The sequence below is a fragment of the Pseudomonas moorei genome (assembly GCF_008801475.1).
Lineage (GTDB): Bacteria > Pseudomonadota > Gammaproteobacteria > Pseudomonadales > Pseudomonadaceae > Aquipseudomonas > Aquipseudomonas moorei.
Genome location: NZ_VZPP01000001.1, coordinates 508634 through 565494, shown reverse-complemented (window position 1 = coordinate 565494; position 56861 = coordinate 508634). Strand labels below are relative to the sequence as shown.

Below are 56861 nucleotides of genomic sequence, written 5' to 3'. Positions count from 1 at the left end.
AGACATGTTGGCATCGACTTAATAAATAGTCTCGCTATTTAAAAAGTGTGCAACCTTGTGGCATAAAACCTGCCGATCAATAGCGATCGGCAGTTCGCACTGATATCAGGCGATAATCGTTTCCAACTCTCCCAGACCATCGATCCAGACTTTCAGCACGTCGCCCCGGGCTAGGAACACGCCCTTCTCCATGCCCACACCGGCCGGCGTGCCGGTCAGGATGACATCACCTGGAAACAGTTCGACGCGCTGGCTCAGGTATTCGATCTGATCAGCAATGCCATACAGGTGGTTGGAGGTGTTGGAGTCCTGCTCGATCGTGCCGTTACGCCACAATTTGATGTCGAGGTTTTCCGGGTCTGCGACGAACTGTGCCGGTGTTAGGTAAGGCCCCAGCGGACACGCGCCATTGAAAACCTTGTGACCGATCCAGTCAAAGCGGAACGGCGAACTGGCATCGACCGCGTCACGCACCAGGCTGTCCCTAGCCGAAAGGTCATTGGCGCAGGTGTAGCCGGCGACATAATCGAGCGCTTTGTCAGCACTGACACGATACGCGCGGCGTCCAATCACCACCGCCAGTTCGGCTTCCCAGTCGAGTTTCTTGGTGCCCTCAGGCATCTCGACGATCTGTTTGTGCGCCGCCAGACTGCCACGGCCGGCCTTGATGAAATGCCAAGGTGCAATGCCATCGGCGCGCGGATCGAGGGACAGGTTCATATTGAAGGCCAAGGCCATGGCTGCCACGTGATCGCGGTAGTTGGCACCGGCCGCGTAGATAGTGCCCGGCCGCTGCAAGGGTGACGCTAGTTCCAGTGCCTGCAAGTCGAGTAGATGAGCATCAAAATTACTCGGGTTGGCCGCAATGCTGTCAGCAAGAATCTGAAGCTGCTCGTTGGCGCCTGCCCAGTCCTCCAGCAAACCATCGATCGCGATCACCTGCAGATCAACCGAAGCCGACTTTGCCGCCCGGCCCAAGTCGTAGGCCCGCTCACCGACCAACAGCCCTGTCGCAGGAACGACAGCGTCGGACTGATAGGCGAAAAGTTGATATTTCATAAGTCACCTTAAAGAAGCGAACCGCGTTTATCCGAGAAGGTCATGTGTACGGTGATGCCGCCTTCCATGAGCATCCACTTGCGTACCTCCGCACCGAACACACCGTTGGCAATGAACGGGTCGGCCTGGACCAGCCGTTCAGCCTCAGCCTGGTCCGCAGCCCGCAGAATGGTCATGCCGCCCAGTTGCCCCGGCGCGTACTGCTCGGAGACAAACGGCCCGGAAGCAAACAGCTCGCCACGATTCTGCGCGGCGATGGCCCACTGCAGGTGGGCCCCCAACAACTCCGACATGCGTGTCAAGTCCTTGGGCGTACGAAAAGCCACGAACAGGGGTTTGTTCAGCATGCCGGCAAGCAACGCTTGCTCCGGAGTCGTGTCAGCCATGGGCGAGCGCCTCATTCAGAGCCATGGACGGGCCTTGCTCAGCACCATCAGGCACTTCGTAGTTGTGGGCGAAGTCTTCCTTGGGTGGACCGACAGCCCACACAGCGGCCAGCTCATGCGGGCCCGCAGCATTCAACACGACCCAGTCGCTGTCATCTTCGGGGATCACGTCGATATCCCAGAAGTACTCCACCAGGCTATTCCACGGATCGCGGATGTAGTGGAAGTAGTTGGAGCCGCCAACATGGCGACCCAGGCCGAAAGCGCTGATGTAACCCTTGGCCATCAGGCTCTGGGCACCCATCTCGATTTCGTCGATGTCCATCACTTCGAAACTCAGGTGGTGCAGGCCGCTGTGGGAACTCTTGGCCAGGCCCAGCGCGTGGTGATCGCCACCACAACCGAAACGCAGGAAACCGAGGATATCGCCGGCGCGATCGGACACCTTCATGCCAAGCACCTGGGTATAGAACGCGATGGACTTGTCCATGTCCGGACTGAACTTGATTAGGTGGCCCAGGCGCAGCGGTGTAGCGATGCGCGACGACGAGGTCAGGTCGCAGGCACGCTGACCGATCCGGCGATAACGGCCATGGGTGTTCACTTCCGGGGTAGGCCGTGGCGCCGCAGGAGCTTCTACGCCTTCACAGATGTGGACCCAGTCGTTGCTCGGATCACGGAACCAGATGCCCTTTGAATCGATATTGAACGGCGCATCTTCAAGGGTAACGTTATGGCTCTTAAGGTTTTTGCGCACCTGTTTCATGCCGGCGGCATCGGTGCCATAGGCGACGTAACTCAAATGCTTAGGGCTGCCGGGCATCAAGCGAATCTGATCCTGGCCGCGACCTTTGCATCGCAGCACCAGATGCTCGCCCGATACGCGCGCTTCCAGGCCGAAGGCCTCATAGAATGCACGCCCTACTTCCAGATCCGGAACAGACAAACCTACGTGATGAAGAAAACGGATCATGACGGTATCTCCTTTACTGAATCGGGGAAAACGGTGCGCCGGTCAGCAACTCGACCTGCTGCGCCGTCACCATGTGCCCTGCCTTGCCGAGGAATTCGTGCCATTTCGGATTGCCCGACAGAGCGGCGCGCCGTTGAGCGCGGTCCTCATAGCTGGAAAAGCCCCAGATGTGGATGACCCTGTTTACGTCACCGGTTTCAGGCTTGAGGTAGGCAATGAGGTTACCCAGCGCTTCACTCTGGATTTTCAGGCCTTCGGCCTGGTACACACGAAGGAATTCATTCAGGGTGCCAGGCTTGAGTTGGTAGGTGCGTTGTTCAATAAGCATGTCGTTCACTCTTGTTGGGGACGTACACGGGAATCGGCTTCGATCAGCTTGATCACGGCGGAGATATCTTCTTCACCCATGCCCAAGTCCAGCGCACGGTTGAAGTAGGATTGGGCTGCACTGAACAGCGGCGATGCACAGCCCAGGTCCGCGGACAGGTCACCGGCCATGTGCAGGTATTTTTCCAGCGTCACGATCGGGCCTGGCGCTGGCTGGAAGGTGCGGCTGGCCATCATTGGGGCACGCACCATGAACATGGTCGAACTGCCCGCGCTCTGGCGGATCACTTCGACCACTTTTTCGGCGCTGAAGCCGGCGCGTACGCCCAGGTTCATGGCCTCAGCGGCGGCGAGCGTGTGGATGGTCAGCAGGTAGTTGGCGATCAGCTTCATTGCCACGGCACTGCCGAACTCGCCGATCCTGAACTGGATGTCCGCGATGGCACTGAGCACCGGTTGGCAGTGCTCGATCAGTTGCTCGTCACCTCCCAGGAACAGCGACGCCTTGCGGGCGAGCACCAGGGGTGGAGAACCGCTGACTTCCGCTTCCAGCACGCGGGCGCCCTTGCCTTGAATGCGCTCGGCCATCTGCACTTTGAAGTCGCGCTCATAGGTGCCCATCTCGATCAGAGTGTGATCCGGGCGCAAGGCACCGAGCAGTCCGTCAGGCCCCTCCATGATTTCGATCTGGGACGCTTCGCTCGGCAAGCAGGTGAGGATGAAGTCCGACTCGGCGGCGACTTCGGCAGGACTGTTGAGGGCAATACCACCCAATTGCACAAAGGGTTCACGGTCACGGCGACGGTAACCAACCACTCGATATCCGGCAGCGAGCAGGTTACTTGCGATGGGCAGGCCGAGTTGGCCGATACCCACCATTCCGATAGTGATAGCGCTCATTTTAGGCTTCTCTTGTTGTTATTGTTGCGGTTGTACACCGCAACGCGTCATTGGCTGCTAACTTAGGCGCGGCTTTGATCGAGAACAAATAGCCTGAGTTATTTATAACTAGTAATGAGAGTGATACGAGGCGCTGCGATGAAGGATTTGAACCTGCTGTTTGCGTTCGAGGCACTGTGGCGTGACCACTCTGTGTCCATCGCAGCCGATAATCTGGGGGTCACCCAGGGTGCGGTCAGCAGTTCGCTAAAACGCTTGCGCCAGGAGTACGGCGACCGTCTGTTCACTGTAGTAGGCCGGCGCATGGAACCCACGCCGTTCGCCGTGCAAATCGCACCGACGCTTCTCGAAGCCCTGGACCTGGTGCGCGAGGCACAGAGCCGCGCCCTTGAGTTTTCCCCGCAGCACTGCCGCAAAGTATTCACCGTGCGCACACGAGACATCGGCGAGGCCGTGTGCCTGCCGACGATTCTGAAGATGCTGCAAACCCAGGCGCCTATGAGCCGCATCAATACCGTCGCCAGCAGTGTCGAAGAGACCTTGATCGGACTGTCCACGGGTCGCATTGACCTGGCGATTGGTTACCTGCCGACTCTGAAGACGGACATCCACCGGACTATCGTGTCTTCGCAGCATTACGTCTGTGCGCTGCGCCGGGGCCACCCGTTGGCCGACGCAGAGTTGACCCTAGAGCGCTTCTTGGCGCAGCAACACTTGCTGGTGGAAACCGGCGGCACCGGGCACGTGCTGCTCGAGCGCGCTGATCGAAGCCGGCGCGCGCCACAACATCGGTGTGCGCATTCCCCAATATCTCTCGGCCCCGCACCTGTTGCTGGAGTCGGACATGCTGTGGGTAGTGCCCAACGTGCTGGGCAAGACCCTGTCGAGATTCTTTCCCCTGCTACTCAAACCCCTGCCCCTGGTGCTGCCGGAATTCGACATCGCGCTCTACTGGCATGACCGCTTTCACCGCGATCCGCAGAACAAATGGTTTCGCGAGATGTTGGCGGCCGCCCTGCGCGAGTCCCTTGCAGACTGAGAGCGGGTCGACCGTTAGGCCTCGGAAAACAGCTCGAACATCAGTTGACGCAACCAGCGGTTGGCCGGGTCGCGGTGGTACCGCGCATGCCACAGCATGTTGATGGTGAACTCGGGAATGTCCACCGGGTGCGGCAGCGCCGTCAGGCCGAAGTGTTCGAGGTTCACCGTGGCATAACGCTCCGGCACCGTGGCCACCAGATCGGTGTGTTTGAGGATGTGGCCGATGGCGGCGAAGTGCGGCACTTCCAGGCGAATCGAACGCTCGATGCCCAAGCGCATCATCAGTGTATCCGCTTCGCCGTGGCCGGTGTTGGCCGCAACGACCCGCACGTGACCGTAGGCACAAAACCGCTCCAGGGTCAGCGGTTCCCTGGTTGCGGGGTGATCCTTGCGGCAAAGGAACACATAGTGCTGGCGCATCAAACGACGCTGGAAGAAGCCTGCGCGCAATTGCGGGATCAGGCCGATTGCAACGTCCACAGTACCATTCTGCAAGTCTTCGTTGAGGCTCATCGCATTGTCGCGAACGGTGCTGATCTTGCAACCGGGGGCCAGGCGCGCCAGGGCATCCATCAACCGGGGTATCAGGTAGATCTCCCCGATATCGGTCATCGCCACGGTGAATGTCCGCGCGCTGCTTAGGGGGGCGAAGGTGTTGGCCCGACTCAAGGCATCGCGCAGCGTGTCCATGGCCTGCAACACCGGCTCGGCCAGTTGCTCGGCGTACGGTGTGGGCTGCATGCCGTGATAAGTACGCACAAACAGGTCATCCCCCAGCGCCGCCCGCAGGCGCTTGAGCGCATTGCTTACCGCCGGCTGCGTAAGCCCGAGGTTTTCCGCCGCAGTCGAGACGCGACGGTCGAGCAACAGCTGGTTGAAAACCACCAGCAGGTTCAAATCCAGGTCATGCAGTTCCATGGTTACGCTCTAAATCGGGGCTGGGCAGGTCCGCAAAAGTAATATTCAGACTGGTGATAGATCTTATACGGGTCAGTGCATTTATCAATGTCACTGCGTTACTCATGATGGTTCCCACAACAAGAATTTCCGTCATGGGTATCCCAATGAATAACAACAGCTCCAAGCAATCCCTGCGTATAGGTATCGTCGGCGGCGGCATTTCCGGCGTCGCCCTGGCCCTTGATCTCTGCCGCAACAGTGACGTCGAGGTGCAGCTGTTTGAAGCTGCACCGGCCTTCGGTGAAGTGGGTGCCGGTGTCGCGTTCGGCGCTAACTCGGTGCGTGCTCTCAACGGCCTCGGTATCGGCGACGCCTACCGCAAAGTCGAAGACCGCACCCCTGCCCCCTGGGAAGACGTTTGGTTCGAATGGCGCCACGGCACCGGCGAATCCAAGTACCTGGCGACCACCGTAATGCCGGGCATGGGCCAGTCTACGGTGCACCGCGCCGACTTCCTCGATGTGCTGACCACGCACCTGCCTGCGGGTATCGCGCAGTTCAATAAACGCGCCGTGGGTGTTGAGCAGAACGGCAACGAGGCCCGTGTCACGTTCGCCGACGGTACCGACTACCGTTGCGACCTGCTGATTGCCGCAGACGGCATCAAATCGGCGCTGCGCGCTCACGTACTCGAAGGTATCAACGCTGAACCGGCCGAGCCGCGCTTCACCGGCACCTGCGCCTATCGCGGCATGATCGACAGCGACACCCTGCGTGCCGCCTACCGCGCCAAGGGCATCAATACTCATCTGGTGGACGTGCCGCAGATGTACTTGGTCAAGGACGGGCACATCCTGACCTTTCCGGTGAAACAGGGTCGCATTATCAACGTGGTGGCGTTCCTTTCCGACCGCTCCAGCGCCACCCCGCAATGGCCGGCCGACGCCCCGTGGGTGCGCAAGACCACCCAGGCGCAGATGCTCGAAGACTTCGCCGAGTGGGGTGAGGCTGCCCGCACGCTACTCGAGTGCATTCCCGAGCCGACCTACTGGGCATTGCATGACCTGGCCGAGTTGCCGGGCTACGTGCACAACCGCGTGGTGCTGATCGGCGACGCCGCCCACGCCATGCTGCCGCACCAGGGTGCCGGTGCCGGCCAGGGCCTGGAAGATGCTTACTTCCTGGCACGCCTGTTGGGCGACTCGCGGCTGACCGCCGACAACCTCCCCGCCGTGCTCACCACCTACGACGAACTGCGCCGTCCGCGAGCGTGCAAGGTACAACGCACCTCCTGGCAGGCAGGCGAGCTGTACGAGATGCGCGACCCCGAGATCGGCGCTGATGAGCAGGCCCTGGCGGCCAAGCTGGAAAGCCGTTTCAACTGGTTGTGGAACCACGACCCGGAAACCGATGTGGTCGAGGCGCGCGCGCGTCTGGGCTGGGGGATGCCGTCAGACGCATCCTGATCGTCTGCGCTCAAACCGGGGTGCGCCCAGGCGACACCCCGGCTCAAATAACAATTACAAGAAGAGCCATGCCATGCGAACTATCGACGTAGCCACCCTGCTCGACGGGGCCCGATTCAATGCCTTTCACGCACGCCTGCTGTTCTGGGGTGCGCTCATCATAATTTTCGACGGTTACGATCTGGTCATCTACGGCGTGGTGCTGCCCGCCCTGATGAAGGATTGGGGCCTCACTGCGTTGCAGGCCGGTCTGTTGGGTAGCTGCGCGCTGCTGGGCATGATGGTCGGCGCGCTGTTTTTCGGTCAATTGTCGGATCGAATCGGCCGGCGCAAGACCATCACAATGTGCGTGGTGCTGTTCAGCGGCATCACCGTAATCAACGGCTTTGCCCGCACCCCTGAAGAGTTCGCTTTTTTCCGTTTTCTGGCCGGTATCGGCATCGGCGGGGTCATGCCCAACGTCATCGCGCTGATGAACGAGTACGCGCCGAAAAAGTTGCGGGGTACGCTGATCGCCGTGATGTTCACCGGTTATTCCGTCGGCGGCATGTTGTCCGCCGGGCTTGGCATGTGGCTGATTCCGCAATATGGCTGGTCGTCGGTGTTCTTAGTCGCAGCCGTGCCATTGGTCGTGTTGCCCCTGTTGGTCAGCCAGCTGCCGGAGTCGATCAACTTTCTGCTGCGCAAGACTAGGGTCATAGATGCCCAGCATTTGCTGCACCGGGCAGAACCTGAATACATCCCGCACATGGATGACGAACTGCATCGCGAGGCTGGCCAGGCCCCCAAGGTCTCTGTCGTGCAGATCTTCCAGGACGGACGCCTGATCAATACCCTGCTGCTCTGGTTGGCGTTCTGCTGCAGCCTGCTGATGATCTACGGCATCAGTGCCTGGCTGCCCAAGCTGATGAACACCGCCGGTTACGGCATCAACTCCAGCATCGGCTTTTTGCTGGTGCTCAATTTCGGCGCGATCTTCGGTTCTCTGTTTGGTGGCTGGCTGGCCGACCGCTTCGGTCTCGGCCGGGTGCTCCTGTGTTTCCTGACCGCCAGTGCGCTGGTCTTGGCATTGATGGCGGTGAAGGCGCCACTGTCGGTGCTCTATGTGTTGATCGCCATAGCCGGCGGCGGCACCACTGGCGCGCAGATCCTCGCCAATGCCTTCGCGGTGCAGTACTACCCGGCGCACATCCGCTCCACCGGACTGGGCTGGGCCATGGGCATCGGCCGCATCGGCGCAATCATCGGCCCGATGCTCGGGGCGGCCATGCATGCCGCGGAACTGCCGTTGCAGTTTTCCTTTCTGGCTTTCGCTGTCCCGGGGCTGATCGGTGCCGGGGCGATCGGACTGTTCCTGATTCGGGTCAGGCGCCAGCGCCCCACCGACCCGGACGTGAAGGCCGTTCAACCACAGGCCAATCCGTAATGACCCCTGACGTTCTTGCAACCTGCATCTGGAAGCCGGTATGACCCAAGCCAAAATCGAAAGCATCGAGACGATCCTCGTCGATCTGCCCACCGTCCGCCCGCACAAGTTGGCGATGCACACCATTTCGCAGCAGACCCTGGTGATCATTCGCCTGCGCTGCAGCGACGGTATCGAAGGCCTGGGCGAGTCGACCACGGTCGGCGGGCTGTCCTACGCCAACGAAAGCCCGGAAAGCATCAAGACCAATATCGACGTGCACTTGGCGCCGGCCTTGATCGGTATGGACGCCAGTAACTTCAATGCCGCGATGCAACGTCTGGACCGGATTGCCAAGGGCAACACCTTCGCCAAGTCCGGCCTGGAGAGCGCCTTGCTTGACGCCCAGGGCAAGCGCCAGGGTGTGGCCGTCAGCCAATTGCTGGGCGGTCGTGTGCGCGACAGCCTGGAAGTGGGCTGGGTTCTGGCCAGCGGCAATACGGCCAGGGACATCGCCGAGGCCGAGCATTTTCTCGATGTGCGCCGCCACCGCATTTTCAAAGTGAAGATAGGTGCCAATCCGCTGGAGCAGGACCTCAAGCACGTGGTGGCGATCAAGCAGGCCCTGGGCGATCGAGCCAGCGTGCGGGTCGACGTCAACCAGTATTGGGATGAAGCGCAGGCGATTCGTGGCTGCCAGGTGCTGGGCGACAACGGCATTGACCTGATCGAACAACCGATTTCGCGGATCAACCGTGCCGGCCAGGTGCGCCTCAATCAGCGCAGCTTGGCCCCGATCATGGCCGACGAATCGATCGAATCGGTGGAGGACGCATTCAGTCTCGCAGCGGATGGCGCGGCCAGCGTGTTCGCCCTGAAGATTGCCAAGAACGGCGGTCCACGCGCGGTACTGCGTACTGCTCAGATCGCTGAAGCGGCGGGCATCGCGCTGTATGGCGCGACCATGCTCGAAGGCGCCATCGGCACCCTCGCCTCCGCCCATGCCTTCCTGACCTTGAAGAAGCTGGCCTGGGGCACCGAGTTGTTCGGCCCGCTACTGCTGACCGAAGAGATCGTGAACGAGGCACCGGTTTACCGCGATTTCGAATTGCACGTCCCCAATACACCGGGTCTTGGCGTGAGCCTGGATGAAGAACGCCTCGCGCTGTTTCGTCGCCGGTAGCCAAGGCGATTTAACGCGCAGCCCTTGATAGCTCGCCGAATCTAAAACAAAAAACGAGGAACTGAGACATGACCGTAAAAATCAGCCACACCGCTGAAGTGCAGGACCTGATCAAGGAGGCCGCCGGTTTCAACAGCGACCAGGGCAGCCCGCGCCTCAAGCAACTGATGCATCGCCTGATCAGCGACGCCTTCAAGATCATCGAAGACCTGGAAGTGACCGAAGACGAATTCTGGTTGGCGGTGGATCGCCTGAACAAGGTCGGCGCCCACGCTGAGTTCGGCTTGCTGCTGCCGGGCCTGAGCATGGAGCACTTCATGGACCTGCTGCAGGACGCCAAGGACCAGCAGATAGGCCTGGCCGGCGGGACCCCGCGGACCATCGAAGGGCCTCTGTACGTGGCTAACGCGCCGCTCAGCGAAGGTTTTGCGCGCATGGATGATGGCAGTGAAGATGACGTCGGCATCCCGCTGTTCATCAAGGGTACGGTCCTCAATACGGACGGCAAGCCGGTGGCCGGTGCGATCGTTGATCTGTGGCACGCCAACACCAATGGCACCTACTCCTACTTCGACGAGAGTCAGTCGGCGTTCAACCTGCGTCGCCGGATCAAGACCGACGCTGAAGGCCGTTACACCGCGCGCAGCATCATTCCGAGCGGTTACGGTGTGAATCCCGAAGGGCCGACCCAGGAATGCCTGAGCGCCCTGGGCCGCCACGGTCAGCGCCCGGCACATATCCATGTGTTCGTTTCCGCACCGGAACATCGTCATCTGACCAGCCAGATCAACCTTGCCGGCGACAAATACCTGTGGGACGACTTCGCCTACGCCACCCGTGAAGGGCTGGTCGGCGAAGCCAGACTGCTCGACAACGCCGACGCCTCGAAAGCCCATGGTCTGGACGGGCGACAGTTCGCTGAACTCGAATTCGACTTCGTTCTGCAACCGGCGGTCAACGCCGACGATGAACACCGCAGCCAGCGTCCACGCGCCGGCCAATGATCTTGCGGTATCTGTAAAGCGCGAACGACAAGGCCCCATCCAATGATGGGGCCTTGTCGTTTGCGGAACCTCTAGGATCGAGCAGGCTCGCGATGCTCGTTAACGATGACGTTGGCTGCCTGAATGCCCGCGTTGCACGGGTGTTATTCGCGATCAAGTTCGCTCCTACAAGGGGTTCGCGCCCACTCAGGTACTTTTGAGAAAATTCGTAACCAGATGCGCGAACGCCGCCGCGTGCTCGATCTGTGTCCAGTGCCCACAGCGGCCAAACACATGCAACTGACTGTCATCAATCCATTGCTGCAGGGTCAGCGAGGTGGAAAGAGGTATTACCTTGTCGTCACGACCATGAATCAACAACGTCTTGTGACCGATGTCGCGTATATCGGCCTCAGGATGCGCCATCGCCTCCACCCAACGCTGGCGTGGCGCCGGGAACATAGCTGAAAACGCTTCCTGAACCCCGGCACGGTTGCTCGCCTCATAGCGCATGCGCACCAGGTCATCCCCCACCAGCGCCTGGTCATAGGCGAACACCTGCATGATGGCGCGCATGTTGTCTTCACTCGGCTCGTACCCCCAAACCGCATCCAGGCCCGGCGTAAGCTCGAACGGCACGCCGACACTGCCCATCAGGATCAGCCGGTTGACGCGCTGCGGGTGGTGGATCGCCAGGGCCAGGGCCATGGAGCCGCCGAACGAATTGCCGATCACATTGACTTTATCGACGCCGGTGGCATCCAGAAACGCGACGATCTGCTCCAGCCAGAGGTTGCGCGAATAGACGATATCCGCCGGCGTCTGGCTGAAGCCGAAACCCGCCAGGTCCGGGGCCAGCAAGCGGAAGTCCGATTGCAGGCTCTGAATGCTCAGGCGCCAATTGGCCCAGGCACTTACGCCGGGACCGGAGCCGTGCAACAGCAGCATCGGCTCTCCACTGCCCACATCATGGTAATTGGTCATGATGGACCCGGTTTGAACGCTACGGCCGATCTCGGGGTTATGTTGGCTGTTCATACTGTCTCCCTGTTTTCAACGGTCGGTATTGCCCTTGGGGCTGACGCAAAAATCGGCCTGTGAACCAGTCACAAACCGAAAGCTGCGGAAGAATGTGTTGCCGGGAGCCCGGCGCAGTGGGCGCCGGGTTGCCAGCTCTGGTTCAAGCGCTCACGACAGCGTGATCGCCGACGAGGTCGCTTGATGGGGCGGGCAAATGCCCGGTTTGCTCGCCGTGGCAAGATTGACCTTGGTGGCCGGTTCACCGCGTGACGGTTCGGACGATACCTGCGCCTGAGGCAACAGGAAGTGCGCCAGCGCCGGCAACAGGATCAAGGCACCGAGCATGTTCCAAATGAACATGAACGCCAGCAGAATCCCCATGTCGGCCTGGAACTTGATTGGCGAAAACGCCCAGGACGCCACGCCCAGCGCCAGTGTCACGCCAGTCAGCATCACCACTTTGCCGGTGAAGGTCAGTGCCCGGTAATAGGCTTCGGACAGCGTGGAACCCTGGCGAAGTTGCCCCAGGACGATGGTCAGCACATACAGCGCATAATCCACGCCGATCCCGACGCCCAGCGCAATCACCGGTAAGGTCGCAACCTTGATGCCCATCCCCAGGGACACCATCAAGGCTTCGGCCAGGATCGAGGTCAAGGCCAAAGGCACCACGGCGCAGACCACGGCGCGCCAGGAGCGGAAGGAGATAAAGCACAGCAGGATCACCGCGCCATACACCCAGAACAGCATTTCGTGACTGGCCTTTTTCACTACGATATTGGTCGCCGCTTCGATGCCGGCGTTGCCCGCCGTGAGCACGAACTTCACGCCGTCGGTGTTGTTTTTCGCAGCGAAGGCTTCGACCTTGTCCACCACGCCCGCTAGGGTGTCGGCCTTGTGGTCTTGCAGGTACACGAACAGCGACAGCAGGTTGCAGCCCTGGTTGAAGATTTCCCGCGGCGTGCGGTTGGCCACGGTGTTCAGCGTCCATTGGTTGGGCACCAGTTCATACCACTTCGGATTGCCTTCGTTCATGCCTACGGTGATCCGGCGGCTGAGCAACGGCAGCGAATTGGTCCCCTCCACGCCCGCCACGTCATGCAATTCCCACTCGAGCGCATCCACCAGCGCCTGAGTCTTGTAGGCGGTGCATTGATCATTCGGCGTTTCGACCATCACCACCAGCACGTCACTGCTCGCTGAATAGGCCTTGGCCATAAACGCGTTGTCCAGGTTATAGCGCGAATCGGCACGCAGCTCCGGTGCGCCTGGGTCGAGATCACCGACCTTGAGATGCAGGCTGACCATGAACCCTGCCACGCCCAGAATGATCGAAACCACCACCGCCACACTGGCCCATTTGCGCTCGGTGAACAGATCGAGAAAACGCCAGACCACATGTTTTTCGACGCCGGCCGCCTCACCCGCCTCGTCCCTCATGCTGCGCACGGCTGCACTGCGGCTGACCCCGGTAAAGCTCAGCAACACCGGCAGCAGGATCAGGTTGGTGAAGATCAACACCGCCACGCCGATGCTCGCGGTAATCGCCAGTTCCTGAATCACCCGGATGTTGATGACCAGCAATACGGCAAAGCCCACTGCATCGCAAAGCAACGCCGTCAGACCTGCGAGAAACAGCCGGCGAAAGGTGAAGCGCGCCGCCACCAGCTTGTGCATGCCACGGCCGACGTCCTGCATGATCCCATTCATCTTCTGCGCGCCATGGCTGATGCCAATGGCGAAGACCAGGAACGGCACTAGGATCGAATAGGGATCCAGTTCGAAGCCTAGCAACGGCAAGATGCCCATCTGCCAGGTCACCGCAATCAGTGAGGTGACGACCACCAGCAAGGTGCTGCGCACGCAACGGGTATACCAGTACACCGCGGCACCGGCGATCACGATAGTCAGAAAGAAGAACCACAGCACCAGGCGAATGCCATCGATCAGATCCCCCACGACCTTGGCAAAACCGGTGATGTGCAGTTCGACACCCTGGCCTCGGTACTTGTCCCTGAGGGTTTCCAGTTGCTCGGAGAATTGCTTGTAGTCCAGGGCTTTGCCTGTCTCAGGATTCACGTCCAGCAGCGGCACGAAGATGATGCTGGACTTGTAGTCCGAGGCCACCAATTGCTCGGCATCTCCCGAACGCTCGACGTTGGTCCTGGTCTGGTCGATGCTTTGCGGCGACTGATCATAGTTGTCCGGAATCACCGGACCACCGTCCAGCCCTTCTTCGGTCACCCCCAGCCAGCGCGTATTCGAAGTCCACAGCGACTTGAGGAACGCACGATCGACACCCGGGATCAGGAACACTTCATCGTTGAGTTCCTTCAGGGTCTCCAGATACGCCGCATTGAAAATCGTGCCTTGCTTGACCTCGACGGCGATGCGCACCGCGTTGCCAAAGCCCTTCATATCGCCTTTGTGCTTGAGGTATTGCTCGATGTACGGATGCCCCGTGGGGATCATCTTTTCGAAATCGGCATTTAGCTTCAGTTTGGTCGCGTAAAAACCCAGCACCAGGGTGACCAGCAGGCACACCACCAGCACTATCATCCGATGATTGAAGAACAGGCGCTCCACGATCGAACCGGATTGCTTGTCAAAGTCTTCCAGGTTGCAAATGACGGGTTTGCCGTCCGCGCAATTATCAAATTTCATTACTTACTCCCGACAACGCTGGACAAGCTGACCTTCGTGACACCCCGCATACCCACCACGACCAGGCCGCCATCGGCTGCCTGGGTGATGCCCGCCAGCGGCGGCAGTTGTTTCATTGGCGACAACTGGAAACTGTTGCCCTTGTCGCGGCTGAGCAGAAGTTGGCCGGACTGATTGACCAAAACAAAACCGCCGTCCTTCAAGCGCACGCTGCCGGTGATCGAAGCGCTGGACGGCACCTCGACCTTGGTCCAGTCGGCGCCACTGTCGCTGGAGCGGTAGGTGCTGCCACGCAGGCCGCTGACCAGCAGTTGGTCGTTGGCGTCCACTATCAAGTCGAAGTAGCTGCCCTCGTAAGGCGTCTGGACCGCCTCGAATTCGGCGCCGTCGTTTTGCGAGCGAAACACGCTGCCCTGCTCACCGACGATGTACAGGCTCGAACCACTGCCTCCCATGGCATAGAGGTGCAACCCGGTCGGGTTGTCGACGTGTGCCTGCCATGGCTGCCAGTTATGGCCGCCATCGTCCGTACGCAAAATGAGGTTGTAGGAACCGATGATGTAGCCGGTGCGTCTGTTGACGAAATAGACGTCCAGCAATGGCTTGTCCGGACCATCGGATACCATTAGCTCGGCGGCCTTCACCTGGCGCTCAAGCTCATCCGGATCGCCGTTGTTGCTCTGCTGGCGTTCTTTGGCAATACGTAACAGGGTCTGGGCCAATTCGATACCGTCGAACTGTTTTTCCCAGGTTTCGCCACCGTCCTTGCTATGTAATGCAACACCGCCATGACCGACGGCCCACCCCTGTTTCGCGTCGACAAACTGCACGGAGGTCAGTGTCACGCTTACCGGGACTTTCGCCTGGCGCCAGGAGATGCCGTTGTCGTCCGACAGCACGACGATGCCCCGCTCGCCCACCGCTACCAGGCGATCAGGCGTCGAGGTCACGGCTACCAGCACTGAGTTTTCGGCATGGGGCGAAAGCTGTGCCGGACGCTCAAGCGGTCCGGGAACGACTGCCTGAGCGGACCAGGACGAGGCCAGCAAAAATGCGGCAGTGAGCAAATCACCGACCGTTCGATTACAGCGCATAGACATTCTCCAGCTTTTTTTATAATTGTTATCTGACGCGGATCTACAACCTTTTATCGGGCCCTGCAGGAGCGTGCTGGCGATGGACTCAAAGGTGACGCGTTAATCCAGAAGCTTCGCGCTTTCGTCGACGTCCATCGCGAGCAAGCTCGCTCCTACGGGGAATTGCAGGTTGCTTTAACGCACGCCTTCGCCCGACATCGCTTCAGGCGTGAAATCGCCGGACCTGGCATCGGTCAGCATCTTGAGGTGGAAGGTGTAGGAAGGATTGCTCCAGTCTGTCGCGCCCTCGCCGCTCCAGCCGCCGGTTTGCAGGTTGTGGGTCGACCATTGCAGGTTCGGGTACACGAAAGGACCGTCCGGGATCAGGAAAGGCAACGAGATCTGGGTACGCCACAGTTGCCCCTGACCGTCCCAGCCATCCGCCAGAATCGCGCCCCAGGTGTCTTCATCCAGGTAGTAACGACGCTTGGGCACCACATGCCGCTTGCCTGGCGCCAGATCGGCTTCCACGACCCAGACACGGTGCAGTTCCCAACGGGTCGAATCCGGGTTGATGTGGTGGGGCATCAACTGCTTGTCGATCGACACGTTTTTTTGCAGGAACTTGTTGTTGTTATAGGGAATATAAAGCTCTTTTTTCCCGACCAGCTTCCAGTTGTAACGGTCCAGGTCGCCCAGAAAAATGTACGACTCGTCGTAATATTCCATCCCCGAGTTCACATCCGAAGGCGTGTCGTAACCCAGGGTCGGCGCCTTGCGCACGCGACGTTGCCCCGGCAGGTATTGCCAGGCCTGACGCGGTTTGTTGGTCGAGTCGATAAGCACGAACTGCTCACCGGACTTGATGGGTGGATCAGTCATCCATACGCGCAAAAGAGTGGATTGGCCCTTGAAGGTTTCAAGCGAACCATTCTTGTTGTAGTACGGGAACATGGCCTTGTTATAGCCCCGCACCGACAGCACCAGCTTGCCGTCCGGCGTGCCGACGTAGTTGTTGAAGGCGTATGAGGTCGCCTCCCCGGCATAGAGCAACTTGTGATTCCACATGGCTTCGGCGCCGTTTTTCGGAATCGGAAATGGAATGCCGCCATAGGCGCCTTCGACCCAGACCTTGTCGTCAGTCAACTTGGCGCGGGTCGCGTTAGCAAAGGTGTTGTCGTAGACCCATTGTGGTGCCGCCGCCGTGCGGTGAGTCGGATACACGTCCAGGCGATAGCTGTCCGGGTACTTCTTCAACATGGCCTTGATGCCATCGCTCAACTTGTCGGCGTACTTGTCCATGTTCTTCGAATCGATGGTGTACAGCGGCTTTTCGCTGGCGAAGGGGTCCAGCCGTGAGTCGCCGTTTTTGTAACCGGCCGGCACCGTGGTGTAGCCACCATCCCAAGCGGGAATCGTGCCTTCCTTGTTGCCGGCCTTTTCCGCCCCCATGGGGGTCAGGGTCGATTTGAGCTGTGCGGCCTCGTCAGGGGACACCGCCGCCAGAACGTGTGGTGTCGCGAACATCACGCTCCACAACGCAGCGCATAAAATCGTGTGTTTTGCTTGCATCTTCACATCTCCTGCTCGGCTTATTGTTTTTACTAGAGCGAACGCTGCACGGAGAACGCGATGAAATCGCGATCCTTCAGGGATTGGTCGTAGGAGTAGGATTGATCCGCGGAGTTGGCCGGCACCACGCCGGTTTCTTCAGTGCCGAAGAACGTGGTGTACATCAGGCTGAGCTTCCATGTTTTCAGGTAGTCGGCCTTGAGCCCGACACTGAAGTCACCGCCATGATTGACGCTGAAACCCGGGTTGATCACCGAGGACTTGCCGAACAGGCCATAGCCCACGCCGATCGGCACCGTGAGGTCGACCCCGTCCAGCACCTGGTAGTAGGCAGGCTCGAAAATCATGCGCACCGCACCGGCATCGCGGGTGGCATTGGGGTCCAGTGCGTCGGCGTTCTTGGTGATGCTCAGGCGGCGGTTCCACGCCACTTCACCGAGAAAATTACCGCCTTCCCACAACGGGCCAGCGTCGAGCAAGGCAATCCATGAGACCTGGCCGTGAGCAGTACGGCCGACGGGATACAAAGGGTGGTTGTTATTGTTGATTTGTTCCCCTGGCAACACGGTCACCGAACCGGCGTGCGGCACCAGAGGCATATTGTCCCGCACCGAAAAGTCACCGGCAACGTTGGTGTCACCCACCGTGGTACTGAAGCTGACACCCAGGGCCTTGATCTTCTCCGGGTACACCAGCTCGTACGTGTCCGGCGCAAAGGCCGGGCTCAGACTGGCATGCACCACCGGGCTCTTGGCGTTGTATTGAATGGCATAGAGACCAAACTCGCCGTCGATATCTTCTGGCCGAAAGCGCAGTTGCAAACCACCCTGGCCGGAGTTGCTGGCCTTTTTGTCTTTACCACGGATAAAACTCGAACCGGGACCAGCGAGAATCTGTTCACCGCCGTCATCGAGAATGTCCACAGTGGAGAAGTAACTGCCCGCCGCTGGTAAGCGATCTGCTTCCCAATGCACCTGGTAATACGCGCCGAGTGCTAGGTTGTCCCGCAGCTGGATTTGCCCGGAGATCTGCGGCACCGGACGCACCAGTTCCTTGAACTGCGTACCCGGTACAGACAGCAACTTGACGATATCGGTCGGTGCCTGGCCTCCCGCAATACCGTTGGCGCCGTAGAACAGGCTTTCGCCATAGAGGACAGTATGTTGACCGACACGAATGGTCGTGGGCATGTCGCCGATTTCGGTCTTGCCGAAGACAAACGCATCCAGCAGTTCCGCCTTGCGACCGTGCAGTTTCTCGGTCTCGGAGGTGAACTCGTTGTAGTCCACAGAGCGCGAGTTATTGGTGAACGGTGAATCGTTGTCGTTCTTGCGGTTGTAGATGCTGTCATACCAGCCGGCGCCGCTCACGCGCAGCCCCATATTGTTCTTGGTCAGGTCGAATTCGGAAAACAGATCCATCCGGTTCGAAATCATGCCCTTGTCGAAGTTGCGGTCACCGTCGTCCTGGTTGGCGTCGCCGGTCAACTTCGAAGATTGATCCTTTACACGCCAGGCGGCGCTGTACTTGATCGTGTTGTCCCAGCGAATCTTCAAATCTTCGACGCCGGTATTGAACTCGAACGCACTGGCCATGGGGGCGGCGAATGCAGTCATCGCGGTCACAACGGCACACGCCAGCGCCCGGTGTTGAAACTGATGACTTTCCGAATCCTGACGTTGCGCGCACGCAAGCGCACCTGACTCTCTTGTTTTCTTGACGATCATTTTCTCTTCACCAACTTAGTTATTATTAGTGCTTGGTTTTGAAGAAGCCGTGACGCTCGCTGGCCATAAAGACAGCGATATTTTTAGTGATTTACAATCCCTTGAAGTTAGCGACTTAGCACATTGCGTGTTTCACCACGCGGTAGTTCCGCCGTCGATTTTTATATCCGTGCCGGTGATGAACGAACTTTCCTCCGAGGCCAGAAACAGCGCAGTTGCGGCCACTTCCTCGGGCTTGCCGATACGACCCAACATGATCTTGCCGACCATCACATCGACCCACTCCGGATCTTCCAGCAGCGGAAGCGTTTGCTTGGATTCGATCAAGCCGGGTGAAATGCTGTTGGCACGCAATCCATAGGTACGGCCTTCCATCGCCAGTTGTCGGGTCATCGACAGCACGGCGCCTTTGGCTGCGGAATGCGCGATGCCGGGCAACATGCGATAGGTCGACCAGGCGGACACCGATGCAGTGTTGATGATGGACGAGCCCGGCGTCTTGATCAGCTCAGGCCAGGCGGCTCGTACCAGGTGGAAAACCAGATTCAGCTCCTGGTCGATTGTACGGTGCCAATCGAAGTCGGAAATCTCGTCGACCCAGCCGAAATAGGCCATGGCCGCGTTATTGAACAGGACATCGACACGACCATAGGTCGAGACGGCCAGTTCAACCAGTTCCTTGCATTGCAGCGTATCGGTCAAGTCACATTCGCTCAGGGACACCATCTCCCCCCCGAACGACAGCACTTCGTCGACCGTCGCTTCAGCCGACTCGCGGTTGATATCGCAGCCGACCACTTTTGCGCCCTGGCGGGCGAACATAAGTGCTGCGGCTCGTCCCATCGAACCACCGGTGCCGGTGATGATACAAACCTTACCCTTCAGACGATCACTCATGACGTTCTCCTGCTTGATGGGAAGTCAACGTGTCACGGTCGCCTCCGTTGCGATCAACCGTTGATGGCAGAGCGCAAAGCGAGCGATGGACAAGGTCGGGTTCTCATTCTCCGTTCACCCAGAACAGGTTGAGATCAAACCCGAGGTCCTGCGTGACCTTGCCATCGCCGCACCGCTTGCCCTCGTCCGTCAGGCGACGTTTTTTTTCGCGCGCATACGGCCCAGCGTGGTGTTTACCGCTTCGCAGTAAGAGATTTCCATGCCTTCGGCAAAGGCTTTTTCTTCCGGGCTGCCAGCCTTCACGCCTTCCAGGGAAAAGGTGAAGGTAAAGCGCAGGAACAGCGTGCCGTTCTCTTCTTCGATGATGTTCTTGATGATGCCGCGTGCGCCGCCGGAAATACGCACGAACTCGACACGCTCTTGCGGGAAAAGCGTGATTAGCTCTTGCAGAGTTTCACCGTGCAGCACCACTTCGCGAATGAATGGGTTGCGGCCTTCGGCTTCTTCAACGATCGTGCATTGCTCGATCGGGCCGACATAACCGATAGGATTGCGCGCCTTTTCTTCCAGACCTTCCCAGACCTGGGCTCGGGTCAACTCAACTTCACCGGCCGGATTGATTTCCAGACGCTTACTTACAATGATCATCTTGCTCACCTTTTTATTTTCAAATGACGCGGCCGCCCGTTCATGAGTGGCCGCACACCACACAACAGCGGTTTTCAGATGGCGAGGTAGCCGCCATCCACGGACAAGGATGTCCCGGTCACGAAACTGGATTTGTCTGACAGCAGCCACAACGCAGCGGCGGCGATTTCCTCGGGCTTGCCGAAGCGACCTATCGGGTGGCGCTCGCGCAATGCCTGGAACTGATTGGCAAAGTTGTCTTCCTGGCTCAGGCGCAGAATCATCGGGGTCTCGATGATTCCGGGAAGGACGGCATTCACGCGGATTCGCTGCGGGCCGTAATCAACGGCGGCGGCTTTGGTCAGGCCGAGTACGCCATGCTTGGCCGCGATGTAGTCGGAGGCGGCGGCGATGGCCACCGCACCCAGGGCTGATGCCGTGTTGACGATAGAGCCGCCGCCGGAGGCGAGCATGGCTCGGATCTGATGCTTCATGCAGTAGAAGACGCCGGTCAGGTCGACCTTGATGATGCGGTCCCAGGCTTCGGCGGAGATTTCATGCAGCGGCAGGTGGCTCTGTTCGATGCCAGCATTGTTGAAAGCGCCGTGCAGCACACCGAAGCGGCTGATCACCTCGTCGACGGCGTCTTTGACCGCGGCTTCGTCGGTGATATCGCAAGGTATGGCATGGACGGCACCGCCGCAGGACTGCACCACTTCAACGATATCGTTCAAACCGGCGGTATCGCGGTCCAGCATGATGACCCGGGCGCCGGCCTCGGCAAACGCAATGACCGAAGCTTTGCCGATGCCACCGGATGCGCCAGTGACAATGATATTGCGTTGGTTCAAATCACTCATAGCTAGCTTCCATTGGCGACTTTTTTGTTATTCATCTCGTTCCTGGCCAAGTGCCGCATTAAGCCCTTGCACTGAATCTGGCCAACAACCATGACTGCCTTCGGTGATGCTGCTGCCCAACATCGGGGGCTGGTCAGTGGTTCAACTTTAGGTAGGCGACCGGTCACTGACTAGATGAATAAATCACTAAAGACTGTTGCTTTAATGCACCAATGAAATGCCGCAAAACCCTTCCACTGCCGAAGGGGTCCATGCTCCAATGCGGCGCGAACACGATCATCGTGAGCACGGTGATCCCTGTCGGAGCGAGCATGCTCGCGAGGAACTCAAGGGCGCCGCGTTCATCCTGCGGGCACGCGTTATCGTTGACGTCCATCGTGAGCGTGCTCGCTCCTACAGGGTTGCTATTGGTTCCGAAAAAGGGGGGACGTTGCATGAATGACCTGAACGATCTGCACTACTTCGTCCTTGTCGTCAGGCATGGAGGGTTTTCACCCGCGGCCAGGGCCACGGGCATCGAGAAAACCCTGCTCAGCCGGCACATTGCCCTTCTGGAGAAACGCATTGGTGCGCGCCTGTTGCACCGCACCACGCGCCAGGTGTCGCTGACGGAAGCCGGCCAACATTTCTTTGCACTGAGCCAGGCTGTGGTCGAGGGCGCGCAGACCGCCTATGAGAGCGTCGAGCACATGCGCCGTGAACCCGTAGGTCTGGTGCGCTTGAGTTGCCCTCAGGTCATGGCCAAGACCTACGTGTCACCGCTCCTGCCCAGCTACATGGCGAAGTACCCAAAGGTTCGCTTGGAGCTGAGCGCGGTAGACCGCGAGGTCGATTTGTATGAGGAGCGACTCGATATCGCTCTGCGTGCCCGCACCCATATCGACGAAACCGCCGGGCTGGTGGCGAAAACCCTGGGCAGCGCCAGGCGATTAATGGTCGCAAGCCCGACGCTGCTCGATCGCGTGGGCCGCCCCGACACCCTCAAGGCCTTATCGGGCCTGCCGACCCTGTGCCTGCCAGCGGACATGCACGATGGTTTCGGCCGCTGGCTGCTGCACAACGGCGTTCACGAAGAACGACTGATGCCCCATCTGCCCTGCCTGATTTCCGACGATTTGAGCATGCAGCTGGACGCCGCGCTCAATGGCCTAGGCATTGCGATGTTGCCGGAGCCGATCGTCGTAGGGTGGGTGCGCAGCGGTGCGCTTGAGGTGGTGATGCCCTCGTGGGCCGGACCGCCCCACCTGATTCATCTGCTGTATCCGAAACCCAAGGGCATGTTGCCCTCGGTGCGCAGTGTGATCGACTACCTGAGCCTACATCTGCCGCAGCTCATACTCGATGGCACGCTGAGCGGCAAAGCGTCCGATTGAGTTATTGCCACTGCGCCTGCTGACTCTTCAAAACCCGGCCCATCATTTCGCGCAGCCATTTATTCTGTGGGTCTCGATGAAAGCGATCGTGCCAGTACAGATCAATCTCGAACGAAGGAATCTGCAGCGGCAAGGGCTGGATAGCCAACGGGTAAAAGCGCGCCAGCGTCTTGCCGAGCGCACATGGCAGCGTCCAGATTAGGTCACTGTCCAGCAGTAGGTGCGGACTGGACAGATGATGAGGCACGCGCATCTTGACGCAGTCCGCGCCCCCCGCATCGATCAAGGCACGCTCCAGCGCCTGATGGCCGGTACCGCCCGCCTCCACCAGTAGATGGTCGCAAGCGATGAACTCGTCCAGGGACATTACCTTGTTGGCCAAGGGATGGTCGCGGCGCATGGCACACACGTAGTGCTGGGAAAACACCGGCAATCGATGTATGTCGGTTTGCAAAGTCGGCATGAAGCCCATTGCCAGATCGATCCTGCCGGTGGCCAAGCCGTTGAGGGTTTCCTCCACGCCGCCTCCGACGGTGTTCATGCGCGCCAGGGGGGCATCGGCGGCCAGCTTTTTCAGAATCGGCGGTAGGCACACCACTTCCCCCACATCGAGCATTCTAACGGTAAACGACTTGCGGCAAAGTCCCGGATCGAACTCGAGCATCTGGCTTTCCGCAGCCCGGATCAGGGCTAGTGACTGCAACAGGCGCGGCGCGATTTGAGCGCAAAAAGGTGTAGGTTCCATCCGCCGGCCGACCAGCGTAAACAACCGGTCGCTGTAGGTCTGGCGCAGGCGCTTGAGACTACTGCTGACGGCCGACTGAGTGACGCCCAGGTTCTGCGCTGCGATTGACGTCGAATGATCCCGCCAAAGCGCTTCGAAGATGTACAGCAAATTCAGATCTTTCATCACGGTGCCTTGATCACGTCTTTCCAGAACGCCGGCGACCTGCCGGCCTCGAGAGAGGCAGCTGGCAGGTCACTGGCAGGGGAACCTGGAACGAAGGTCAGGCGGTGGCGCGGATCAGATGACTGTCGGGCACACTAGCGAACACCGGGGACAGGTCGATGTTGATCCGGTAATCGTTGATCAGTCGATCGGCATTGAAACGCAGGACAACACAACACGGCACGCCAACGGTGACGCCCGTGTGTTTGGTGTAGTAGCTGTCGAACTCGATAATAGTCACGTGATCGAGTTCCCACACGCCGGTCATGACATGCTCAAGGCCCTGGATCTGCGAGTAAAAGGCGCCCACACCGTCCTTGATCGCCACCTTGCCCACCAGTTTCGGTGCGTTGCCAAAGCGGAATTCGACGTCATCCGCCAGGTAGCTCAGGAAGCCTTCGATGTTTTTGCTGTCGACACAGTCAAACATCGCTTTCATTGCGTAATTCATCCAGCAATCCTCGTTTTTGTTGTTGTTTTCTTTCACCCGACTTTATTTTCCGCGCCCTGATACCGCAATACAGCAAAATCACCAAAGCCTGTTGCGCCAGTGCACCAATCAAGCCCGGGGTTCAGGTCGGGTAGATCTTCGGACAATTGAGCAAGTCCAGCGCCACATCGACAATCATGTCTTCCTGGCCACCCACCATGCGCCGCTGGCCGAGCTCCACCAGAATGTCCACAGTCTTGAGACCATATCGCCTGGCGGCGACTTCAGCATGGCGCAGGAAGCTCGAATAGACGCCGGCATACCCCAGCGCCAGGGTTTCGCGATCGACGCGCACCGGCCGGTCCTGCAGCGGACGGACGATGTCATCGGCGGCGTCCATCAGGGTGTAGAGGTCGGTGCCATGATGCCAACCCATCCTATCGGCGGCGGCGATAAAGACCTCCAGCGGCGCGTTTCCAGCGCCGGCGCCCATGCCTGCGAGGCTAGCGTCGATGCGGTCGCAGCCCTCCTCCACGGCGACGATCGAGTTGGCTACGCCTAGCGACAAATTATGGTGAGCGTGCATGCCGGTGTGTGTCGTAGGGTCGAGCACTTCCTTGAGCGCGCGGAACCGCTCGCGAATGTCCTGCATGCTCATCGCGCCACCGGAGTCCACCACATAGATACAGGTGGCACCATAGGTCTCCATGATCTTGGCCTGGGTCGCGAGATTCTGCGGGCTGGTCAGGTGGCTCATCATCAGAAAACCTACGGTGTCCATTCCCAGTTCGCGCGCATATTCGATGTGTTGGCGCGAAACGTCCGCTTCGGTGCAATGGGTGGCGACCCTGACAATTCGTGCGCCGGCGTTGTACGCTGCCTTGAGGTCGTGAACGGTGCCGATGCCGGGCAACAGCAGCGTGGCGACCTTCGCGTGAGAAATCACATCGCTGACCGCTTCGATCCACTCAAGGTCGGTGTGCGCGCCAAAGCCGTAGTTGAAACTGGAGCCCTGCAGGCCATCGCCATGCGCCACTTCGATGCTGTCCACACGTGCCTTGTCCAGTGCACGGGCAATGGTCTGGACGTTGTCGATGGAGTACTGATGACGAATCGCATGGCTGCCGTCACGCAACGTAACGTCAGAAATGTAGAGTTTTTTTCCGGGATTGAACGTCATGGTGTGTTCCTTTAGTTAACCATCGAACGCGCGATGCGCTCTGCGGTGGCCAAAGCGGCGCAAGTCATGATGTCGAGGTTGCCCGCATAGGCCGGCAGGTAATGTGCGGCACCCTCGACTTCGAGAAAGATCGACGTTTTCAGCCCGCTGAAACGTCCATGCCCAGGGATGTTCACGGGTGCGTCGACTGGAATCTGCTCGAACTGCACACGCTGCTTGAGCCGATAACCCGGAACATAGTCGTTGACGGCACGGACCATCTCCTCCACGGATCTCCTGACCTCGTCCTCATTGGCCATCGCGGACAACACGTAGACGGTGTCGCGCATGATCAACGGCGGCTCGGCCGGATTGAGCACAATGATGGCCTTGCCCTTGGCTGCGCCACCGACTTTTTCGATGGCCCTGGAGGTGGTTTCGGTGAACTCATCGATATTGGCACGGGTACCGGGCCCAGCCGATTTGCTGCTGATCGAGGCCACGATTTCCGCGTAATGAACCTCGGCTACCCTAGACACGGCTGCCACCATGGGAATGGTCGCCTGGCCGCCGCAGGTCACCATATTGACGTTGGTGGCGCTGAGGTTCTGTTCCAGATTCACCACCGGAACGCAGAGCGGACCGATCGCCGCCGGTGTCAGATCGATGATCCGGATGTCGGGTTTATGTCGACGCAGCAAGGTTTCATTGTCCAGATGGGCACTGGCAGAGGTGGCATCGAAGACAAATTCGATGTCGGCGAACTCAGGCATGCCGATCAAGCCTTCGACGCCTTCGTGGGACACCGCCACCCCCATTTTTCTGGCTCGCGCCAGGCCGTCCGAAGCTGCATCGATGCCCACTAGCACCGAAATCTGCAAGTGCTGACTCTGGCGCAGTATCTTGATCATCAAGTCCGTGCCGATATTGCCCGAACCCAAAATCGCGACTTTCTTCTTGTTTGTATTCATAACGGTTTCCTCGCACCTAACGCCCGAGCGCCTTGGCGGTTTTGCCAGCAATACCGAAATCTGTCTTCGGCATTTCGTTGATGATGACGCGCACCGATTCGATGGGCGCCTGCAGCGAGCTCACGGCCGCGTCGGTCAGTGCGGCTATCAATCGAGCCTTCTGTTCCTCGCTGCGGCCTTCGACCAGAAATACCTGCATGATTGGCATGGGACTGTTCTCACAGAAGGCTGGACTGAAAGCGCATCGAAACGCTGCCCAGATGTTGATACCGCACATTGATCTGATCGCCCGCCTGAACGGCGATCGCTTCGGTCATGCCTCCAGTCATGATGAAAGTGCCCGCGGGCAGCTCACGGCCCCGCGCGCCCAGCATGTTGGCCAACATGGCCACGCTTTGCGCCGGATGCCCCAGCACCGCCGCGCCTGCGGCGGTTGCCACCACCTCGCCGTTTTTTTCCAGCACCACGCCGAGGCATTTGAGGTCGATCCCTTTGGGGTCGAGGGCGTTGCCGCCCACAACAAAGCGCGCCGCCGAGGTGTTATCGGCGATCACACTCTTGAGGTCGAAGCGAAAGTTTTCGTACCGCGAGTCGATCACTTCCACGGCGGGAATAATGAAGTCGGTGGCGGCCAGCACATCGCCCACATGACAGCCTGGGCCCTTCAATGGGTGCTTGAGGACAAAGGCAATTTCCGCCTCGATCTTGGGGTGGATCAAATGATCGACATCGATAGCCGAGCCATCCATGCACGAACCGTAGTCCGTCAGAAAGCCGTAGACCGGTTCACTGACGCCCATCTGTTTCATTTTTGCGAACGAGGTCAACCCCATCTTTAGCCCGACGATGCGCACACCTCGCTGCTCTTTGTGGCGGCGAATCGTGTCTTGAATGGCATACGCGTCCTCCCAGTCCATATCAGGGAATTTGTCAGTTATTTTGGTCACGGCCACACCTGTCAACTCAGCTCTTTCCAGATGCAGGGCCAGCTCGATGACCGTCTCGTGTGTCAGTTTCATGGGATCCCCTCAAACAAAACGAACGGACGCAGAGCCGATACCGCCCAGGCTTATGCGCAATTGATCACCGGCCTTGACCGGCACCATGGCGGCCAGTGAGCCGGACAGGATCACCTCGCCTTTCTTCAGGCCGATACCCAAGCGCCCCAGCGTATTGGCCAGCCACGCGACGGCATTGGCTGGGTGACCCAGTGCCGCAGCGCCAGCGCCCGTCGCAATCAGTTCGCCATTTTTTTCCAGTGTCATGCCGACACAGGCCAGGTCGACATCCCGTGGATCGACGCACTCGCTGCCCAGCACGAATGCACCGGCCGAAGCGTTATCGGCGACGGTGTCCTGAATGCGGATTTTCCAGTCTCGAATGCGCGAATCGACAATCTCGAAACAAGGCATGACAAAGTCCGTGGCCCGAATGACATCCGCCACCGTGACACCGGGGCCGGTCAAATCGTGTTTGAGCACGAATGCGATTTCCCCTTCAGCCTTGGGGGCGATCAGTCCGGCGCATTCGATCGCCGCACCGTCGCTGTACAACATCCCGCTGAGCAGGTGGCCGAAGTCCGGTTGATCCACACCCAGCATGTCCATCACGACCTTACTGGTGGCCCCAATCTTCTTGCCGATGATGGTCTGACCGGCATCCAGTCGCGCCTGGATCATGCCCAGCTGGATCTGGTAGGCGTCTTCAATCGTCAGCTGCGGATACCGTTCACTCAGGGGATCGATCGCCTCACGGCTGGTCAGTGCATTGTGCAACTCGCTGCCCAAGGCATGCAGTGTCTGGGTATTCATGAAAGACCTCACAGGCGCACGCAAACGTTGCGTAATTCGGTGTAGAACTCCAGGGAATGCACTCCGCCCTCTCGGCCGATACCCGACTGCTTCGCACCGCCAAAAGCGGTGCGCAGATCGCGCAGGAACCACGAATTGATCCAGCAGACACCGACGTTGAGAACCGAGCCCATGCGGTGGGCCACTTGCAGGTTGGAGGTCCAGACGCTGGCCGCCAGGCCGTACGGCGTGTCATTGACGAGACGCACCACCTCGTCTTCTTCGTCGAAGGGGGCGATGTGACAACACGGGCCGAAAATCTCCTCACGGATCACCGCTGAGTTTTCCGGCAAGTCGGTCCAGATGGTGGGCTGTACCCAGGCACCTTCTGCCAACTCGGAATTGAACTCAGGAACTCCTCCGCCGGTGACCACGGTAGCGCCATCGGCGACGGCCTGACGGTAGTAACCCAGCACTTTTTCACGGTGGCCCAGAGAAATGAGCGGGCCCATGTTCACCCCCCGTTCGTAGGGGATGCCCACGCGCAGGGATTCAGCTTTTGTCTTGAGCGCTGCGACAAAACGTTCGAACACTGGACGCTGGACATACACGCGCTCGGTGCCCAAACAGACCTGGCCGCTGTTCTCAAAGGCCGAACGAGCGACGCCCGCGGCGGCTTTTTCCAGATCGGCATCGGCAAATACCACGGCCGCATTCTTGCCGCCCAGCTCCAGGGACACCGGACGCAGGCCCTTGGCCGCTGCCCTCATGATCACTTCGCCGGTGCCGGTTTCACCGGTGAAGGTGATGCCGTTGACGTCCGGGTGAGCGGTCAGAAACGCACCGGCCGAGTTTTCACCAAAGCCGTGCACGACGTTGTAGACACCCGCCGGGACCCCCGCCTCGAGCATGACTTCACCCAACAAAGTGGCGGTCGCCGGCGTCTCTTCGGACGGTTTGACCACGACGGTATTGCCGCAGGCCAGCGCGGGGCCGACTTTCCAGGTCATCAACAACAGCGGCAGATTCCACGGACAGATCACCCCGATGACGCCGCGCGGTGCACGTACGGCGTAATTGACCGCCTTGCCACCATCGGGGGTGTCCATGGTGAAACATTCGTTCGGGACATTTTTCAGCAGGTCTGCAAACACCCTGAAATTCGCCGCGCCACGGGGAATGTCCAGGTGACTGGCCAGATCGTAAGGCTTACCGGTATCGGCGATTTCCGCGGCGACGAATTCCTGGAAACGACTTTCAATACCTTCGGCGACCTTGTGCAAAATAGCGATGCGTTGCGCAGCGGTCATACTGCCCCAGGGGCCCTGCAAGGCGCCCCGGGCTGCCTGGACCGCCGCGTCCACTTGTGCCTGGCCGGCTTCGTGGACCTTGCCGATCAGGCTATTGTCCACGGGGTTGCGGTTATCGAACGTGCGAACGCCCTCGCACCATTGGTTATCAATGAAATTGCGGAACTCATTAAGAGGCAGTGTGGCCATGTTCAGTTTCCTTGCTGTGTGAGCTCGACCGCCTCGATGTCACCGGCAGTGAGGTAATCCCACATACGTTCGAAGATCCGACCGGAGTAAGTCGCTCGTTGTCGTGTTTGCTCATCGTCAAGTGGCGGCACCCGGTCAGCCAGCCCCGCGGCATGCAGCTGCAACTCGATATGAGCGGCATCCTCCAAGTACCAGTTGAGCGTCAGCGCCTCGACCAGCGAGGCACCGGCCACAACGGCGCCGTTGCCGCGCATCACCAATGCCGGACCGTCCGCCAGTTGCTCGGCCAGCGCCGCCGCCTGAACGTCATCGCGCAACAGTTGCGGGTCATCCCATAGAGGTATGGACGAGTGAAAATAGGCGCCAGCGCCATGCCGTGACTTTGGCGTAATACCGGCGCAGGACAACGTCATGACCTGATCGGGCATGCTGCGAATCACTGCACCGACATCGGCACGACGCTGATAGATCTGCTGATGGATTCGCACCTCACCCAGCACGCCTTCCGGCAACGGGCCCTCGACGGGGACCACCACACCGGGTTCTCCCGGGCCGATCAGCCCCATCGGTTTGGCTGCGCACACCAGGAAGTGATGCGCGTCCAGGCGCAGGCTGCAATGACCATAGGCATGCACCAGGCCCGCCCGAGCCAATGCCCGTGCCGCTAGCCGCACTTCTCGTTGCTGGGCGGCCGTGGCGGTCACGCCACTCACGAACGGAATTCCGCAATATCGGGTTTCGACCCCCAGCAGCAATACGACGTAGGGACCGCCGGGAACTGCCGTGGCCGGTAACCGGCTTCCTCCTCGGCGCTGATGTGCCTGACCCCCGAGGAGTACTCATATGTCATGCCATCGGGCCCTTCGAAATACAGGAAGTAGGCGCCCGAAGTCGGATGGCGACCGGGGCCGAAGAGAATCCGAATGCCACGCTCGCGAAGGAAGTACCAGGCGCGCATGATGTCATCGACGGTTTCGACCTGATGGTTGATGTGCTGCACGCCCGCATGCGAGGACGGAAACAGCGCAATCTTGTGATGCACCTCATCGATGCGCAGCAGCGCCGCCTCGCCGATGCGGTCACTGACCCTGGCGTTGCACAGGCGTGTCCAGAACGCTTCGTCGCGTTTTGCGTTGGTGGTACGCAGGCCGATGTGGTTGAAACCGGTATTGCCGGCATCCCGCGAGGGGAAATGCCGCACGCCACTGGCATGAGGGCCGAGCACCAATTCGATGCGGTTGCCACTCGGGTCGCGGAACTGGATCAGGTCATTGACCGCACGCAACTCGATGTCTTCGCGAGTGCCATGACGAACAGCAAAGCCATTATCTTCGAGCACCTGCGCGGCATGGTCCATCTCCTCGGGCGTGCTCACTTCGAAAGCCGCGGTGGCCTCCTGCGGGTCACCTTCGTAGTAACACAAAGTGTGGTCGCGATCATCGGATCGGAAATAGATGGCGCCATTGGCAACCCGGGCCACTTCCAGACCCAGAATCTGGGTGGCATAGAGGCGGGTTTGTTCCAGATCCGGCGTCCCCAGACGGACATAGCGGATGTCGTGAAGATTGATCATGAAGCGGCCTCGAACGTTATTTTTATGTGGACTTAATCCTCGCGTCGCGGCAAAAATAAAAATAGCAAATTATCTTTATTCATTTTATTTGTTTTGGTTATACCCATGAAAACCGATCTGAATCTTCTCAGAGTGCTTCTGGCCGTCCATGAAGCCGGCAACGTGACCGCCGCGGCACAACGTCTAGGCATGAGTCAACCAGCCGCCAGCGCGGCACTGGCCCGTTTGCGGCGGTCACTGGGAGACGCGCTGTTCGTACGTTCGGGTCAGACAATGGCCGCAACGCCACGAGCCCAAAGCATCATTGATCGCACGCGGGAGGTGATCGACATCATCGACCGCGACATCCTCAGCAATCCGGTGTTCGACCCATCCACCAGCACCGCCCCCTTCATGTTCTGTTTGAGCGAGATTGGCGAAATCGCCTTTCTACCGATGCTGCTCGGGCACCTTCGCAGCGTCGCGCCGCTTGCGCAGATTTGCAGCCTGAGTCTGGCCGCCAAGGACGTGGACGAGCATCTGCGCGAAGGCAAGGTCGACCTGGTCATGGGTTACTTTCCTGACCTCGGCGCGGCGAACATCTATCAGCAAAGATTGTTCTCCCATGACCTGGTCTGCCTGATCCGAGGGGGGCACAAGATCCGGCACGAACAATTGACCCTGGATGAATTCTGCACCCTGGAACATGTACAAGTGCGCGATGGCGGGCGTAATCAGGAGATGTATGAGAGCTACCTGGCTAAGGCCGGTGTTAAGCGAAATATCGTTTTGCAGATGGGTCACTACATGAGTACGGCTTCAATTATCGAGCGGTCGAACCTAGTGGTCGTGCTGCCCCGGACCGTCGCCAGCCTTTACGCGAAATACGCCAATGTTCGCAGCGTCGAATTGCCCGACGGCTTTCCGGTTTACGACATCAAGCAGTACTGGCATGCGCGGTTTCAGAACGACCCGCGTCACCAATGGATTCGCCAGACCGTGCGTACCTTGTTCGAGAACGACCAACCGGGTGTCAGCGCCGCGCTGCCCCACGATCTGCCAGGAAAGGAAGTGGTTTTCGACGACTGACTCCGCCCTCGCTCGGGACTGTCGGTACCGTCAGGATCCTGCGAGCCCTCCCCGCGCCCACGCCGCCTCCAGATCGGCTCGGTGCTGCGGGGCGGCGATGCTGAGCATTTTGTCGACCCTTTGCTTCATGGTCAGTCCACGCAGGTCGGCGACGCCAAACTCGGTGACGATGAGCCCGGCATCACTGCGGGGAATGGTCGTTGGACCATTGAGGCGGGCAACGATTCGACTGTTGCTCCGTGCGCTGGACGGCAGTGCGATGATCGGCAGACCGCCCCGTGAACGATGGGCGCCGCGGATGAAGTCCAGTGATCCCCCTACCGCGCCCAGGTAACTGCCTGCCGCGACCTCAGAGTTCACTTGCCCGGTGAGATCGACCTCCACCGCGGAGTTGATCGCCACCAGACGATCCAGACTGGCCAGCACCTGAGCGTCGTGGGTATAGGCGCTGGAACGCATATGCACTGACCGGTTGCGATGGGCGAACTGCGCCAATGCCTGGCTGCCAATCAGCACGCCGCCCACGCTGAGCCAGGCGTCCCTGCTCTTGCGTGAATTATTGACCACGCCGCTTTGCATGAGCCGCATGACGCCGTCGCCGATGCTGCCCGAATGCACACCCAGATTGTGGTGGTCATTTAAGGCGCTGAGCACTGCATCCGGTATGGCACCGATGCCCGTCTGCAGGGTCGATCCGTCTTCGACCAAGTCGGCGATGTTCCTGGCGATTTTCATGTCTACCTCGCGAATGCTCGCGCTTTCGCTCGCCAGGGGCGCACGGTCGGTGTAGACCACAGCGTCCAGTTCATCCAGACCCAGGGTACGCTCACCATAGGTCCAGGGAGCCTGTTGATTGACCTCCCCGATCACCACGGCCGCCTGTTCCAGCGCACAGAGCAAGTATTCGCTGGCCAGACTGAGGCTGTGCCGGCCGTTGGCATCCGCCGGCGAAAGCTGCAGCATCAGAACATCGACGCGCAATTGCCCAGAACTCAACTGCGACGCCATTTCAGAGTAGTGGCAAGCAAGAATGTCCAGCACACCGGCGTCAGCCAGCGCACGATTTGCGCCGGCACCGCAATAGGCGAGAAAGTCCACGGCATCGGCATGCTCGGGCCGGCAGGTGTCACTGTTGGCAATGCCCAGCAGCACCCGGATGCGCTTGAAATCATGACGCTGTGCCATGAGCGCACGGGTCAGGGTCAGCGGCTCGGCGTTCGCCTGTCCCCATAACACGGTGTCCCCGGGTCGGATCAGGCTGGAGAGGTCCGGTGCATTGGCTTGTAATTCGAGAGGCATGGCAAAACCCTGGCAATAGCGAGCCGGGCCCTGTGGTACAGGACCCAAGGCAGACAGGGCTCAAATGGAAAATGGCGGCCCGTTGCGGGCCGCCGCGACAATCAGAAAATCGACGACGGGTGCTTGGCCAGCGGGGTGACTTTGATCTTCATGAAAGGGAACAGAGGCAGACTCGACAGCAGGCTGTGCAGTTCATCGTTACCTTCGACGTCAAAGATGCTGATGTTGGAGTACTCGCCCACGACGCGCCACAGGTGGGGCCACTTGCCCGACTCCTGGATGTCGATGGCCCTTTCCTTCTCCGACGCCTTGATCCGCTCCACTTCGTCCAGCGGAATGTCACGGGGAATACTGACGGTCATTTCTACGCAATACAGCATGTTGAACTCCAGATATTGTTGTTGAACGAGCGCCCCCTGCCAGCGGCGGCGCGAAACCTCAAACCAGCTCTTCAGTGACGAAGGGCTTAAGCTGGCCGATGAAATACTTACCATGTTCGAACCAGGCCTTGCGGATATCGGATTCCATGTAGACCTGATACTGCTCCTCACTGGCAAACCAGCATTCACCGATCGCATCGATACGGCCTACGTCCAGATACGGCACGTGGGTATCCGTAGGATTACCGGCAACCAGTCGCACTTCGTATTTGTGCAGCCCCGGCATTCCGGCGGACATCTGGAAATGCACCACGCACTCTTTTCGAAACTGCTCGTGGCTCATGCTTTCCGGTTTAACCAACAGATAAAGGATACGAATCATGGGGACCTCGATGAATGGCTAAAGAACGGCGCTCAGGCGGTCTTCGGCGTTGTGGAATTTGTAGGGGCGGCAGCGTCAGCGGCCGGGTCTTGTGCATCCAGCACTTCAATGCTGATGCCCTTGGTTTCCGGTAGCAGCAACAAGGCCACCACGGAGATTGCATAAGCACACAGGCAAAAAAGGCCGATCGCTTGCGCCAGGCCGACATGCACCGAGAGCACACCGACGCCTGTGATCGCCGTGGCACCGACCGACTTGCCGACATTGTAGGAAAAGCCCATGCAGGTGGTGCGCACATGGGTGGGAAACAATTCACTGAGAAACGGCCCCAGCGCCGCGTACATGCCAATGGCGGCGAAGCCCACCAGGAAACCCATGACGTGGGTGACCAGTGGATTGAGCGGGATCATCATGTAGGTGACGGTCACGATCCACGACATCAGCGACAGCACGATCAGCGTCGGACGCCGTCCCAGTTTGTCCGCCAGATAAGCAGTACTGGCGAAACCGGCAAAGCAGCCCAGCGCCATGACCAGGATGGTAGCGATCAACGAACCGGACTCCACACCACGGTCCTTGAGCAACGACGGTATCCACACCAGAATCACGTAGCTGCCCGCTTGCAGACCGACCACCAGAATGCTCGATAGCATTGTCAGCCGCCGGTACTGCGGTTTGAACACGGTCGAGAAAGAGGCTTTGGGCGCCTTGCTTGCAACGGCCTGAACAAACGCATCGGAGTCTTTGACGTGACGGCGGATAAACAACACCATCAGTGCCGGGATGACCCCGAACCAGAACGCGACACGCCAAGCCAGTTCCGCCGGGAACTGGCTGAGGATGACGGTGATGATAATTACCGCGCCTGCCCAACCCAGTGCGAAGCCCGACTGCACAAAGCCCATCGCGCGACCGCGATTACTCGGGTTGATCACTTCAGCCATCAGCGCAGCACCTACCGCCCATTCACCGCCGAAGCCGAAACCTTGCAAGGTCCGGGCGATCAGCAACTGTTCGAAGTTTTGCGCGAAGCCGGCTACCACACCAAAAAAAGTGAACCAGAGAATCGAGAAGATCAGGATGCGCACACGACCGTGGCGGTCGCTGAGAATACCGGCGGCCCAACCGCCAATGGCCGCCGACAGCAATGCGGCAGTGCCGACCATGCCGGCTTCGGCCTTGGTCAGCCCCCACAGGGCAATGATCGTTGGCAGCAGAAAGCTGAACATCTGCATGTCGTAGGAATCCAGCGCCCAGCCGGAGTAGCAGGCCCAGAATGTCTTGCGTTCACGAGGCGAGCCTTTCCTGTACCAATCGAACATGATGACCTTCCTTATTGTTATTGGTGAACTGCTCATGGCCTCAGAGCAACGCCATGGGTGTTTCTGTTACCGATGCGCAATCCGCATTCGCAGCATGAGGGAGTTCGTTGCTTCTGCCCATTTGCCGTTGTGGAAGTCCCTCTTTCGCAATAGCTAAGACCATCTCATTCACGCAACCAACGGCGACAGCAACATGTCTTGAGTCATGCTCGCGACAAGCCGGCCATAACGCTGATAAATGTGGGTCGTGACCAAACCGCGACCGGCCAGGCTACGAACAGGCTCGCTCAGAAAAAGCAGCCAGTCGTTGGCATCGATTAACGAGCTGTGGAACCACAGACTGTGATTGAGCTGACTGACGCGGCCGTGCTGCCACGGATCAGGCATCGAAGGCGACGGCACCAGACATCGGTTGAGCCAGCAGTCGGACATATAGGCCAGCGCCGCAGGGTGCAGACAACCTTCGTTCGGCAGCGGCTGGTTCAAACGCACCCAGTAGCCGACCTCGGGCTGATCGTCTGGTCGCCCGCCCGCTCTTTCAGCGTGGATTGGCCGCACGTCAAGAACAGGCCGGTCAATTAAGCGCAAACGAAGAGCGTGGCCCTGATGCATCTGACTGGCGGCCGATTCGGCGAGAGTCGGCAGGCTTTCGGGTGTCGGCAGCAGGCGGTCCAAGTGATAGACCCTGCCACTGTCAGTGCTGGTTTTCTGGAATGACGCGTTGGCGCTCAACACCAGGCCGGTGCCCTGCACGCCATAGATATGCCGGTTGGAGAAGCATCGGCCGTCCTGCAGCAACTCCACGCTGTACTCAATGGTGTCCAGCGGGCTGGCATCATTGAGAAAGGTCATTTGCAACAGACTGGGGCTGCGCCCTTCCAAGCCTTGCGCCGCCGCCCAAAGCGTTTGGGCGATCAATTGTCCGCCATAGACATGTCCGTGGTTGTCGACGTCACTGGTATGGCTGCGGTATCGGTTTTGCCCATCCAGATCCAGCGCAAGCAATTCGGTCAGGTCCCGCTGATCCCAGTACTGTCCAGAGGTATGCAGCTCCATGACCGGCGCCTTATATCTTAGCCATTGATGCTAAGTTGAGGATGGAAAAGTCCAGTGGCACGGGTGTCAGCTCCTGCAGACGTTCGGCAGTGACATCGCCAATCAGCTCCAGCACCAACACACCGTCATCGGTCAGTTCCAGGGTGGCCATGTCGGTGTAGACCCGACTGACGCAGCCCAGCCCGGTCAATGGGTAGGTGCAGGCGGACAAAAACTTGCTCTGACCGTCCTTGCCCAGGTGATCCATCATCACAAAGATGCGCTTGGCGCCGATCGCCAGGTCCATCGCACCGCCTACTGCGGGAATGGCATCCTTAGCGCCGGTATGCCAGTTGGCCAGGTCGCCGTTGGCTGCGACCTGGAATGCGCCAAGGACGCAGATGTCCAGATGGCCCCCGCGCATCATCCCGAAGGAGTCGGCATGGTGAAAGAATGCGACGCCCGGTAGCGGCTGGATCGGCTCTTTGCCGGCGTTGATCATGTCCCAATCTTCCTGACCGGGAAGCGCGGCCACCCAGCGCCCCAGTACGCCGTTTTCACTGTGCAGGAAAATGTCCTTCTCCTGTGGCAGGTGGTTGGCCACCAGGGTTGGCAGGCCGATGCCCAGGTTGACGTAGGCGCCTTCAGGGATGTCGCGGGCGACGCGAGCCGCCATTGCGTTGCGAATGTTTTTGTCCATTTTTGTTCATCCCACCTGCTGCTGTGCCGGCGCAACATCGGTGCGCTGGACAATGTGTTTGACGAAGATACCGGGGGTGATGACCCGCTCCGGATCAAGCTCACCCAACTCCACCACGCGACCGACCGAAGCAATGGTGTTGTGCGCGGCCATGGCCATGATCGGGGCGAAATTGCGCGCGGTTTTGCGGTACACCAGGTTGCCCCAGCGATCGCCCTCCTCAGCATTGATCAAGGCGAAGTCAACGTGGATGGGGTATTCGAGCACGTAGTTGCGGCCGTCGATGGTGCGCGATTCCTTGCCTTTGGCCAACAAGGTGCCAAAGCCAGTCGGCGTGTAAAAACCACCGATGCCGCAGCCGGCGGCCCGCAGGCGCTCGGCCAAGTTGCCCTGAGGGACGATCTCCAGTTCGATTTTTCCGGCACGGTAGAGGGTCTCGAACACATGAGAACCGTTCATTCGCGGGTAGGAGCAAAGGATCCGGCGAACGCGGCCCGCCTTGAGCAGCGCGGCCAAACCGGTATCGCCCTGGCCGGCGTTGTTGCTGACCAGAGTCAGGTCGGTCGCGCCCTGAGCGATCAATGCCTGAATCAGGTCGTCGGGCATGCCAGCGCCGCCGAAGCCGCCCACGGCCACCACAGCCCCGTCGGGAATGTCCGCCAGCGCTTCAATGGCGCTAGGCAACAGCTTGTTGATCATCGCTATACATCCTTTCTCGTTCTTGGGGCCAGGCCGGAGTCTGGCAAGCAGTGCAAGGCGCTACCCCGCGTTTGAATCAGCTTGCCAGTGCGGCCCGAGGCCCACAATTTCGGACTTCGAAAGGGCGAATTAACGATCGATTAATGGCTGCCTGCGTAACATGCGCGAAACCCTGTAGAAGCTATCGAGTGCAACGAGGCTGCGATCTTTTGATTTTTAAAAACAAAATCAAAAGATCGCAGCCTGCGGCAGCTCCTACAGTGGATTTCTGCATCTATGGGGAGGCAATTCAGGCGGATCTAGACCGTGCGGTAACGCTCGATGAGCGCGTCGGCGAATTCGCGGGCGAAGGTCGAGAGGCCGTCGAAATCCTGGGAACAGAGCTGGAAGGTCCGCACCGCCCAGGGATCAAGCAATTGACAGGCACCGATACCCTGCCGCCCCTTGAGCCGGTCGTAACTGGCCTGAGGCACGATGGCAATACCGGCCCCTGCTTCGACCATACGGAAGATGGCGTCGGAACTGGCAACCTGTACCCGAATGGTCAGCGGCAGGTGCAACGCGGCGGCGGCGCGGCTGAGGAACACATTGATTGCGCTGCCCTCGAGCAACGATACAAAGGCGTATTGCAGGGTTTCCTTAAAAAACACATCACCGCGCAACAGAATTGGGTGATCCAGCGGCGCGATGACCATCAAACGGCTGGATACCAGCGGCACACTCTGCAAGCCGTCGGTGACCACGCTCCCGGACACGATGCCCAGATCGGTGCTGCCCTCGCGAACGGCACGCACGATGTCGTCACTGAGACGCTCGCGCATGTCGATGTGCACATCCGGATGACTGATCAGATACTCACCCACCACCGGCGGCAGGTATTCGGTAATCGCGGTGGTGTTGGCTTGCAGGCGCAACTGCCCCTTGAGGCCGTCGGTGTATTGCTGTAGATCGCCGGTGAGCATTTCCAGCTGGGACAGGATCACCCGCGCGTGCTGTAAATAGGTCTTGCCGGCGTTGGTCAGGGTCACACCCTGAGGCGAGCGCTCGAGCAAGCGCACGCCGAGGTTTTCTTCCAGGTTTTTGATACGGTTGCTTGTTGCGGGCACCGAAAGGAACGAGCGCTCGGAGCCGCGGGTAAGACTGCTGGTTTCCGCGATGTTGATGAACAGACGGAAATCGGTGATATCGAAATGCATCGCCATGGTCGGACGGTTCCTGCCAAGTGAGACTTACTGTACTCACAGTACATTGAGTCTGCCTAGTGGCATTCAACATAGCCACGACCGGCGCGGTCGCGGCTACTTTACAAGCACGGCAAACAAGCCGGTATCAAACCCAGTGCGACGGCTCGAACACGAAGCCGTTGCCCTGGCGACGGATGAAACCGCAATGCGGCTCACCAAAGTGCACCGGCATGATCAGCGCTTCGCGGTCGGCCGCGTTATTGAGAAATTCCAGACGGGTGCGGCGAGCGATGTCTTCCCAGATGCAGTAACCGGAGTTGATGTCCGGGCGCACGATCTGGATCGGGCTGTGCAGGATGTCGCCACAGAAAATACCTTCTTGCCCTTGAGATCGCACACGGAAAGCCACCTGACCAGGACTGTGCCCCGGCGCAGCTTCGACCACCAGGCAATCGGCGATTTCTTCACCTGGCAACATCATTTCTGCAAGGCCTTCGTTGACGATCGGCATCACGCTGTCGAAAAACGACTCTCCGAACACGTCAATCACGCCGGCTTCCTTGTTCTTGCCCTGGTGACAGAAATCGAAGTCGTCCTTGGGCAGGTAGTAACGCGCATTGGGGAACGTCGGCACCCAGCGGCCGTCCTGCCAGGTGGTGTTCCAGCCCACATGGTCGGAGTGAAGGTGGGTGATGACCACGTGTGTGACTTTCTCGGGCGGTGCGCCAGCGGCGATCATCCACTCCTTGACCAGGGTGTTGAGCATGTTCATGCGCGCAATGCCCGGCCGCGGCTTAAAGTTACCGACGCCGGTGTCGATCACAATGATGTTGCTGCCCACGTGCACGATCCAGAACTGGATAGTGACCAGCAACTTGTTCATGTGCTCGATCCAGTGATTTGGCGCCATCAGGTCACGGTGCTGTTGCAGTACACCCTCCTCCATGCCCGGAAACAGGAACGCGGGATCATGGGTCGGGCCCGCGTATTCAAGAATACGGGTAACTTTAATGTCTCCGATCATGCGGGACTGCATCATGGCTTTGTACCTCAACGGTTTTTGTTAGTTCGCGGCTGTGCCGCTGGTTTTTCCGGATTATCCGTTGCCGGTACCGACTGCGCAGTTGATATCTCGTTAACAGCACCTTAAGAAGCGCTTAAGGCGAGTGTACAGCCGCGCAAACGGCATCGGTCGATCAAACGCGCTCGAACAACGCCGCCAGTCCCTGGCCGCCACCGATGCACATGGTTTCCAAGCCATAGCGTGCCTCGCGCCGACGCATTTCGTGCAACAGCGTGGTCATAATGCGCACACCCGTGGCCCCAATGGGGTGGCCCAACGAAATCCCCGAACCGTTGACGTTCACCCGGGACAAGTCGTCCAGGCCCCAGGCCTTGAGCACCGCCAGGGCCTGGGCAGCGAAGGCTTCGTTGAGCTCGATCAAGTCCAGTTCGGCCAGGCTCAACCCGGTTCGCATCAACAGCTTTTGCGTGGCAGGTACTGGCCCGATGCCCATACGCGAGGGTTCGCAACCCGCGGCGGCCCAGTCCACCAGACGCGCCATTGGCGTCAATCCGTGACGCGCGGCGTACTCCGGCGACACCACCAGACAGCCCGCTGCCGCGTCGTTCTGCTGGCTGGAATTGCCCGCCGTGCACACGCCTTCGGGGCGAATGAGGCGGAGGGCCTTCATGCTTTCGAGGCTGGCGTCCTCACGAATGCCCTCGTCTATTGTTACCCGCGTGACGGCGCCGCGCTTGCCGGGCACATCTACCGCGACCACTTCATCGGCGAAGCGCCCTTCTCGCCAGGCAGCCGCGGCATTCTGGTGGCTGCGCACGGAGAAGCTATCCGCTTCCTCGCGGCTAATGCCATAGTCCAGGGCCAGGTTATCGGCGGTTTCCGGCATCCCGGAAATGTGCCCGAATCGCTCGGAAGGCTGCGAACGCTCGCGACCGCGCTCCAGGCGGTCATGAAAGCGCACGCTGCCAGCTCGCGCGCCCCAGCGCATGTCGGTGCTGTAGTACTCAATGTTGCTCATGCTCTCTACACCAACCACCAGCACCGCTTCGGCATTGCCAGTTTTGACCATCATGGAAGCATCGATCACCGCCTGCAGGCCCGAGCCGCAACGACGATCCAGCGTGTAGCCCGGCACCTCAACAGGTAGGCCCGCGGACAACGCAGCGTATCGACCGATGCACGGTGCCTCACTGGAGGCGTAGGACTGTGCGACGATCACCTCGTCCAGTGAGTGTCCCGGCACTCCCGTGCGCGCCATCACCTGGCTAATCATGAACGAGGCCAAATGCTCGGCTGTGAGCGGAGCCAGCGCGCCGCCAAACTTGCCGATGGGTGTGCGAAGGGGCGAAACGATCAGCGCGTTTTTCATTGCAGCTCAACCTCAATGGGGGCAATGCGCACAGCATGGGCGGTCAACGAACGCGCCGGCAATTTTGCATCGCGAAAGCCCGCGTTTCGCCTGGCTTAAGCTCCTGAGTTGTGCCTGTGATCCAGCGGATGCGTTTGCCTTGCCGCTCAAACCCTCACCGCTAAAACTGAATGGCCTACCTCCTTAGCCATTAGTTGACCCCCTCTTCCGCAAAAGCTAATTCCCCCTCTCGCCACGCTCCTAGCATCATGCATCGCACAACATCAGCGGATGCCAGACATGCTCAGTTTCGATCCATCCCAATGGCTGGGACGTACCCAGGAAGCCCACGACCAGTTCAGCCGTAACCTGATCCAGCGCATTGCCGCGACTTTCAACGTGAAAGTTCCTGGTCAGGGTGAAGAACTTCCGTGGCTCTGGCACTGGTGCTTCTTTACGGAGCCAGCCGACAGCAGCGATCTGGGTACGGACGGGCACCCGGCACTCGGCACTTTCATGCCGCCGGCTCATGGTCGCAACCGGATGTGGGCTGGCGGGCGCCTGGATTTCATCGAGCCGTTGCGCGTGGGGTTGCAAGCCACCCGCAAGACCCGGATCGAAAAGATCGCGGAAAAGACCGGTCACACGGGCTCGCTGCTGTTCGTGACACTCAAGCATGAGTATTGGCAGGACGGCCAGCTATGCATCTCGGAAGAACAAGACATTGTCTACCGCGAGCCTAGCCCACCCAAGCTGGGGCAAGGTGAGCCAGTGCCTGAATCCGAGTGGAGGGAGAACTTTAGCCCCACTCCGGTGTTGCTGTTCCGCTATTCCGCATTGACCTTCAATGCCCACCGCATTCACTTCGACTGGCCCTACGTCACAGAGACCGAAGGCTACCCCAACTTGGTAGTTCATGGCCCATTGACCGCCACCCTGAGCATGACTGCTTTCGTGCGCGCCAATCCCCTGGCCCGCGTGCGCCGCTTTAGTTTCCGCGGGCTGCGTCCGCTGATTGCCCCGGACGACTTCCAACTCGGTGGACGACACACGGGTTCCGGCACCGCCGAACTGTGGGCAAGCAATGCGAGCGGCCTTTGCCAGCAAGCCGAAGTGCATTTCGACTGACTCTATAAAAAATGCGCCCGCCTTGGTCGCGGACGCCCAATTCGAGGAACGCTCCATGAGCCACCGTAACAGCGAAGACATCAAATCCATCCGTGAAGGCGTCCGCGCCCTGTGTGCCGAGTTCGACGCTGCCTACTGGCGCAAGATCGATGAAGAAAAAGGTTTTCCTGAAGCCTTCGTCAGCGCCATGACCCAGGCCGGGTGGTTGTCGGCAATGATCCCCGAAGAGTACGGCGGTTCCGGCCTGGGCCTGGCCGAAGCCTCGGTGATCCTGGAAGAAGTGAATTACTGTGGCGGCAACTCCGGCACCATTCACGGCCAGATGTACAACATGTTTACGCTGCTACGTCATGGCAGCGACGCGCAGAAGACCTACTACCTGCCGAAACTGGCCAGTGGCGAACTGCGCCTGCAATCGATGGGTGTGACCGAGCCTACCACTGGTACCGACACCACCAAGATCAAGACCACCGCCGTGCGCAGGGGCGACAAGTACGTGATCAACGGCCAGAAGGTGTGGATCTCGCGTATCCAACATTCCGACCTGATGATCCTCCTCGCCCGCACCACACCGCTAGCGGAGGTGAAGAAGAAGTCTGAAGGCATGTCGATTTTCCTCGTCGATCTGCGCGAGACCATCGGCAAGGGCCTGACCGTGCAGCCGATTGCCAACATGGTCAATCACGAAACCAACGAATTGTTCTTTGACAACCTTGAGTTGCCGGCCGACAGCCTGATCGGTGAAGAAGGCAAAGGCTTCCGCTACATCCTTGATGGCCTCAATGCAGAGCGTACCCTGATCGCTGCCGAGTGCATCGGCGATGGACGCTGGTTCACCGAGAAATCCAGCGCCTATGCCCGCGACCGTGTGGTATTCGGCCGTCCGATCGGACAAAACCAGGGCGTGCAGTTCCCGATCGCGGAAGCCCACATCGAAATCGAAGCGGCTGACCTGATGCGTTGGCGCGCCTGCGAAGAATACGACAGCGGAATCAACGCCGGCGCAAGCGCCAACATGGCCAAGTACCTCGCAGCCAAGGCGTCCTGGGAAGCGGCTAATGCTTGCTTGCAAACCCACGGTGGCTTCGGTTTCGCCTGCGAGTACGACGTAGAGCGAAAATTCCGCGAAACCCGTCTGTACCAGGTTGCACCGATCTCAACCAACCTGATCCTGTCGTACGTGGCCGAGCATCTGCTCGAGTTGCCCCGCTCGTTCTGAGGGAAGATGCCGATGCATAACCCAACATTGCGTTCTGCCCTCTTCGTTCCGGGGAATCGCCCGGAGCGCTTTACGAAGGCGCTGATCAGCGGCGCAGATATCGTTATCGTTGATTTCGAAGACGCGGTCGAAGAAGAACAAAAAGCCAAGGCGCGCGCCAACCTGAGCGCGTTCCTTGACACCAACACCACTGCCCGCGTCTGGGTTCGGGTAAATATGGCCGGCCATGCCGAACATCAAGCCGACCTGGAAATGTGTTGTCACCCAGGCGTCGAAGGCATCTTTTTACCCAAGGCTGAAACGGCGGAGCAACTGCTGCGGGTATCTGCGACGGGCAAGATGATGATTCCTATCGTTGAGAGTGCCCTGGGCCTTGATGCGCTACCGGCTATGGCACGCGTACCCGGTGTCGTGCGCCTGACCTACGGCCGATTGGACCTTGGGCTGGATCTGGGCCTGGACGTGACCAGCTATGGCGCAGAACGCATGTTCGATCAAGTTCGGTACTCCTTGCTGTTGCAGACTCGTCTGTCCGGCCTGGCCGCTCCGCTGGAAAGCGTGTTCTCGAACATCGAAGACAGCGAGCGTCTGCAACATTACGCCCGCACCGCTGGCAATATGGGCTTCGCCGGGATGCTGTGTATTCATCCGAAACAGGTTGCCGTGGTTCACACCGCCCTGGCACCGACGGAGGAAGAACTGGTTTGGGCCCGCCACGTCCTCGATGCGGCCGATGGCCGAGGCGCCTTCAGACTCGATGGCGAAATGATCGATGCCCCGGTGATGGCGCGCGCTAGGCAATTTCTGTCCCTGAGTGCATGGACCACACCGACGAAGCCTGACGCTGATCGCTGATACGTCCGAATACACCCGATTTAAAAGACACCCATAAAGAGTTGCCTCCGCCGGTACGCCCACGACGCCCACCGGCGGCGGTAACTCAGGAGGTATTCACGCGGTCTGTGAGCCCAGCAACGCGGGCTCCATGGCCGACACCGATATCGCCCACTGATACTGCGCATGAAATTTGTTTGGAGGCCCCCTGCTATGAGAGTTTTGGTATCGATCAAGCGTGTGGTCGACTATAACGTCAAGATCCGCGTGAAAGCGGACAACTCCGGCGTCGACCTCGCCAACGTCAAGATGTCGATGAACCCGTTCTGCGAAATCGCAGTGGAAGAAGCCGTACGCCTGAAGGAGAAAGGTGTTGCGACTGAAATCGTCGTCGTTTCCGTCGGCCCGTCCACCGCTCAAGAGCAACTGCGCACCGCGCTGGCTCTGGGTGCCGACCGCGCCATCCTCGTCGAATCCGCTGAAGATCTGACTTCCCTGGCCGTTGCCAAGCTGCTCAAAGCTGTTGTCGACAAGGAACAGCCTCAGCTGGTTATCCTTGGCAAACAAGCCATCGACAGCGACAACAACCAGACTGGCCAGATGCTCGCTGCACTGAGCGGTTACGGTCAGGGCACCTTCGCTTCGAAAGTCGAAGTGTCCGGCGACAGCGTTGCCGTGACCCGCGAAATCGACGGCGGCGCACAGACCGTTTCCCTGAAACTGCCGGCCATCGTCACCACCGACCTGCGTTTGAACGAGCCGCGTTATGCGTCCCTGCCAAACATCATGAAAGCCAAGAAGAAGCCTCTCGAAGTGCTGACTCCGGACGCTTTGGGCGTTTCCACCGCCTCCACCAACAAGACCGTGAAAGTCGAAGCGCCGGCTGCACGCAGCGCGGGTATCAAGGTCAAGTCGGTGGCTGAACTGGTCGAGAAACTGAAAAACGAAGCGAAGGTAATCTAATCATGACTATCTTGGTAATCGCTGAACACGACAACAAGGTAGTGGCTCCGGCCACCCTGAACACCGTGGCTGCCGCTGCCAAAATCGGCGGCGACATCCACGTTCTGGTCGCTGGCCAGGGCGCTGGCGCCGTGGCTGAAGCCGCTGCGAAAATCGCTGGCGTGGCCAAAGTGCTGGTGGCCGACAACGCTGCCTACGCTCACCAGTTGCCGGAAAACGTAGCGCCGCTGGTAGCCGAGCTGGGCGCTGGCTACAGCCACATCCTGGCTGCCGCGACTTCCAACGGCAAAAACATCCTGCCGCGCGTTGCCGCTCAGCTGGAAGTTGACCAGATCTCCGAGATCATCTCGGTGGAAAGCGCTGATACCTTCAAGCGCCCGATCTACGCCGGTAACGCCATCGCTACCGTTCAGTCGAACGCTGCGGTCAAAGTGATCACCGTGCGTGCCACCGGTTTCGACCCGGTGGCTGCTGAAGGTGGTTCGGCTGCTGTTGAAGCGGTTGCTGCTGCGCACAACGCTGGCACCTCGAGCTTCGTTGGCGAAGAACTGGCCAAGTCCGATCGTCCTGAACTGACCGCTGCCAAGATCGTCGTTTCCGGCGGTCGCGGCATGCAGAACGGCGACAACTTCAAACACCTGTACGCCCTGGCCGACAAGCTGGGCGCTGCCGTCGGTGCTTCGCGCGCCGCGGTCGACGCAGGTTTCGTACCCAACGACATGCAGGTCGGTCAGACCGGCAAGATCGTTGCTCCACAGCTGTACATCGCGGTCGGTATCTCCGGCGCGATCCAGCACCTGGCCGGCATGAAAGACTCCAAAGTGATCGTGGCGATCAACAAGGACGAAGAAGCGCCGATCTTCCAGGTGGCCGATTACGGGCTGGTGACTGATCTGTTTGAAGCTGTGCCCGAAATGGTTTCGCTGGTTTAAATATCAGGAATGACCAGAGGGTTGAATCGGGCCTCTTAATATATATAACAAAAGCAAATAGTATCAATGCGTACAATTCGCTTTTATTATTTATGCGGCGGCGCGAGGATTATTCCCCCCATAAAAATGAGTTAAATCCTCGTTGTATGTTGAGGTTCGTTTAAGTGGAAAACCGTTCGCCGGTCCGATTGAAGGGATCATGTGGCAGATGCTGGAGGACAATGGTGTTACCCACTTAACCGTTTTTCAGCTTCGCGAGTCTTTAATGGAACCTCAATCCGCTGCCCCTTAATTCGAGATCAATAAAATGGCCAAGGCTGCCGATGTCGTTGTGCAATGTCTGGAAAATGAAGGTGTCGAGTTTGTATTCGGCATTCCTGGCGAGGAAAATCTCGATCTGCTTGAGTCCCTGCGAAAATCGAAAATCAAGCTGGTACTGACTCGCCACGAACAGTCCGCCGGCTTCATGGCTGCCACCTATGGAAGGCTGACAGGCAAGACTGGTGTGAGTCTGTCGACTCTTGGTCCAGGGGCCACCAACCTGGTCACCGCCGGAGCCTACGCCTACCTGGGCGGCATGCCGATGCTAATGATCACCGGCCAGAAACCGATCAAAAAGTCCAAACAGGGTCGCTTCCAGATCCTCGATGTGGTCGGCATGATGCAGCCACTGACCAAGTACACCCACCAGCTCGCTTCTGCCGACAACATTCCGTCCCGTGTACGCGAAGCGTTTCGCTTGGCGGAGGAAGAAAAGCCCGGTGCCGTGCACCTGGAGTTGCCAGAAGACATCGCCGCCGAGCAGACGGATAGCCTGCCTGTCCCGCCGAGCTTGCATCGACGCCCTTTGGCCGAGCACAAATCCATCGAAGCAGCCGTTCAGAAACTGCAGGCGGCCCGTAGCCCGATTCTGGTTATCGGTGCAGGTGCCAATCGCAAGATGACGGCCAAGGTGCTCAAGCAATTGATTGACAGCACCGGCATCCCCTTTGTCACCACGCAAATGGGCAAGGGCGTGGTGGATGAGCGTCATCCACGCTTTCTCGGCAACGCTGCCCTTTCCGCTGGAGACTTCGTGCACCGCGCTGTCGAAGCCGCCGATCTGATCGTCAATATCGGCCACGATGTCATTGAAAAGCCGCCATTTTTCATGGTCCGTGGCGGTACCGAAGTGATCCACATCAACTTCCGTTCTGCCGAAGTCGATCCTGTGTACTTCCCGCAAATCGAGGTGGTGGGCGACATTGCCAACGCCGTGTGGCAGATCGGTGAAGCGCTGCAGATCCAGACTCATTGGGATTTCAGTCGCCTCATGGCGATCCGCGAAGCCAACGAAGCACAGATCATCGAGGGCGCGGACGACAAGCGTTTCCCGATTTACCCGCAGCGTTTCGTTGCTGACGTGCGTCGCGCCTTACCGTCAGAAGGCATCGTCGCCCTGGACAATGGCATCTACAAGATCTGGTTCGCGCGTAACTACAAGGCCCACAAGCCCAATACCGTGCTGCTGGACAACGCCCTGGCGACCATGGGCGCGGGCCTGCCGTCGGCCATGGCCTCGCATCTTGTCTACCCGGACCGCCCGGTAGTCGCCGTGTGCGGTGACGGTGGTTTCATGATGAATAGCCAGGAACTGGAAACGGCCGTGCGTTTGAAGATGAACCTCACGGTCATCATCCTGCGCGACGACGGCTACGGCATGATCCGCTGGAAGCAGTCGAACATGGGCTTCACCGACTTCGGTCTGGACTATGGCAACCCGGACTTTGTCATGTATGCACAAAGCTATGGCGCTAAAGGCCACCGGGTAGAAAGCGCCGAAGGCTTCCTTCCACTGCTGGAGAGCTGCATCAGTGAGCCGGGTGTGCACGTGATCGATTGCCCCGTGGACTACTCGGAGAATGATTTCATTCTCAACAGCGAACTCAAGAGAAGAAGCGCGTTGGTCTGATCCTTCTATCATCATTCAATCTCAGGGGCGGTGCCGCGATGCCGTGCCGCCCGCGTTCAATGACAACACTGGAGTTCATGATGCAGCTTAAAGACACCCAGTTGTTCCGCCAGCAAGCCTTCATCGATGGCGCTTGGGTCGATGCGGACAATGGTCAGACGATCAAGGTCAACAACCCGGCAACGGGCGAAATTCTGGGCACCGTGCCGAAAATGGGCGCTGCCGAAACCCGCCGTGCGATCGAAGCCGCTGACAAGGCGCTGCCGGCCTGGCGTGCACTGACCGCCAAGGACCGTGCGAACAAGCTGCGTCGCTGGTTCGAGCTGATCATCGAGAACCAGGACGACCTGGCTCGCCTGATGACACTGGAGCAAGGCAAGCCATTGGCCGAAGCCAAGGGCGAAATCGTTTACGCCGCTTCCTTTATCGAGTGGTTCGCCGAAGAAGCCAAGCGCGTCTACGGTGACGTGATTCCGGGCCACCAGCCAGACAAGCGCCTGATCGTGATCAAGCAGCCAATCGGCGTGACCGCTGCCATCACCCCGTGGAACTTCCCGGCTGCAATGATCACCCGTAAAGCCGGCCCAGCCTTGGCTGCCGGTTGCACCATGGTGCTCAAGCCTGCTTCGCAAACGCCGTTCTCGGCATTCGCTCTGGCTGAACTGGCCCAGCGTGCCGGCATTCCTGCTGGCGTGTTCAGCGTGGTGTCCGGCAGTGCCGGCGACATCGGCAGCGAGCTGACCAGCAACCCGATCGTGCGTAAATTGTCCTTCACTGGCTCGACCGAAATCGGTCGTCAGCTGATGGCTGAATGCGCCAAGGACATCAAGAAAGTCTCCCTGGAACTGGGCGGCAACGCGCCGTTCATCGTGTTCGACGACGCGGACCTGGATAAGGCCGTCGAAGGCGCGATCATTTCCAAGTACCGCAACAACGGCCAGACCTGCGTCTGCGCCAACCGTCTGTACATTCAGGATTCGGTCTACGACGCGTTCGCCGAGAAGCTGAAAGTGGCGGTGTCCAAACTCAAGATCGGCAACGGTCTGGAAGAAGGCACCACCACCGGTCCGCTGATTGACGAAAAAGCCGTGGCCAAGGTGCAAGAGCACATTGCTGACGCCGTTTCCAAAGGCGCCACCGTGCTGTCCGGCGGCAAAAGCATGGAAGGCAACTTCTTCGAGCCGACCATCCTGACCAACGTGCCGAAGAACGCAGCCGTGGCCAAGGAAGAAACTTTCGGTCCATTGGCGCCGCTGTTCCGCTTCAAAGACGAAGCCGAAGTGATTGCGATGTCGAACGACACCGAGTTCGGTCTGGCCTCGTACTTCTACGCTCGCGACCTGGGCCGTGTGTTCCGTGTGGCCGAAGCCCTGGAATACGGCATGGTCGGCGTCAACACCGGGTTGATCTCCAACGAAGTCGCGCCGTTCGGCGGCATCAAGGCGTCGGGCCTGGGGCGTGAAGGCTCCAAGTACGGCATCGAAGATTACCTGGAAATCAAATACCTCTGCCTGAGCCTGTAACACGCGACCGAATCAGCTCTTTCAATGATGGAAGGGCTGATTAAGTTATTCAAAACTGCCAAGTATGGCGCGCACCACTCCCCGACTGCTCATGACGAAGCGATTGTTGGCGAAACGATACTGGTTGAATTGGATGACCGCAGGATCACATCATGAACAGGACTGAAAGCACCATTCGCTTGGCTGCCATCAAACTGATTTCCCGTAACGGCTATGAGTCGATGAGTCTTCGTCAACTGGCGGCTGAGTCCGGAGTCAATGTCTCGACGCTCTATCTGTATTACAAAAGCAAAAGTGAGTTACTGCTGGAACTAATCCTGGAGTACCTCCAGAGTCTGGGTCACGAGTGGAATCGCAACTGCCCCGCCGCTAATGTCAGCGCCAGCATACAACTGCGCTCCTTTATTTCGTGCCATATACGCTACCACCTGGAACATCAAGACCAAGCGATGTTAGGCAACCTCGAACTCCGAAGCCTGGACGAGGAATCGTTATCACAGGTTTGCCAGGCTCGACAGATATACCTGAAAACCTTGCAGGACTTACTCGAGCAGGGCGCGAGGGAGGGGGCTTTCGTTTGCGCCGATTCAAAGCAGATGGCGCGCACCTTGCTCAATATGCTGACCCACGCTTGTGTCTGGTATCAGGCCGATGAACGCTGGGGCATCGATGAGGTGATCCGACATTACTCCGAACTGGTGATGAGAATGCTCAGCCCCACTCTAGTCGCTGTGGCCGGTGTACCAGACCGCCGACCTTCCATTACTCGAAGAGTCGTGCCAAGGGAACTATGCCGATGACCGACCCGCAGCAATCGTTTTCCATGGAAGGAAAAGTCGTATGGGTCGTAGATGCCTCAACCCGGTTGGGTGCGCGTTTCGCTCGCCTCATCGCCCGCGCCGGAGCGCAGGTGGCCATTGGTGCACAGCATTCCTGGCAACTGGTTCAACTGGCGGCGGATCTGCGCTGCGAAGGCGCCGTGGTGTTGACCGTCAGCCTAAACAGCGAATGCCGTGTCAGTGTGGAGGCAGCGCTGGCAACGATTCAAGAGTGCTTGGGCAACGTCGATGTACTGATCAACAACAGCGGCGAACACGAATACACTCCACTGAACGATCACATCGTCCACTGCACCAATTTACACATGATGAATAGCGAACATGGCGGCAGTATTGTGACCATTGAGCCGCCACCGAGCGCCATAAGCGAACCCAATCCATGTCTGCGGCCCAACAGTAGCCTGATCCGCATGAGCCGAGCCTTGACCCAGTCGCTGACACCCCATCGCGTTCGTGTCAGCGTGATCGCAGCAGGACGTGGAAATAACCCAAGACTAAAAGAGTCCAGGCGTTCATCTTCAATGACCTGAACGTTGGTCATTGAATAATATTCAACTCAGATAACGACGCTGTGTTCTTGAATGCTCGCGGGCAAATGGATGGAAAGGTAGTCAATCAAGCTCCTTACCGATGGCAGCATTCCCTTCGGCTTTGGAAACAACAAGTGAATAATATGTTCCGCACCTGTCCAGCCACGAAGTACCAACTCCACTTGATTGCGTGCAACAGCTGATGAAGCGATGGGTTCTGGAAGGAGCGCTACACCGAGACCATGAATCGACGCCTCAAGTTGCATCCTCAAGTCATCCGATAATAACCGCGGCGTGTGAGCAGCCAGACAACTGCTTCCCCCATTTTCCAGCAACCATCTCCCCTTACCATTCTGAACGTCTCCCGGACGGCAAAGTGTGTCTACTTGCTTGAGATCTTCTGGCGACTCCAACTGGCCACAACGTGCGATAAATGCAGGGCTGGCCACCAGCACACGCCGAGCCACGCCGAGTTTTCGCGCAACCAGTCCGGCCGAATCTTCGATTTGCGGGCGGGCCCTGAGCGCGAGGTCGAAGCCCTCCTCGATCAAGTTGACCTCGCGATCCGTTGCATTGAGTTCCAGGCGTACCTTGGGATGCATCAACAGATAGCCCGGCAGAATCGGCGACAAATACGTCTCCGCCATCACTTGCGGGCAACTGAGCCGGACCATACCCGCCGGCTCGATTTGCAGGTTGGCAATGCTGTCGAACGCCGTATTGGCCCCTTCGACCACGGTCAGGCATTGCGCATAAAAGTGCGAGCCTGCCTCAGTCAAGGCAATTTGACGGGTAGTTCTGTTTAGCAGGCGTACACCCAGACGCGACTCGAGGATAGCCACCCTGCGGCTTAAACGCGTTTTTTCAACACCCGAGATTTTTGAGGCAGCGGTAAAGCCTTTATGGCGCACCACGAGGACGAAGTATTGAAGGTCATTGAGGTCATCAATCATTGGTGCTGCCCTGCAACAGTCTTGGGTGATTTGACCATCTTATCGATGATTAATGCCTAGTTTACAGTTTATCGCATGAAAACAGCGCTATAAATACGTGCGAAGGATGACAAAGATGTCGATCAAGTTTTCCCCAATAGCTGAAGCCAAAAAGGCTGAACTGGGTGCTCAATTTTCCGCACATCGCCTTGATTTGGACGCACTGACGGGGTTCAGCGCCCCAATCATGGGATTTGATCATTTCCGTGCGAGCGGCCCGACCTTTGCACCGCACCCCCATGCCGGTTTTTCCGCCGTGTCATATCTCTTCGAAGACTCCACTGGCGGCCTGCGAAACCGAGACTCCCTTGGCCACGACTTGGTCATCGAGCCCGGCGCCATGGTCTGGACCCAAGCTGCCCACGGCGTGGTCCACGATGAGCACCCTGCCGTCAACGGCGAGGAAGTACACGGACTGCAACTGTTCGTCAACCTGTCCCGGTCGCACAAAAATCTGCCGCCGCGCGTGATCCATGCATCCGCAGACCAGGTTCCGACCGTGGTCACCGGGCAAGGAGCGCGGGTACGGATTTTGACGGGGTGCTTCAATGAAATCGAAGGGCCCATCGCGCCGGTTGAGCCGTTTACTTTCTTGGATGTGACCCTAAGCGCCAGCTTCACCTACTCGGTACCCAACGGGCAAAACGTCCTGATCTACGTGCTGTCGGGTGCTCTCACTCTTAGCGCCTTTAGCGAACAACGATCATTAACGGCACATCAAGCGATTGCCGCCCGAAGTCTGTCGCAGCCGGAAGATGTACACCTTGTCCCTGACCAAGACGCCCATGTGCTGATTCTTTCCGGCTTCGACCCACAAGAGCCGGTGGCGGTGTACGGCCCATTCATCATGAACGATCAGGCCGGACTCCAGGCCGCCTACTCCCGCTACGTGGAAGGAAAGATGGGCAAACTGCCTCCCCTCTGAACCTCACTGAAATCATCCCGGCGATCCACGAATCGTCGCAACGGCCATGGATTCCATGGCCGCATCACCGGCTGCAAGCCGACTGAAAACCCAGGAGAAACCCCATGAGCTACGATCGTCTGTCAGCTGACAACGCCGCCGTCGTGTTTGTCGATCACCAGACCGGCCTGTCCAACGGCGTGCAGGACCAAAGCCTGCCCGAATACATGACTGCGGTGGCCGCCTTGGCAAAGCTGACCAAGGCCTTCAACCTGCCCGCAATCATCACCACCAGCGCCGCAGATGGCCCCAACGGTCCGGTGCTGCCAATCATCACCCAGACGCTGCCCGATGCTCCAATCATTCACCGCCCGGGTGAAATCAATGCGTGGGGTAACCCGGCCTTTGTCGAGGCTATCGAGAAAACCGGCCGCAAGAAACTGATCGTGGCGGGCGTTTCCACCGAAGTCTGCGTCACCTTCGTCGCGTTGTCGGCGATCAAGGCCGGTTATGACGTGTACGCGGTGATTGATGCATCGGGTACCTGGAACAAGCTGGTGCAGGAAGTCGCCCTCGCCCGCATGGTCCAGGCAGGTGTCGTTCCGATGACATGGGTCGCAGTAGCCGCCGAGTTGCAAGCGGACTGGCGTAACGTCACCGGCGAAACACTGGCCCAGATCATGGGCTTACACCTGCCATTCTATGGCAACCTGCTGGGTAGTTTCATGGCGGCCAAAGGCTAAGCGAACGGCGCCACCGTTTGGCCTATCATCCGCTAGAGTCCATCGCCAGCCGGCTCGCTCCTGCTAAAATAAAACCTGCAGGAGCTAGCTTGCTCGCGGAACAAAGCCCTGGAAACAACCTACTGCTGGTGACCTAGCCGGAGGAACGGGCGCTGATCGAGGGATTCAAAATCACTTACCAACGCTGCGTCAGCCAGGCGGATGTGATTCATGAACTGATCAAAAACGGCCGAGGCGATGCAGGTCTTCAGTTGGCGTGGGCCGACATGGACAAGGTCGCTCGGACCATGATCGATCAACTGGAAAAGCTTGAACAACTTCACGACGCGTCGAAAATCAAGTCCAGCACCGAAGCCACGCAGTTTTACCTGAATGCCAAACGGACCACTCTGTTGCTGGCCTTGCGATTGACCCTGAGTTTGGCCGGCCCATCAGCCAGACACTGACTGCATCGGAAACGGTCGCCGGCGGTGACCTGCGCCCTTCTCGTATCCACATCACCGGCAGCGACGGGCGGCCCTGTTGCTGAAATCCATGGAGCGCATGCGGAAAATCCTTCGCGGCACCCTGATTCATGCGGGTGATCCCGCCAACCAGCTGTCCTCGGCCACCCACGAAATGAGCGCGTTGATGCTCAGCAGTTACAGCCTTGGTCGCAAGTTCGGTGATGGCCATTGACGAGCGCAACACCGTGATTGCCAGCGCTTATGAAGAACAGGTGCAAGTGGCGCATGAGGTGGACAGCAATTTGGTACGCATCCGCGACTTATCCGCACAATCAGCGGTGCGTTCCTTTCAGACCTGCAGGGCCAGCGACGCTCTAGCCGACTTGGCCAATGGTGTGAATGCCAGGCTGAAACACGTTCAGTTATGAGATTGGCTCAGCCCGTTTAACGAGAGTCAGCCAACTCATCTTGGGAAGACGAGTATGGAAGGGCAGCTAAAATCTCGCCTCTCACGCTTGGAGTGACGTTTGTCTGGTTTGAAACCGCGACCTTTCGGGTCACCATCAAATATTACACATTCAGTTACCAATTTCCGTGACCGCTCCTGAAGGACGTCAGCACTCCCACAAGGCTCAGAAAATGCGCTAAGTGGCCGTTTTATAACGCATTGACCAAGGAGGCAGTCTCCGCATGTACCTTCGCATTCATCCTATAAACGAGATTTATTCATAAGCATAAACCAGATTATTTGTTTCCAGCTTCCTTAGCCTCTAGTTTGTCCTCAAAGCAGATCTACTTTTGCACATAATAATTAAAAATAAGGCTTGAATATGACTATTCCACACATCTAGATCCGCTGACGCAGATTATTAGAGCCCGATCATCCAAACCTCACATTAAAATGGCACTTGCGCTAGATTTGAAAACTCATCTTCCCAAAAAGTAAAACTCATTAACGTTCCACATCCCTTCAACGCCAAAATAAAAACTCTCGGCTCTATGATTGATTGCATTAGGCAACGTGTCACATTGACCATTGCCAATCTACCAATGCATAAATATGTCAATCGCCACATCCAAACAGATAGGAAAATAAAAATGAATAAAATATCGAAATGGCATGTATTGATAGGTTGCTTTATAGCATATTTCTTTGATGCGATCGAAATTGTAATGCTTTCACTTTCACTGCCAGTGATCAGGCAGGACATGGACCTCAATATTAACCAAGGGGGACTCTTGGCAACCGCCACTCTTTTAGGTATTGGAGTAAGTAGTGTTATTGCTGGCTGGTACGCAGACACCTTTGGGCGAAGAAAGGCTATGCTTACCTGTTTGCTACTGTTTGGTTCATTAACAGCGATACTCTCGAGCATTGAAAATCTTTATGTATTCATGGGTCTGCGCTTTCTTTCCGGACTTGGGCTGGGCGGCCTGTGGGGAATTGTCGCAGTATACATCGCTGAAAGTTGGCCATCACATCAACGGGCCAGAGCGACGTCACTTGCAATCAGCGCGTTTGCCATTGGTGCTATCGCGGCGTCATTAGCGGCAAAATACATGCTACCCGAATGGCGGACCATGTTTGTTTACGCAGGCGGCATGGTCGTTATTCCTGTGCTTTACATCTATTTCTGGGTTCCAGAAACACCTGCATGGAAGGCAGCCAAGGCGCAGAATCTTAGCCTCAAAAAAAGCGCTACGATTACTGAGATTTTCTCACCGGCGCTCATAAAATCGACTCTACTGGGTACTACAGCAGCCAGTTTTGCCCTGCTCGGCTACTGGGGTGCCAATACGTGGCTACCTACCTATCTAGTCCAAGAACGAGGCTTGAGTTTGAGTTCCATGGCAACCTTCATGGCCATACTAAATATTGGCAACTTTATTGGTCTGAATTTCTTCGGATACTTGGCGGACATTATTGGAAAGCGAAAAGTTATCATCATTTCCCTCGTATGCACCACGGTAATGTTACCAGTTTATATTTATGCCTCCCAGGCAAACACACTGCTCTGGCTTGGTGCCCTGTATGCATTTTTCATCGCCTTCGCGGGTTTGTTCGGTGCATATTTCAGCGAATTGTATCCTACTCACGTTCGAACGCTGGGCGCCGGGTTTTGCTTCAACGCCGGGCGCGGCTTGGCCGCTCTTGCGCCGTTATTGCTAAGCGGTATCGCAACATACTACAGTTTGGCGGCTGGTTTGATGGTTTGCGCCGGATTTTTTTTCGTCTCGGCATGCGTTATATGGTTCATGCCCGAAAAGCCAAAGTTGGTGACTCAGGACATCATACTCGAACCCGTTTCGGCAAACCGGCAGGAGGCAACATGAAATGAAATATTTTAAGGGTGGCCACATATTGCACGCGGATTAACGCTTAAATAAACCCGGATACCATCCGGGTTTATTCAGGTATCTTTTATGCATCCACCCAAAGGAAAAATAAGTCGATCCACTTGGCTTATTGTTTTTGATTAATATGCCTATGCCACTCAGCCGGTCTCCTCGATGTCTATACGCAACGTTGGCGGCGGCACGGAGCTAGTCCGGATGAAGTGAAAGTCAAACTTGGAAAAATTCTTCAAGGCGCTGACCCTCCACAT

The 56861-nt window shown here is 58.6% G+C and carries 56 protein-coding genes and 3 pseudogenes (1 of these 59 cut by a window edge); 23 read left to right on the top strand and 36 right to left on the bottom strand.

Annotated elements, in window-relative coordinates; all coding sequences use genetic code 11:
- Positions 1-105: 105 nt before the first annotated feature.
- Genes F7R06_RS02785 through F7R06_RS02765 form a run of 5 tightly spaced genes read right to left on the bottom strand, consistent with a single transcriptional unit; the run spans position 106 to position 3645 of the window.
- Positions 106-1059 carry a fumarylacetoacetate hydrolase family protein gene (locus F7R06_RS02785; protein WP_075944554.1) on the bottom strand — a complete coding sequence of 318 codons (954 nt, stop codon included), beginning with the start codon at positions 1057-1059 and terminating at the stop codon, positions 106-108.
- A gap of 8 nt (positions 1060-1067) precedes the next feature.
- A complete protein-coding gene (locus F7R06_RS02780) occupies positions 1068-1445 on the bottom strand; it encodes a YciI family protein (RefSeq protein ID WP_075944553.1) in 378 nt (125 codons plus the stop codon).
- The gene (locus F7R06_RS02775; protein ID WP_090321791.1) at positions 1438-2418 is read right to left on the bottom strand and encodes a VOC family protein; all 981 of its coding nucleotides are present in this window, start codon (positions 2416-2418) and stop codon (positions 1438-1440) included. The genes F7R06_RS02780 and F7R06_RS02775 overlap by 8 nt, the downstream gene beginning before the upstream one ends.
- Before the next feature lie 13 nt (positions 2419-2431).
- Positions 2432-2746, bottom strand: coding sequence for an NIPSNAP family protein (locus tag F7R06_RS02770; protein WP_075944551.1), 315 nt, complete (start codon positions 2744-2746; stop codon positions 2432-2434).
- Positions 2747-2751: 5 nt separating this feature from the next.
- Complete coding sequence (locus tag F7R06_RS02765) at positions 2752-3645, bottom strand: NAD(P)-dependent oxidoreductase (protein WP_075944550.1); 894 nt, start codon at positions 3643-3645, stop codon at positions 2752-2754.
- Positions 3646-3759: 114 nt separating this feature from the next.
- On the opposite strand from F7R06_RS02765, the pseudogene F7R06_RS02760 reads away from it, so the two are divergent.
- Positions 3760-4684, top strand: a pseudogene (locus F7R06_RS02760) (LysR family transcriptional regulator).
- Positions 4685-4698: 14 nt separating this feature from the next.
- On the opposite strand, the gene F7R06_RS02755 reads toward F7R06_RS02760, so the two are convergent.
- Positions 4699-5604, bottom strand: coding sequence for a LysR family transcriptional regulator (locus tag F7R06_RS02755; RefSeq protein WP_090321793.1), 906 nt, complete (start codon positions 5602-5604; stop codon positions 4699-4701).
- Between the two features lie 146 nt (positions 5605-5750).
- Between F7R06_RS02755 and salA the strand changes: the two genes are divergently transcribed.
- From salA to catA, 4 genes are all read left to right on the top strand, one after another.
- Entirely contained in the window at positions 5751-7052 is a 1302-nt protein-coding gene (gene salA / locus F7R06_RS02750) for a salicylate 1-monooxygenase (RefSeq protein WP_075944943.1), read from the top strand.
- A gap of 73 nt (positions 7053-7125) precedes the next feature.
- Positions 7126-8478, top strand: a complete 1353-nt coding sequence (locus tag F7R06_RS02745) for an MFS transporter (RefSeq protein WP_090321796.1) — start codon at positions 7126-7128, stop codon at positions 8476-8478.
- A 40-nt stretch (positions 8479-8518) separates the two neighbouring features.
- A complete protein-coding gene (locus tag F7R06_RS02740) occupies positions 8519-9640 on the top strand; it encodes a muconate cycloisomerase family protein (RefSeq protein WP_085702094.1) in 1122 nt (373 codons plus the stop codon).
- A 68-nt stretch (positions 9641-9708) separates the two neighbouring features.
- Entirely contained in the window at positions 9709-10644 is a 936-nt protein-coding gene (catA, locus tag F7R06_RS02735; protein ID WP_075944545.1) for a catechol 1,2-dioxygenase, read from the top strand.
- A gap of 186 nt (positions 10645-10830) precedes the next feature.
- Here catA and F7R06_RS02730 read toward each other — a convergent pair whose 3' ends face one another.
- From F7R06_RS02730 to F7R06_RS02690, 9 genes are all read right to left on the bottom strand, one after another.
- Positions 10831-11661 carry an alpha/beta fold hydrolase gene (locus F7R06_RS02730; protein WP_075944544.1) on the bottom strand — a complete coding sequence of 277 codons (831 nt, stop codon included), beginning with the start codon at positions 11659-11661 and terminating at the stop codon, positions 10831-10833.
- Positions 11662-11811: 150 nt separating this feature from the next.
- Complete coding sequence (locus F7R06_RS02725) at positions 11812-14307, bottom strand: efflux RND transporter permease subunit (RefSeq protein ID WP_075944543.1); 2496 nt, start codon at positions 14305-14307, stop codon at positions 11812-11814.
- Positions 14307-15401, bottom strand: a complete 1095-nt coding sequence (locus tag F7R06_RS02720) for a WD40/YVTN/BNR-like repeat-containing protein (protein WP_075944542.1) — start codon at positions 15399-15401, stop codon at positions 14307-14309. Before F7R06_RS02720 ends, F7R06_RS02725 begins: the two co-directional genes overlap by 1 nt.
- Before the next feature lie 177 nt (positions 15402-15578).
- Entirely contained in the window at positions 15579-16955 is a 1377-nt protein-coding gene (locus F7R06_RS02715) for a DUF1329 domain-containing protein (RefSeq protein WP_075944541.1), read from the bottom strand.
- A gap of 32 nt (positions 16956-16987) precedes the next feature.
- A complete protein-coding gene (locus F7R06_RS02710; RefSeq protein WP_090321799.1) occupies positions 16988-18682 on the bottom strand; it encodes a DUF1302 domain-containing protein in 1695 nt (564 codons plus the stop codon).
- Positions 18683-18814: 132 nt separating this feature from the next.
- Positions 18815-19579, bottom strand: a complete 765-nt coding sequence (locus F7R06_RS02705) for an SDR family NAD(P)-dependent oxidoreductase (protein WP_075944540.1) — start codon at positions 19577-19579, stop codon at positions 18815-18817.
- A 189-nt stretch (positions 19580-19768) separates the two neighbouring features.
- Entirely contained in the window at positions 19769-20227 is a 459-nt protein-coding gene (locus F7R06_RS02700) for an SRPBCC family protein (protein WP_075944539.1), read from the bottom strand.
- A 74-nt stretch (positions 20228-20301) separates the two neighbouring features.
- On the bottom strand, positions 20302-21066 hold the full coding sequence (locus tag F7R06_RS02695) for an SDR family NAD(P)-dependent oxidoreductase (protein WP_075944538.1): 765 nt from the start codon (positions 21064-21066) through the stop codon (positions 20302-20304).
- 163 nt (positions 21067-21229) lie between these two features.
- Entirely contained in the window at positions 21230-21502 is a 273-nt protein-coding gene (locus F7R06_RS02690; RefSeq protein ID WP_075944537.1) for a hypothetical protein, read from the bottom strand.
- Between F7R06_RS02690 and F7R06_RS02685 the strand changes: the two genes are divergently transcribed.
- On the top strand, positions 21501-22439 hold the full coding sequence (locus F7R06_RS02685) for a LysR substrate-binding domain-containing protein (protein ID WP_085702098.1): 939 nt from the start codon (positions 21501-21503) through the stop codon (positions 22437-22439). The two genes, F7R06_RS02690 and F7R06_RS02685, sit on opposite strands and share 2 nt — an antisense overlap.
- A 1-nt stretch (position 22440) precedes the next feature.
- Here F7R06_RS02685 and F7R06_RS02680 read toward each other — a convergent pair whose 3' ends face one another.
- From F7R06_RS02680 to F7R06_RS02635, 10 genes are all read right to left on the bottom strand, one after another.
- A complete protein-coding gene (locus F7R06_RS02680) occupies positions 22441-23349 on the bottom strand; it encodes a LysR family transcriptional regulator (protein ID WP_085702099.1) in 909 nt (302 codons plus the stop codon).
- Positions 23350-23446: 97 nt separating this feature from the next.
- Positions 23447-23839 carry a nuclear transport factor 2 family protein gene (locus F7R06_RS02675; protein ID WP_075944941.1) on the bottom strand — a complete coding sequence of 131 codons (393 nt, stop codon included), beginning with the start codon at positions 23837-23839 and terminating at the stop codon, positions 23447-23449.
- 121 nt (positions 23840-23960) lie between these two features.
- Entirely contained in the window at positions 23961-24998 is a 1038-nt protein-coding gene (gene dmpG / locus F7R06_RS02670; protein ID WP_085702100.1) for a 4-hydroxy-2-oxovalerate aldolase, read from the bottom strand.
- Between the two features lie 11 nt (positions 24999-25009).
- Positions 25010-25948 carry an acetaldehyde dehydrogenase (acetylating) gene (locus F7R06_RS02665; protein ID WP_075944533.1) on the bottom strand — a complete coding sequence of 313 codons (939 nt, stop codon included), beginning with the start codon at positions 25946-25948 and terminating at the stop codon, positions 25010-25012.
- 16 nt (positions 25949-25964) lie between these two features.
- The gene (locus tag F7R06_RS02660) at positions 25965-26156 is read right to left on the bottom strand and encodes a 2-hydroxymuconate tautomerase (RefSeq protein WP_075944532.1); all 192 of its coding nucleotides are present in this window, start codon (positions 26154-26156) and stop codon (positions 25965-25967) included.
- 10 nt (positions 26157-26166) lie between these two features.
- Positions 26167-26967: a 2-oxo-3-hexenedioate decarboxylase gene (gene dmpH / locus F7R06_RS02655; protein WP_075944531.1), complete on the bottom strand. Its 801-nt coding sequence runs from the start codon at positions 26965-26967 to the stop codon at positions 26167-26169.
- 9 nt (positions 26968-26976) lie between these two features.
- On the bottom strand, positions 26977-27759 hold the full coding sequence (gene dmpE, locus F7R06_RS02650) for a 2-oxopent-4-enoate hydratase (protein WP_075944530.1): 783 nt from the start codon (positions 27757-27759) through the stop codon (positions 26977-26979).
- A gap of 8 nt (positions 27760-27767) precedes the next feature.
- Positions 27768-29237 (bottom strand): 2-hydroxymuconic semialdehyde dehydrogenase, encoded by a 1470-nt coding sequence (locus F7R06_RS02645; RefSeq protein WP_075944529.1) that lies wholly within the window; start codon positions 29235-29237, stop codon positions 27768-27770.
- Positions 29238-29239: 2 nt separating this feature from the next.
- Positions 29240-29911, bottom strand: coding sequence for a class II aldolase/adducin family protein (locus tag F7R06_RS02640; protein ID WP_075944940.1), 672 nt, complete (start codon positions 29909-29911; stop codon positions 29240-29242).
- A 35-nt stretch (positions 29912-29946) separates the two neighbouring features.
- Positions 29947-30810 carry a VOC family protein gene (locus F7R06_RS02635; RefSeq protein ID WP_075944528.1) on the bottom strand — a complete coding sequence of 288 codons (864 nt, stop codon included), beginning with the start codon at positions 30808-30810 and terminating at the stop codon, positions 29947-29949.
- Between the two features lie 105 nt (positions 30811-30915).
- On the opposite strand from F7R06_RS02635, the gene F7R06_RS02630 reads away from it, so the two are divergent.
- Positions 30916-31878, top strand: a complete 963-nt coding sequence (locus F7R06_RS02630) for a LysR family transcriptional regulator (protein WP_075944527.1) — start codon at positions 30916-30918, stop codon at positions 31876-31878.
- Positions 31879-31908: 30 nt separating this feature from the next.
- Here the strand turns inward: F7R06_RS02630 and F7R06_RS02625 are convergent, their stop codons facing one another.
- From F7R06_RS02625 to F7R06_RS02580, 10 genes are all read right to left on the bottom strand, one after another.
- Entirely contained in the window at positions 31909-33177 is a 1269-nt protein-coding gene (locus tag F7R06_RS02625; RefSeq protein ID WP_075944526.1) for an acetyl-CoA hydrolase/transferase family protein, read from the bottom strand.
- Between the two features lie 101 nt (positions 33178-33278).
- The gene (gene catC, locus F7R06_RS02620) at positions 33279-33557 is read right to left on the bottom strand and encodes a muconolactone Delta-isomerase (protein WP_075944525.1); all 279 of its coding nucleotides are present in this window, start codon (positions 33555-33557) and stop codon (positions 33279-33281) included.
- A 58-nt stretch (positions 33558-33615) separates the two neighbouring features.
- Positions 33616-33939, bottom strand: coding sequence for a 4-carboxymethyl-4-methylbutenolide mutase MmlI (gene mmlI / locus F7R06_RS02615; RefSeq protein ID WP_075944524.1), 324 nt, complete (start codon positions 33937-33939; stop codon positions 33616-33618).
- 32 nt (positions 33940-33971) lie between these two features.
- Positions 33972-35261, bottom strand: a complete 1290-nt coding sequence (locus F7R06_RS02610; protein WP_075944523.1) for an MFS transporter — start codon at positions 35259-35261, stop codon at positions 33972-33974.
- A 168-nt stretch (positions 35262-35429) separates the two neighbouring features.
- On the bottom strand, positions 35430-36317 hold the full coding sequence (locus tag F7R06_RS02605) for an acyl-CoA thioesterase (protein ID WP_075944522.1): 888 nt from the start codon (positions 36315-36317) through the stop codon (positions 35430-35432).
- A 10-nt stretch (positions 36318-36327) separates the two neighbouring features.
- A complete protein-coding gene (locus F7R06_RS02600) occupies positions 36328-36996 on the bottom strand; it encodes a 3-oxoacid CoA-transferase subunit B (protein WP_075944521.1) in 669 nt (222 codons plus the stop codon).
- Positions 36997-37002: 6 nt separating this feature from the next.
- On the bottom strand, positions 37003-37695 hold the full coding sequence (locus F7R06_RS02595; protein ID WP_085702103.1) for a 3-oxoacid CoA-transferase subunit A: 693 nt from the start codon (positions 37693-37695) through the stop codon (positions 37003-37005).
- A gap of 299 nt (positions 37696-37994) precedes the next feature.
- Positions 37995-38897 (bottom strand): LysR family transcriptional regulator, encoded by a 903-nt coding sequence (locus F7R06_RS02590; RefSeq protein WP_075944519.1) that lies wholly within the window; start codon positions 38895-38897, stop codon positions 37995-37997.
- A gap of 127 nt (positions 38898-39024) precedes the next feature.
- Positions 39025-39918, bottom strand: coding sequence for an MBL fold metallo-hydrolase (locus F7R06_RS02585; RefSeq protein ID WP_075944518.1), 894 nt, complete (start codon positions 39916-39918; stop codon positions 39025-39027).
- Between the two features lie 157 nt (positions 39919-40075).
- Positions 40076-41272 carry an acetyl-CoA C-acetyltransferase gene (locus tag F7R06_RS02580; protein ID WP_090321802.1) on the bottom strand — a complete coding sequence of 399 codons (1197 nt, stop codon included), beginning with the start codon at positions 41270-41272 and terminating at the stop codon, positions 40076-40078.
- A gap of 279 nt (positions 41273-41551) precedes the next feature.
- On the opposite strand from F7R06_RS02580, the gene F7R06_RS02575 reads away from it, so the two are divergent.
- The 9 genes from F7R06_RS02575 to F7R06_RS02535 all read left to right on the top strand — a co-directional run bounded on the left by F7R06_RS02575 (position 41552) and on the right by F7R06_RS02535 (position 51170).
- On the top strand, positions 41552-42379 hold the full coding sequence (locus F7R06_RS02575; RefSeq protein ID WP_075944516.1) for an HTD2 family dehydratase: 828 nt from the start codon (positions 41552-41554) through the stop codon (positions 42377-42379).
- A 55-nt stretch (positions 42380-42434) separates the two neighbouring features.
- Positions 42435-43598, top strand: coding sequence for an acyl-CoA dehydrogenase family protein (locus F7R06_RS02570; RefSeq protein WP_075944515.1), 1164 nt, complete (start codon positions 42435-42437; stop codon positions 43596-43598).
- A gap of 12 nt (positions 43599-43610) precedes the next feature.
- Complete coding sequence (locus F7R06_RS02565) at positions 43611-44453, top strand: HpcH/HpaI aldolase/citrate lyase family protein (RefSeq protein WP_075944514.1); 843 nt, start codon at positions 43611-43613, stop codon at positions 44451-44453.
- A 192-nt stretch (positions 44454-44645) separates the two neighbouring features.
- Positions 44646-45395 (top strand): electron transfer flavoprotein subunit beta/FixA family protein, encoded by a 750-nt coding sequence (locus F7R06_RS02560; protein WP_075944513.1) that lies wholly within the window; start codon positions 44646-44648, stop codon positions 45393-45395.
- Between the two features lie 2 nt (positions 45396-45397).
- Positions 45398-46327 carry an electron transfer flavoprotein subunit alpha/FixB family protein gene (locus F7R06_RS02555; protein ID WP_075944512.1) on the top strand — a complete coding sequence of 310 codons (930 nt, stop codon included), beginning with the start codon at positions 45398-45400 and terminating at the stop codon, positions 46325-46327.
- A gap of 307 nt (positions 46328-46634) precedes the next feature.
- A complete protein-coding gene (locus F7R06_RS02550) occupies positions 46635-48278 on the top strand; it encodes an acetolactate synthase large subunit (protein ID WP_075944511.1) in 1644 nt (547 codons plus the stop codon).
- Between the two features lie 80 nt (positions 48279-48358).
- A complete protein-coding gene (gene gabD, locus F7R06_RS02545) occupies positions 48359-49801 on the top strand; it encodes an NADP-dependent succinate-semialdehyde dehydrogenase (RefSeq protein WP_090321806.1) in 1443 nt (480 codons plus the stop codon).
- A 152-nt stretch (positions 49802-49953) separates the two neighbouring features.
- Positions 49954-50601 carry a TetR/AcrR family transcriptional regulator gene (locus F7R06_RS02540; protein ID WP_075944509.1) on the top strand — a complete coding sequence of 216 codons (648 nt, stop codon included), beginning with the start codon at positions 49954-49956 and terminating at the stop codon, positions 50599-50601.
- Entirely contained in the window at positions 50598-51170 is a 573-nt protein-coding gene (locus F7R06_RS02535) for an SDR family NAD(P)-dependent oxidoreductase (protein ID WP_085702107.1), read from the top strand. Before F7R06_RS02540 ends, F7R06_RS02535 begins: the two co-directional genes overlap by 4 nt.
- 26 nt (positions 51171-51196) lie before the next feature.
- Here F7R06_RS02535 and F7R06_RS02530 read toward each other — a convergent pair whose 3' ends face one another.
- Entirely contained in the window at positions 51197-52123 is a 927-nt protein-coding gene (locus F7R06_RS02530) for a LysR family transcriptional regulator (RefSeq protein WP_245706689.1), read from the bottom strand.
- Between the two features lie 115 nt (positions 52124-52238).
- Between F7R06_RS02530 and F7R06_RS02525 the strand changes: the two genes are divergently transcribed.
- From F7R06_RS02525 to F7R06_RS30975, 7 genes and pseudogenes are all read left to right on the top strand, one after another.
- Positions 52239-53087 (top strand): pirin family protein, encoded by an 849-nt coding sequence (locus tag F7R06_RS02525; RefSeq protein ID WP_075944507.1) that lies wholly within the window; start codon positions 52239-52241, stop codon positions 53085-53087.
- Positions 53088-53191: 104 nt separating this feature from the next.
- Positions 53192-53809 (top strand): isochorismatase family protein, encoded by a 618-nt coding sequence (locus F7R06_RS02520; RefSeq protein ID WP_075944506.1) that lies wholly within the window; start codon positions 53192-53194, stop codon positions 53807-53809.
- Between the two features lie 266 nt (positions 53810-54075).
- Entirely contained in the window at positions 54076-54255 is a 180-nt protein-coding gene (locus F7R06_RS02515) for a hypothetical protein (RefSeq protein WP_139204784.1), read from the top strand.
- 97 nt (positions 54256-54352) lie between these two features.
- The gene (locus F7R06_RS31210; protein WP_256574619.1) at positions 54353-54487 is read left to right on the top strand and encodes a hypothetical protein; all 135 of its coding nucleotides are present in this window, start codon (positions 54353-54355) and stop codon (positions 54485-54487) included.
- Positions 54444-54683 (top strand): annotated as a pseudogene (locus tag F7R06_RS02510) (methyl-accepting chemotaxis protein); the annotation flags it as partial. The gene F7R06_RS31210 and the pseudogene F7R06_RS02510, both read left to right, overlap by 44 nt.
- 670 nt (positions 54684-55353) lie before the next feature.
- The gene (locus F7R06_RS02505) at positions 55354-56589 is read left to right on the top strand and encodes an MFS transporter (RefSeq protein ID WP_090321812.1); all 1236 of its coding nucleotides are present in this window, start codon (positions 55354-55356) and stop codon (positions 56587-56589) included.
- A gap of 147 nt (positions 56590-56736) precedes the next feature.
- Positions 56737-56861 (top strand): annotated as a pseudogene (locus F7R06_RS30975) (SAM-dependent methyltransferase); its annotated part runs 95 nt beyond the window's last position; the annotation flags it as partial.

What these genes read in the sequence shown, in the direction of transcription:
- F7R06_RS02785 (WP_075944554.1), bottom strand. Translation starts at nt 1,059, where the DNA reads ATGAAATATCAACTTTTCGCCTATCAGTCCGACGCTGTCGTTCCTGCG.
- F7R06_RS02780 (WP_075944553.1), bottom strand. Translation starts at nt 1,445, where the DNA reads ATGGCTGACACGACTCCGGAGCAAGCGTTGCTTGCCGGCATGCTGAAC.
- F7R06_RS02775 (WP_090321791.1), bottom strand. Translation starts at nt 2,418, where the DNA reads ATGATCCGTTTTCTTCATCACGTAGGTTTGTCTGTTCCGGATCTGGAA.
- F7R06_RS02770 (WP_075944551.1), bottom strand. Translation starts at nt 2,746, where the DNA reads ATGCTTATTGAACAACGCACCTACCAACTCAAGCCTGGCACCCTGAAT.
- F7R06_RS02765 (WP_075944550.1), bottom strand. Translation starts at nt 3,645, where the DNA reads ATGAGCGCTATCACTATCGGAATGGTGGGTATCGGCCAACTCGGCCTG.
- F7R06_RS02755 (WP_090321793.1), bottom strand. Translation starts at nt 5,604, where the DNA reads ATGGAACTGCATGACCTGGATTTGAACCTGCTGGTGGTTTTCAACCAG.
- salA (WP_075944943.1), top strand. Translation starts at nt 5,751, where the DNA reads ATGAATAACAACAGCTCCAAGCAATCCCTGCGTATAGGTATCGTCGGC.
- F7R06_RS02745 (WP_090321796.1), top strand. Translation starts at nt 7,126, where the DNA reads ATGCGAACTATCGACGTAGCCACCCTGCTCGACGGGGCCCGATTCAAT.
- F7R06_RS02740 (WP_085702094.1), top strand. Translation starts at nt 8,519, where the DNA reads ATGACCCAAGCCAAAATCGAAAGCATCGAGACGATCCTCGTCGATCTG.
- catA (WP_075944545.1), top strand. Translation starts at nt 9,709, where the DNA reads ATGACCGTAAAAATCAGCCACACCGCTGAAGTGCAGGACCTGATCAAG.
- F7R06_RS02730 (WP_075944544.1), bottom strand. Translation starts at nt 11,661, where the DNA reads ATGAACAGCCAACATAACCCCGAGATCGGCCGTAGCGTTCAAACCGGG.
- F7R06_RS02725 (WP_075944543.1), bottom strand. Translation starts at nt 14,307, where the DNA reads ATGAAATTTGATAATTGCGCGGACGGCAAACCCGTCATTTGCAACCTG.
- F7R06_RS02720 (WP_075944542.1), bottom strand. Translation starts at nt 15,401, where the DNA reads ATGCGCTGTAATCGAACGGTCGGTGATTTGCTCACTGCCGCATTTTTG.
- F7R06_RS02715 (WP_075944541.1), bottom strand. Translation starts at nt 16,955, where the DNA reads ATGCAAGCAAAACACACGATTTTATGCGCTGCGTTGTGGAGCGTGATG.
- F7R06_RS02710 (WP_090321799.1), bottom strand. Translation starts at nt 18,682, where the DNA reads ATGATCGTCAAGAAAACAAGAGAGTCAGGTGCGCTTGCGTGCGCGCAA.
- F7R06_RS02705 (WP_075944540.1), bottom strand. Translation starts at nt 19,579, where the DNA reads ATGAGTGATCGTCTGAAGGGTAAGGTTTGTATCATCACCGGCACCGGT.
- F7R06_RS02700 (WP_075944539.1), bottom strand. Translation starts at nt 20,227, where the DNA reads ATGATCATTGTAAGTAAGCGTCTGGAAATCAATCCGGCCGGTGAAGTT.
- F7R06_RS02695 (WP_075944538.1), bottom strand. Translation starts at nt 21,066, where the DNA reads ATGAGTGATTTGAACCAACGCAATATCATTGTCACTGGCGCATCCGGT.
- F7R06_RS02685 (WP_085702098.1), top strand. Translation starts at nt 21,501, where the DNA reads ATGAATGACCTGAACGATCTGCACTACTTCGTCCTTGTCGTCAGGCAT.
- F7R06_RS02690 (WP_075944537.1), bottom strand. Translation starts at nt 21,502, where the DNA reads ATGCAACGTCCCCCCTTTTTCGGAACCAATAGCAACCCTGTAGGAGCG.
- F7R06_RS02680 (WP_085702099.1), bottom strand. Translation starts at nt 23,349, where the DNA reads ATGAAAGATCTGAATTTGCTGTACATCTTCGAAGCGCTTTGGCGGGAT.
- F7R06_RS02675 (WP_075944941.1), bottom strand. Translation starts at nt 23,839, where the DNA reads ATGAATTACGCAATGAAAGCGATGTTTGACTGTGTCGACAGCAAAAAC.
- dmpG (WP_085702100.1), bottom strand. Translation starts at nt 24,998, where the DNA reads ATGACGTTCAATCCCGGAAAAAAACTCTACATTTCTGACGTTACGTTG.
- F7R06_RS02665 (WP_075944533.1), bottom strand. Translation starts at nt 25,948, where the DNA reads ATGAATACAAACAAGAAGAAAGTCGCGATTTTGGGTTCGGGCAATATC.
- F7R06_RS02660 (WP_075944532.1), bottom strand. Translation starts at nt 26,156, where the DNA reads ATGCCAATCATGCAGGTATTTCTGGTCGAAGGCCGCAGCGAGGAACAG.
- dmpH (WP_075944531.1), bottom strand. Translation starts at nt 26,967, where the DNA reads ATGAAACTGACACACGAGACGGTCATCGAGCTGGCCCTGCATCTGGAA.
- dmpE (WP_075944530.1), bottom strand. Translation starts at nt 27,759, where the DNA reads ATGAATACCCAGACACTGCATGCCTTGGGCAGCGAGTTGCACAATGCA.
- F7R06_RS02645 (WP_075944529.1), bottom strand. Translation starts at nt 29,237, where the DNA reads ATGGCCACACTGCCTCTTAATGAGTTCCGCAATTTCATTGATAACCAA.
- F7R06_RS02635 (WP_075944528.1), bottom strand. Translation starts at nt 30,810, where the DNA reads ATGATCAATCTTCACGACATCCGCTATGTCCGTCTGGGGACGCCGGAT.
- F7R06_RS02630 (WP_075944527.1), top strand. Translation starts at nt 30,916, where the DNA reads ATGAAAACCGATCTGAATCTTCTCAGAGTGCTTCTGGCCGTCCATGAA.
- F7R06_RS02625 (WP_075944526.1), bottom strand. Translation starts at nt 33,177, where the DNA reads ATGCCTCTCGAATTACAAGCCAATGCACCGGACCTCTCCAGCCTGATC.
- catC (WP_075944525.1), bottom strand. Translation starts at nt 33,557, where the DNA reads ATGCTGTATTGCGTAGAAATGACCGTCAGTATTCCCCGTGACATTCCG.
- mmlI (WP_075944524.1), bottom strand. Translation starts at nt 33,939, where the DNA reads ATGATTCGTATCCTTTATCTGTTGGTTAAACCGGAAAGCATGAGCCAC.
- F7R06_RS02610 (WP_075944523.1), bottom strand. Translation starts at nt 35,261, where the DNA reads ATGTTCGATTGGTACAGGAAAGGCTCGCCTCGTGAACGCAAGACATTC.
- F7R06_RS02605 (WP_075944522.1), bottom strand. Translation starts at nt 36,317, where the DNA reads ATGGAGCTGCATACCTCTGGACAGTACTGGGATCAGCGGGACCTGACC.
- F7R06_RS02600 (WP_075944521.1), bottom strand. Translation starts at nt 36,996, where the DNA reads ATGGACAAAAACATTCGCAACGCAATGGCGGCTCGCGTCGCCCGCGAC.
- F7R06_RS02595 (WP_085702103.1), bottom strand. Translation starts at nt 37,695, where the DNA reads ATGATCAACAAGCTGTTGCCTAGCGCCATTGAAGCGCTGGCGGACATT.
- F7R06_RS02590 (WP_075944519.1), bottom strand. Translation starts at nt 38,897, where the DNA reads ATGGCGATGCATTTCGATATCACCGATTTCCGTCTGTTCATCAACATC.
- F7R06_RS02585 (WP_075944518.1), bottom strand. Translation starts at nt 39,918, where the DNA reads ATGATGCAGTCCCGCATGATCGGAGACATTAAAGTTACCCGTATTCTT.
- F7R06_RS02580 (WP_090321802.1), bottom strand. Translation starts at nt 41,272, where the DNA reads ATGAAAAACGCGCTGATCGTTTCGCCCCTTCGCACACCCATCGGCAAG.
- F7R06_RS02575 (WP_075944516.1), top strand. Translation starts at nt 41,552, where the DNA reads ATGCTCAGTTTCGATCCATCCCAATGGCTGGGACGTACCCAGGAAGCC.
- F7R06_RS02570 (WP_075944515.1), top strand. Translation starts at nt 42,435, where the DNA reads ATGAGCCACCGTAACAGCGAAGACATCAAATCCATCCGTGAAGGCGTC.
- F7R06_RS02565 (WP_075944514.1), top strand. Translation starts at nt 43,611, where the DNA reads ATGCATAACCCAACATTGCGTTCTGCCCTCTTCGTTCCGGGGAATCGC.
- F7R06_RS02560 (WP_075944513.1), top strand. Translation starts at nt 44,646, where the DNA reads ATGAGAGTTTTGGTATCGATCAAGCGTGTGGTCGACTATAACGTCAAG.
- F7R06_RS02555 (WP_075944512.1), top strand. Translation starts at nt 45,398, where the DNA reads ATGACTATCTTGGTAATCGCTGAACACGACAACAAGGTAGTGGCTCCG.
- F7R06_RS02550 (WP_075944511.1), top strand. Translation starts at nt 46,635, where the DNA reads ATGGCCAAGGCTGCCGATGTCGTTGTGCAATGTCTGGAAAATGAAGGT.
- gabD (WP_090321806.1), top strand. Translation starts at nt 48,359, where the DNA reads ATGCAGCTTAAAGACACCCAGTTGTTCCGCCAGCAAGCCTTCATCGAT.
- F7R06_RS02540 (WP_075944509.1), top strand. Translation starts at nt 49,954, where the DNA reads ATGAACAGGACTGAAAGCACCATTCGCTTGGCTGCCATCAAACTGATT.
- F7R06_RS02535 (WP_085702107.1), top strand. Translation starts at nt 50,598, where the DNA reads ATGACCGACCCGCAGCAATCGTTTTCCATGGAAGGAAAAGTCGTATGG.
- F7R06_RS02530 (WP_245706689.1), bottom strand. Translation starts at nt 52,123, where the DNA reads ATGATTGATGACCTCAATGACCTTCAATACTTCGTCCTCGTGGTGCGC.
- F7R06_RS02525 (WP_075944507.1), top strand. Translation starts at nt 52,239, where the DNA reads ATGTCGATCAAGTTTTCCCCAATAGCTGAAGCCAAAAAGGCTGAACTG.
- F7R06_RS02520 (WP_075944506.1), top strand. Translation starts at nt 53,192, where the DNA reads ATGAGCTACGATCGTCTGTCAGCTGACAACGCCGCCGTCGTGTTTGTC.
- F7R06_RS02515 (WP_139204784.1), top strand. Translation starts at nt 54,076, where the DNA reads ATGGACAAGGTCGCTCGGACCATGATCGATCAACTGGAAAAGCTTGAA.
- F7R06_RS31210 (WP_256574619.1), top strand. Translation starts at nt 54,353, where the DNA reads ATGCGGAAAATCCTTCGCGGCACCCTGATTCATGCGGGTGATCCCGCC.
- F7R06_RS02505 (WP_090321812.1), top strand. Translation starts at nt 55,354, where the DNA reads ATGAATAAAATATCGAAATGGCATGTATTGATAGGTTGCTTTATAGCA.